A 56,634-nucleotide genomic window follows, 5' to 3' on the forward strand; every position below is an offset into this window, starting at 1 on the left:
GCCCCAGGATCTGAGCACCCACCAGAATCGCTGGGGCTGCTTCGCAGCCCTTTCGCGACACGAGGCCGCTCCTACACAATCAAAAGCGACTTGCCCGAAACCATAGAATCTCCCACAGAGACCGCGCACAGCCGCAAAATTGAGGCCTTGCCCGGTTCCTGCAGGAGCTGGCGACAGCCTGCGATGAGGCCCGCAAAGGGTTGTACAAAACTATGTAATCGCCTCCTGGGCCAGGCTTGCCCAGTTCGTGACTAGCGGTGGCCTCACTGCACCACTAAGCGTTTGGCAGCCCTGCCGCCCACCACGAACCACAGCGGCCACAGCGCCAGCGCACCCGCCACACCGGCGCCTACGGCAAAGTGCAACAAGCTGGCGCCAGCCCCGAGCATTGCCAGCACTACCCCGCCCAGCCCCAGCAGGGCGATGGTGATCATGCCAAGCATTGCCGACACCAACCCCTTGCTCTGCTCGCTGGCGAACAGCGTCATGCGGTACAACACCGCGTTAGCCACCCCAAGGCCCATGGCATACAGCGACATGCCGGCCACCACGCTGGTCACCGTCGGCCAGCACCAGGTAGCCAACACCAACAGCCCCAACCCGGCCAAGTAGGGCCACAAAGCGCCCCGTACAAGTGCGGGCAGCGGATAACGGTCGGCAATCCGGTTGATGATCAGGTTGCCCATGATCAGCCCGGCAAATACCGGCAACTGCCACAGGGCATATTCCATCGTGCTCAAGCCCTCGTCATGGATCAGCAACACCGGCGACAGGCCAATCCAGCCAATCAGCGGCAGCCCCACCAGGCCCAGCGCCGCACTGCCGGCCACAAAGCGCCGGTTGGCCAGTAACTGGCCGTAGCCGGCCAACAACGGCAGCAAGTGGATCGGGGTGAACGCCAGGCGCGTGCCGTCGCGGCGCTCCACACCCAAGGTTTCGGGCATCAAGCGGTACAGCAGCCCCCAGCACACCACCGCGCCCACCGCGAAGGCGACGAACAGCCAGCGCCAGTCGAGCCATTGCAGCATCAAGGTGCCCACCAGCGGGCCGAGCAGCGGCGACAGCAGCGCGATATTGGCCAACAGCGCCATCATGCGCACCGCATCGGCCTCGGTATACGCCTCGTTGAGCGCCGGGTAGCTGACGGTCACCACAAAGCCAAGGCCGATGCCCTGTACCAGGCGCAGCAGGTTGAACAGCCCGATGTCATGCACCCAGAAGGTCGCCAGGCATGCCACACCGAACACCACACAGCCGGTCAGCAGCAGCGGGCGTCGGCCATAGCGGTCGGCCAGCGGCCCGATCAGCCACTGCAGCACCACCCCGCCCAGCAAGTACAGGTTCAAGGCATGGGGGATGAATTCAGGGCTGGCATTGAGGTCGCCGACCACCACCGGCATCGCCGGCATGACCGCATCGCTGGCAAGGTAGGTGAGCAGCTCGAACAGGGCCAGGGTCAGGCCGAACAACAAGGCGCGCAGCGGCGTTATGTACAGAAGTGGTTTCATGGTGGCATCGGGTACAGGCAGATGGGCTGGCAGGCTATATGCCAGAAATGGCAGCGTTTTGCTGTGAGCAAATGTAAGCGCCTAAAAACAGCGCGGGGCAAGCCCGCCCCTACGATGTGTAAGGAACGGGGTTGCCCCGCGTTCAGTGCTGCGGCGAGTTACGGCGTAGCCGTCTCCTGCACCACGCGGATCACACGCTGCGGAAACGGTATATCGATGCCCTCGGCCTTGAGCCGGTCGCGGGCATGCTCGTTGAGCATGAAGATCACGTCCCAGTAGTCGCTGGTTTTCGTCCACAGGCGCAGCGACACGGTGATCGAGCTGTCGCCCAAGGTGGCTACAACGGCCTGCGGGGCTGGGTCTGCCAGTACCCGCGGGTCCTGCGCCAGCTCCAGCAGCACGTTACGCGCTTTCTGCAGGTCAGCCTCGTAGTCCACGCCCACATCGAACACCACCTTGCGCGTTGGCTGGCGATTGGTGTTGGTGATGATGCCGTTGGACAGGCTGCCGTTAGGCATGATCACTGTCTTGTTATCGCCAGTACGCAACACGGTATGGAAGATCTGGATGCTGTCCACGGTGCCACTGACCCCTTGGGCTTCGATCCAGTCACCAATGCGGAACGGGCGGAACATCAGGATCAGCACCCCACCGGCAAAGTTGGCAAGGCTGCCCTGCAAGGCCAGGCCAATGGCCAGGCCGGCGGCACCGATGGCCGCGACGAACGAGGTGGTCTCGACGCCAATCATCGACGCCACGCTGACGAACAGCAGGATCTTCAGGATGATGTTGGCCAGCGTACTGATGAAACCTTGCAGCGCCAGGTCGGCGTTGCGCAGCCCGACCAGCTTGCCAAGGCGCGCACTGAGCTTGTTGATCACCCACCAGCCGATGGCCAGGGTCAGCAGTGCCAGCAGCACCCGGCTGCCGTACTCCATGATCATCGGAATCCAGGCTTGCGACTGGCGTACCAGCTGGTCAACCTCTGCGTTCAAATCCATAGTCATCTCCAGATGCCGGGCGGCCTGCAACCCAGCGGCCCCGAACCCTGATGGACCGCACTGCGCCCCATGGGTTCAAGGCCGCAGGCAGGTCAGTCGCGGAAGTTGTTGAACTGCAGCGGCATGTCGAATTCCTTGGCGCGCAGGGCGGCAATGGCTTCTTGCAGGTCGTCACGCTTCTTGCCGGTGACGCGCACTTGCTCACCCTGGATGGAGGCCTGGACCTTGAGCTTGGCATCCTTGATGTGGGCGACGATCTTCTTCGCCAGCTCCTTGTCGATGCCTTCGCGGAACTTGGCCTCTTGCTTCATTTCTTTGCCCGAGGCGTAGGGGTCCTTGGTTTCCAGGCACTTGACGTCGATCTTGCGCTTGACCAGCGCACCGCGCAGGATCTCGATCATGGATTCGAGCTGGAACTCGGCCTCGGCGGTCAGCAGGATGGTCTGCTCTTTGTCCTTGAAATCGAAGGTGCCCTTGCCCTTGAGGTCATAACGGCGGTCGAGCTCTTTGACGGCGTTGTCTACCGCGTTCTGCACTTCGTGCTTGTCCAGTTCCGATACCACGTCGAACGAAGGCATGGGTTTCTCCATAAAATAATGCGCGCTCTGCTTGAAGATGGAGCGCGTCAGCGTTGAAGGTTAAAATGCGCGCACATTATAACGGGTTGCGAAACGCAGATGAGCAGCACCTGGCATATTCTCGGCGCCGGTAGCCTGGGCAGCCTTTGGGCCTGCCGCCTGGCCCGCGCGGGCAAGGCGGTCCGCCTGATCCTGCGTGACGAACAGCGTCTGGCCGACTATCAGGCCACCGGCACCCTGACCCTGGTCGAGGGCGAACAGCGCAGCCACTACGCAATCCCGGCCGAAACCGCCAGCGGCGCCGGCCCCATTCATCGCCTGCTGGTGGCCTGCAAGGCCTACGACGCAGCCCCAGCGGTGGCGCGCCTGGCCCCAAGGCTGAGCGCCGGCGCCGAGCTGGTGCTGCTGCAAAACGGCCTGGGCAGCCAGGATGAAGTCGCGGAACAGGCGCCCCATGCGCGCTGCATCTTCGCCTCCAGCACCGAAGGCGCGTTCCGCGAGAGCGACTGGCAGGTGCGCTTTGCCGGCCAAGGTTTCAATTGGCTGGGAGACCCGGCCAACCCGGCACCGCCGCCCTGGTTCGACGACCTGCAAGAGGCCGGCATCCCCGCCGAGTGGCGCCTGGATATCCTCTCAAGGCTGTGGCGCAAGCTTGCCCTGAACTGCGCGATCAACCCGCTGACGGTGCTGCACGACTGCCAGAACGGCGGGCTGCTCGGCCATCTGCCCGAAGTGGATGCGTTGTGCGCCGAGCTAGCGGTGCTGCTGCAGCGCTGCGGCCAGCCGGGTGCTGCCGAAAACCTGCAAGAAGATGTCCAACGGGTGATCCTTGCCACCGCCGCCAACTATTCTTCGATGTATCAGGATGTGCGCCAAGGCCGGCGCACTGAAATCCACTACCTGCTCGGCCACGCCCTGCGCACAGCCGCCCGCCACGGCCTGGTACTGCCGCAACTGGAACACCTGCACCAGCGCCTGGTCGATAACCTGACCGCCCGTGGCCTGCCAGGCACCTGAGGCCCCCATTCAACCGATACGGAAGCTGCCCAGCCCATGACCCTGCGCCAACGCCTGGAAAACCTCCCGGTCGGGCAAAAACTGCTGGCCGCCCTGCTGGTGCTGCTGGTGACCATTTTGCTGGTGGCCAACCTTGCGTTCATCAGCGCAGCCTACTGGATCACCCAGGAGAGCATGGCGCCGCAGGCCTTGCAGACCATCGGCAAGCTGGTGTCCAACCCGCAACTGTCAGCCCGCGCAGGTGAGTCGCCAGCGTCGGCCAATGCCCTGCTGGAGGAGCTCGACAGTTATTCGCCGCTACGCGCAGCGGCCATCTACGGCGGTGACGGGCGCATGCTGGCGCAACTGCAGCACGGGGAGCGGCTAACCCTGCCGGCGCGTTTTCGCAACATTGATAAATGGCGGCTCACCGAGTTCCGCAGCACCCAGGTGATTCGCCTGCCCCGGGCCGGCGCCCCGCCCGCGCACCTGCTACTGGTAGCCAGCAGTGAGCTGCCGATGGCGTTTTACACCGGCACCCTGACCGCAAGCCTGGCAATCCTGGTGTTCAGCGTGGTGTTGTGGACGCTCATCGCACGGCAGATCAAACGCCTCATCACCCTGCCGATCAACCGCCTCGAAGAGCTCACCCGCCAGGTCACCCGCGAAGAGAGCTACGCGCTACGTGCCATGCCCGGCAACGATGACGAGCTGGGCAGCCTGGCCGAGGCGTTCAACACCATGCTCTCGCGCATCGAGGCCCGCGAGCAACAGCTCAAGCGCACCCGCGACGAGTTCCAGAGCGCCTACGATCAAGCCCAGGGCCTGGCCGAGGAAACCCGGCATACCAACCGCAAGCTGGAGCTGGAAGTCCAGGTGCGCAGCAAGATCGAAAAAAAGCTCACCGGCTTTCAGAACTACCTCAACAGCATCATCGACTCGATGCCCTCGGCGCTGATTGCCCTCGACGAGCAACTGTATGTCACCCAGTGGAACCAGGAAGCCACGGCGCTTTCCGGCACGCCCCTGGACGAGGCGTTGAACCAGCCGATCTTCCTCGCCTTCGAGCCACTCAAGCCATTTTTGCCGCAGCTCAAGGAGAGCGTCGAGAAACACCGGGTGGCCAAGATCGAGCGGGTGACCTGGCCCAGCGGCGACGAGCTGCGCCATTACGCCCTGACCTTCTACCCCCTGACCGGCGGCGGCGGGCGTGGTGTGGTTATCCGCATCGACGACATCACCCAACGCCTGTCACTGGAAGAAATGATGGTGCAGTCGGAAAAGATGCTCTCGGTGGGTGGCCTTGCGGCCGGCATGGCCCATGAGATCAACAACCCGTTGGGGGCGATCCTGCACAACGTGCAAAACATCCGCAGGCGCCTGTCACCGGAGCTTGCGCGCAATCAGGAGCAGGCCGACGAGCTGGGCATCGACCTGCAAAGCGTCAACCAGTACCTGACTAGCCGCGAAGTGCCGCAACTGCTCGATGGTATTCAGCAGGCCGGGGCGCGGGCGGCAAAAATCGTTACCCACATGCTCAGTTTCAGCCGGCGCAGTAACCGCCAACTGGCGCCCTGCGACCTGCCGGCGCTGATCGACCAGGCCGTGGACATTGCCGGCAACGACTTCGACCTGACCATCGGTTTCGACTTCAAAGGCCAGGCCATCGTGCGCCAGTTCGACCCGCAACTGGGGCCCGTCCCGTGCACCGCCAACGAGCTGGAACAGGTGCTGCTGAACCTGCTGAAAAACGCAGCCCAGGCCATCCACCAACGCCCGCAGCCGTGCGAGCCAGGGCGCATCACCTTGCGCACGCGGCTGAACCCGCCATGGGCGCAAATCCAGGTCGAGGACAACGGCGTGGGCATGCCGGAGGCGGTGCGCAAACGCACCTTCGAGCCATTCTTTACTACCAAGGAAATCGGCCAGGGCACAGGCCTTGGGCTGTCGGTTTCGTATTTCATCATCACCAACAACCACAAAGGGCAGATGGAGGTGCATTCCACCCCCGGCCAGGGCACCTGTTTCACCCTGCGCCTGCCCTTGAGCCCGGCAACGCCGGCCAGTACGGAGACATGACATGGGCAACCGCCTGAGCAAGATCTACACCCGCACCGGTGACCGTGGCGAAACCGGCCTTGGCGATGGCCGCCGGGTGCCCAAGGACCACCCGCGCATCGAGGCAATTGGCGAGGTGGACACGCTCAACAGCCAGCTCGGCGTGCTGCTGGCGGGCCTTGCCGAGGCTGGAATCACTGAAGTGAGTAACGTTTTGGCGCCGTGCCAGCACCGGCTGTTCGACCTGGGCGGGGAGCTGGCGATGCCCAGCTATCAGGCGCTGAATGCCCACGAGGTGGAGCGCCTGGAGCAGGTGATCGATACCTGGAATGAAGAGCTGGGGCCGCTGAAGAATTTCATTCTGCCCGGTGGTTCGGCGCTGGTTGCCCAGGCCCATGTGTGCCGCAGTGTGGCACGGGCAGCGGAGCGCCGCTGCCAGCAGCTCAATGCGCTGGAGCCACTGGCAGGGGTCGGGCTCGCCTACATCAACCGCTTGTCCGACCTGCTGTTTGTGGCCGCACGCATCATCGGCCGCCGCCAAGGTGTGGCTGAAATACTATGGCAGGCGGCGCCAAAGCCCGAAGCCTGAAACTCAGGCCTCGGGCCAGAACGCACGAATACCCGCCACACCCTGGGCGCCAACCGCCCAGGCCTGCTCGCGCTCAGCCGGCCCGACCCCACCTAGCAGGTAAACCGGGCGGCTGAAGCCACTGACCAGGCGCTGCGCCTCATCCCAGCCCAGCGGCGCGGCGTCGGGGTGAGTCTGGGTCGCCTGCACCGGCGACAGCGTGACGAAATCGACCCCCATCTGCTCGGCCAGGACCAGCTCTTCGGCGTTATGGCAGGATGCGGCCAGCCAGCGTTCCTGCGGGAATGGCCGGCCTTTGGCTGCGTACTTGCGCAACTGGGCTGCCGTGAGGTGCCAGCCTGCTGCCGGGAAATCGCCCAACCACTCCAGCGGGCCTTTGAGCATCAATTGCGCCTTGCCTGCGCACAGGCCGACCGCATCCACCGCCACATCGCGGTACTTGGGGTCGTACATGTCCGGGGCGCGCAGTTGCACCAGCTTGATGCCGTTGGCCACCGCCTTCTGGATGCCCTTGAGCATCTGCGGCACTTCGAGGCCATCCGGGGTAATCAGGTACTGGTCCGGCAAGCGCGCGGCGGCAACGATCGGCTTGTTGGCCTCAGGAAATTCGTACTGGCCCAGCTCACGCGGCGCCACCCAGGCCAACGGCTGGCCCTCGACGCCGCGGGGCTCGCCGCTGAAGGCCGAGACCTCGCGCACGTCCAGCAACACTTGCTTGTCGGGATAGTCATGGCTGACCTTGATCAACGGCCGCGAATAGCTGACTTCGATACCCAGTTCTTCGCGCAGCTCACGGGCCAGGGCCGCCTCAGGGCTCTCGCCCTGCTCGACCTTGCCGCCGGGAAACTCCCACAGCCCGCCCTGATGCTGGGTATCGGCGCGACGGGCAATGAGGATGCGCCCATCGGTGCCACGGATGACTGCTGCTACCACATGAATCCGTTTCACCCTTTACACTCCAAAAAAGCCCAGCCGCGGGCCTTGCGGGCCTGCGGCTGGTAGATGGTTTCGATACAGGCCCACGCACGGGCCGCAAGATCAGGTCCGGTATTCGGCGTTGATCTTCACGTACTCGTGGGACAGGTCGGTGGTCCAGATGGTTTCGCTGCACTGGCCACGGCCAAGCTCGATCCGAATGGTGATTTCTTCCTGGGCCATGACCGCGGAGCCTTGCTCTTCGGTGTAGCTCGGGCTGCGGCCGCCTTTGCTGGCGATGCAGACATCACCCAAGAACACGTCGATCAGGCTGACATCCAGTTGCGGCACACCGGCGCGGCCAACGGCTGCGAGGATACGGCCCCAGTTGGGGTCGGAGGCGAACAGTGCGGTCTTGATCAGCGGCGAGTGGGCCACGGCGTAGCCGACGTCCAGGCATTCCTGGTGGTTGCCACCACCGTTGACCTGCACGGTGACGAACTTGGTAGCACCTTCGCCGTCACGGACGATGGCCTGGGCCACGTCCATGCACACTTCAAACACTGCTTTTTTCAGCGCATCGAACAGCTCGCCGCGCGCTTCGGTCACTTCAGGCACATCGGCCTTGCCGGTGGCGATCAGCATGCAGCAGTCGTTGGTCGAGGTGTCGCCATCGATGGTGATGCGGTTGAACGACTTGTTGGCGCCGTCGAGCATCAGGTCCTTGAGCACTGCCGGGGCAACCTTGGCGTCGGTTGCGATGTAGCCGAGCATGGTGGCCATGTTCGGGCGGATCATGCCCGCGCCTTTGCTGATACCGGTGACGGTGATGGTCTTGCCATCGAACTGGAACTGACGGCTGGCGCCCTTGGGCAGCGTGTCAGTGGTCATGATGCCGGTGGCGGCTTCTGCCCAGTGGTTCTCGGACAGGTTGTCCAGAGCGGCCTGCAGCGCGCCTTCGATTTTTTCGACCGGCAGCGGCTCACCGATTACCCCGGTGGAGAACGGCAATACCGATTCGGCAGGCACATCGGCAAGCTCGGCGAGCTTGGCGCAGGTGCGCTCGGCGGCGGCCAGGCCCGGAGCGCCGGTCCCGGCATTGGCGTTGCCGGTGTTGGTCAGCAGGTAGCGCACGGTGCCCTGAACACGCTGCTTGCTGAGGATCACCGGGGCGGCGCAGAAGGCGTTGAGGGTGAACACACCTGCCACGCTTGAGCCTTCGGCGCAGCGCATGACAACCACGTCCTTGCGCCCAGGGCGCTTGATGCCGGCCGAGGCGATGCCGAGTTCAAAGCCGGGAACCGGGTGCAGAGTGGGCAGGGGACCAAGACCAACAGCCATGTAAGCGCTCCTAGAGAATATGGGATTGGGGGGCGCTGTGCGCCCCTTTCGCGGCACAAGGCCGCTCCTACAGGTGTGTTGCAATGCCCTGTAGGAGCGGCCTTGTGCCGCGAAGGGGCCGCGATTCGGCCCCGGGATGTTTCAAACCGGGTTCAGATCACTCGATCTGCCCGTGGCAGTGCTTGAACTTCTTGCCCGAACCACACCAGCACGGCTCGTTACGGCCCAGTTTCAGGTCGTTGCGTACCGGTGCTGCGGCGACGGCGACTTCGGCGCCCTCTTCGGCCAGCGCGTCGGTTTCAAGGCCTGGCGCCGGAGCGTGCTCGAACTGCATGCGGCTGGCCAGTTCTTCGGCGTCGCGGCGCAGACGGGCTTCTTCCTCGGCCGGGTCTTCGCGGCGTACCTGAACGTGCGACAGCACGCGGATGGTGTCGCGCTTGATCGACTCGAGCAGTTCCTGGAACAGGGTGAACGACTCGCGCTTGTACTCCTGCTTCGGGTTCTTCTGGGCGTAGCCGCGCAGGTGGATACCGTGGCGCAGGTGGTCCATGGTCGACAGGTGGTCTTTCCACAGGTCATCGACCACACGCAGCAGGATCTGCTTCTCGAAGGTACGCAGGGCGTCGATGCCGGCCTGGTCTTCCTTCTCGGTGTAAGCGGTGGTGATTTCGTTCAGCAGGCGCTCGCGCAGGGTCTCTTCGTAGAGGTGATCGTCCTCGTCGAGCCACTGCTGGATCGGCAGCTTCATGGCGAAGTCGCTGGCCAGCGAAGCCTCGAGGCCGGCCACGTCCCACTGCTCAGGCAGCGACTGCGGCGGGATGTGCTGGCTGATGGTGGCGTCGAGCACTTCCTTGCGGAACTCGGCGATGGTGTCGCCAATGTTCTCGGCCGCCAGCAGGCTGTTGCGCATGTGGTAGATGACTTTGCGCTGTTCGTTGGCCACGTCATCGTATTCGAGCAGCTGCTTGCGAATGTCGAAGTTGCGGCCTTCGACCTTGCGCTGGGCTTTTTCGATGGCATTGGTGACCATGCGGTGTTCGATGGCTTCACCGGACTGCATGCCCAGGGCCTTCATGAAGTTCTTCACCCGGTCAGAGGCAAAGATACGCATCAGGCTGTCTTCGAGCGACAGGTAGAAGCGGCTGGAGCCGGCATCGCCCTGACGGCCGGCACGGCCACGCAGCTGGTTGTCGATACGGCGCGATTCGTGGCGCTCGGAGGCGATCACATGCAGGCCACCGGCCTCCAGCACTTGCTGGTGACGTTTTTGCCAGTCGGCCTTGATCTGGGCGATCTGCTCAGGGGTCGGGTTGTCCAGGGCGGCGACTTCGGCCTCCCAGTTACCACCCAGCAGAATGTCGGTACCACGGCCTGCCATGTTGGTGGCGATGGTCAGCGCACCTGGCGCACCGGCCTGGGCGATGATCTCGGCTTCTTTTTCGTGGTACTTGGCGTTCAGGACCTTGTGCTCGATGCCTTCCTTCTTGAGCAAGTTGGACATGTGCTCGGAGGTTTCGATGGTCGCAGTACCGACCAGTACCGGGCGGCCCTGGGTCATGCTCTCTTTGATGTCGGCGATGATCGCGGCGTACTTCTCATCGGCGGTGAGGTACACCAGGTCGTTGAAGTCCTTGCGCGCCAACGGCTTGTTAGGCGGGATGACCATCACGTTGAGCGAGTAGATCTGGGCGAATTCGAACGCTTCGGTGTCGGCGGTACCGGTCATGCCGGACAGCTTGTTGTACAGACGGAAGTAGTTCTGGAAGGTGGTCGACGCCAGGGTCTGGCTTTCGGCCTGGATGTTCAGGTTTTCTTTCGCCTCGATGGCCTGGTGCAGGCCTTCGGACAGACGACGGCCCGGCATGGTACGGCCGGTGTGCTCGTCGATCAGCAGGATCTGGCCGTCCTGGACGATGTACTCGACATTGCGATGGAACAGCTTGTGCGCGCGCAGGCCGGCGTAGACGTGGGTCAGCAGGCCCAGGTTGTGCGCCGAATACAGGCTTTCGCCCTCGGCCAGCAGGCCGGCCTGGGTGAGCATGTCTTCGATGAACTGGTGACCGGCTTCGTTGAGTTCGACCTGGCGGCTCTTCTCATCGATGGTGTAGTGGCCTTCCTGGGTAACCTGGCCTTCGACCTCTTCGATGTGCTGAGTCAGGCGCGGGATCAGGCGGTTGATCTCGATGTACAGCTTGGAGCTGTCTTCGGCCTGGCCGGAGATGATCAGCGGGGTACGCGCTTCGTCGATGAGGATGGAGTCCACTTCGTCGATCACGGCGAAGTTCAGCTCGCGCTGGAACTTCTCTTCCTGGCTGAACGCCATGTTGTCGCGCAGGTAGTCGAAACCGAATTCGTTGTTGGTGCCGTAGGTGATGTCGGCAGCGTAGGCAGCGCGTTTTTCTTCAGGCGGCTGGAAGGCCGAGACGATACCCAGGTTCAGACCGAGGAATTCGTACAGCGGGCGCATCCAGTTGGCGTCGCGGCGGGCCAGGTAGTCGTTGACCGTGACCACGTGCACACCTTTGCCGGACAGCGCGTTCAGGTACACAGCCAGGGTACCGACCAAGGTCTTGCCTTCACCGGTACGCATTTCTGCGATCATGCCTTCGTGCAGGGTCATGCCGCCGATCAACTGGACGTCGAAGTGGCGCATGCCCATGACACGCTTGCCGGCCTCACGGGCCACGGCGAAGGCTTCAGGCAGCAGCTGGTCGAGGGTTTCGCCTTTGGCCAGGCGCTCTTTGAACTCTGCGGTCTTGCCCCGCAGCTGCTCGTCCGAGAGGGCCACCATCTTCTCTTCGAAGGCATTGACGGCGCTGACCGTCTTGAGCATGCGTTTGATTTCACGCTCGTTCTTGCTTCCAAAAAGTTTTTTTAACAAAGGCGCAAACATATCGGCAGGATCTTCCACACGTAGGGATGGAGGGCGGCCCCATGAGTCGCCCGTGCAGCCCAGAGGCCGCATGCGAACGAGCATTCTACCCGGAAACGATGGTGAGGAAAGTGGTGGATTTCCACGATACTGGCACAGCGTATTTATGGGGCCTGACTAAGATAGGGGCTTTTCCCCCAAGTTCAAGGTATGTGCACATGAAACGTTGCAGCCGTGACTTGCATCAGTGCCGCCGGGCTGCCCTGGCGGTGAGGCCTGATATACACGGCAGCCCATCTGTTAGACTGCCGATCTTGTAACCAGCTGCGACCCCCATGGCCTACAAACCTCCCTCCGCCAGCCCTCCTGCCGCCCTGCTGCGCAAAGCGCGGCCGCTGCGCCTGATGCTCAACCAGGCTGAACGCCTGGAGCACTTGCAGCGCCTGCTGGAGAGCCAGCTGCAACCGGCTGCCCGCGAGCACTGCCATGTGGCCTCGTGGAAAGAAGGCACTCTGCTGCTGGTGGTGACCGACGGCCACTGGGCCACCCGGCTGCGCTACCAGCAGAAGCGCCTGCAGCGCCAGCTACTTGAGATGGACGCCTTCGCCAACCTCACGCGCATTCTGTTCAAGGTGCAGCCGCCGCTGGTGCCCGCCAAACGCGAAGGGCATGGGCCTGCGCTTTCGGAGCGTGCAGCGCAGGAGATTCGCGGCTCAGCGGAGGGGATCAGTGACCCGAAGCTGCGTGCGGCGCTTGAAAGGCTGGCAGCTCATGCCAACCTCAAGCCTGGGTCAACAGGCTGAAGCGTCATCCTCGCCTACCTGATAGTTTTGCCAGTTTTACCTCCCACTCCAAAATGCTCGAATGGGCTCGTCCCCCCCTTACGGAGCGAGTTTCATGACCCAATATTGCGATTACACCTCATTCGAGTCTTCTACTGACCCATGGAATGACTGGGTCAAAGGCGCCAATGGCCAAGCACTCGCCCTGGGCGAGGAGAATGGAAACTATTATGCGTTCTTCCGCCCTATGGGTAACCTACAAGGAAAGATCCTGGAAAAAAAGCTCACCCAATTAGTTGCCAACGAGAAATACCGCGTATCCATCAGAGTCAGGCGCGTCAATGATCAAGCCAAATACCCGTCAATAACCTGGCGTATGGATGAAATCCCTTTGGGGAGCGCGACCCCCTTGTACGACCGCGAATGGCACGTGATCAGGACGGACTTCGTAGCGAAAGACGGCCCACAAATGCTGGCCTTAATTGGTAGTGACAGCGTGGGTAGTGGCGAAGGCGCCGACTTTTGGTTCGATGACATCCGTATCTACCCCGCCAACATGCATGAAGACTTCGAAGACAGCCTCGGCGGCATCGTCAAACCCGGCGAGACGCTCGATCAAGGTGCACTGATCATATCGCTGCCCCCCACCTCAACCAACGACGTGGGCATTCAAACACACACACTTTCGGTTGACGGAAAACTCGAAGGTCAGGGCCTGGCCTTGAACCGCAACGTTGCGGCCAACCTGCCCGAGCAGGAAGTTACGATTCAACTCAAAGGGGAGTACTCCAATGTGGAGTTCAGCTGGACATGGATTAGCCAACGAGGCGAGGTGAGGTTCTACGGCCCCGGCCAAAAGCTCCTCGGCCAATCCGAGGTACTGCCCATCAACGGCGCGCATCAAAATGTGTCGTTCAAAGCCGAACAGGGCGATTACGTCACTGAAATGGTGATCACCGCCCGTGACTTCAGCTACCTGGACTTTTTCCGTTTCAGCTGAAGCGCGCACATAAAAAAAGGCCACCCGAAGGTGGCCTTGATCAACTAGAGAGTGTTCGAACTTACACAGCCGCAACAGGGCGCATGTAGGAGATCGGTGCCGTACTGGCATCTTCGAATGTGACCACTTCCCAGGCGTCGGTTTCTGCGATCAGCTTGCGCAGCAGCTGGTTGTTGAGCGAGTGGCCGGACTTGTAGCCCTTGAACTCGCCAATCAGGCTGTTGCCCAGCAGATAAAGATCGCCGATGGCGTCGAGAATCTTGTGCTTGACGAATTCGTCATCGGAACGAAGGCCGTCTTCGTTGAGCACACCGGTTTCGTCGACGACGATGGCGTTTTCAACACTGCCGCCCAGCGCAAGGTTGTGCTTGCGCAGGTACTCGATGTCACGCATGAAACCGAAGGTGCGGGCGCGGCTGACTTCCTTCACGAACGAGGTGCTGGAGAAGTCTACGACTGCACTTTGGGTCTGGCCCTTGAGGACCGGGTGATCGAAGTCGATCTCGAAGCTCACCTTGAACCCTTCGAAAGGCAGGAAAGTGGCGCGCTTGTCGCCCTCCTCCACTGTTACTTCACGCAGGATACGGATGAACTTCTTGGCAGCGTCCTGTTCTTCCAGGCCTGCCGATTGGATCAGGAATACAAAGGGACCGGCGCTGCCATCCATGATCGGCACTTCCGAGGCGGAGAGCTCGACGTAGGCGTTATCGATGCCCAGGCCCGCCATGGCGGAAAGCAGGTGCTCGACCGTATCAACCTTGACGTCACCGTTGACCAACGTGGTGGACATGGTGGTCTCGCCAACATTGGCCGCGCGCGCCGGAATTTCGACCACAGGGTCGAGGTCGGCGCGACGGAAGACGATGCCGGTGTCCACAGGCGCAGGCTTGAGGGTCAGGTAGACCTTCTCCCCAGAGTGCAGACCGACACCTGTGGCACGGATGGTATTCTTCAGGGTGCGTTGTTTAATCATGGCATTGGCCGCTTCAGCGCAAATTGCGAACAGGTATCAACAAAGGCTGGGGATAATAACAGACCCGACCTTTGCTGAATACCAATCACCCCTATACCCCTGATAAATTCCATTAATCGGCCTGACGACGCAGGAATGCCGGGATATCCAGGTAGTCCAGGTCATCCTGAGGGTTCAGCTTGGCCGCTGCGGCAGCACCGGCGTGGGCCTGGTTGCGCATTACAGTCGGGCGCTCGAGGTCACGGTAGTTGACTGCTGGCTGCTCCTGGCGAGCCGGGGCCGGGTTAGAGGCCTCGTACGCCTGCTGAGCGGTCTGCAGGGTGTTGTCGACGATCTTGACCGGCTTCTCGATGCGCGCACCCAGGCCCGTGGCCACAACGGTAACGTGCAGCTCGTCGCGCATGTCGGGGTCGATCACGGTGCCGACCTTGACCATCGCGTGGTCGGAGGCGAAGGCTTCGATGATGCTACCCACATCGGAGTACTCACCCAGCGACAGGTCCGGACCTGCGGTGATGTTCACCAGGATACCGCGGGCGCCCTGGAGGTTGACGTCTTCGAGCAGCGGGTTGCGGATTGCCGCTTCGGTGGCTTCGCGAGCGCGGTTCGGGCCGCTGGCGCAACCAGTACCCATCATCGCCATGCCCATTTCGCTCATCACGGTGCGCACGTCGGCAAAGTCGACGTTGATCATGCCTGGGCGCTTGATGATGTCGGAGATACCGCGCACGGCACCGGCCAGCACGTCGTCAGCCTTGGCGAAGGCGGACAGCAGGCTTGCATCCTTGCCCAGGATGGTCAGCAGCTTCTCGTTGGGGATGGTGATCAGCGAGTCGACGCTGTCCGCCAGCATACGGATGCCTTCATCGGCGATCTGCATGCGCTTGCGGCCTTCGAACGGGAATGGACGGGTCACCACCGCAACGGTGAGGATGCCCATTTCCTTGGCCACTTCGGCGATGATCGGCGCAGCACCGGTACCGGTACCGCCACCCATGCCGGTGGTGATGAAGACCATGTTGGTGCCTTGCAGCACTTCAGCGATGCGCTCACGGTCTTCCAGCGCGGCCTGACGACCGACTTCCGGATTCGCGCCTGCACCCAGGCCTTTGGTCACGCCGGTACCCAGCTGCAGAATGGTGCGAGCACCAATATTCTTCAGCGCCTGGGCATCGGTGTTGGCGCAGATGAACTCGACGCCTTCAATGTTGCTTTTGACCATGTGGTTAACGGCGTTGCCGCCACCACCGCCGACGCCGATCACCTTGATGACCGGGCTTTGCGGGACGTTGTCTACGAGCTCGAACATTTTCCCTCTCCTTACAGTTCTCTAGTTGTCGCGCCTACCACTACTGCTTTGAAACTTAGAAGTTGCCCTGAACCCAACGCTTGAGACGCTCAAGCACCGGGGCCTTCGGTTCATCGCCATAGCTGTTGCTGCTGCTGTTGCCGGTCAGGGGCAGGTCTTCGGACTGCTTGTGCAGACCGTAGGTGAGCAAGCCCACGCCGGTGGAATAGATCGGGTTGCGCACCACGTCGCTCAGCCCCCGAACGCTGTGCGGTACGCCCAGGCGTACCGGCATGTGGAAGATTTCTTCGGCAAGCTCGACGGCGCCTTCCATCTTGGCGGTGCCGCCCGTCAGGACGATGCCGGCCGGGACCAGGTCTTCGTAGCCACTGCGACGCAGTTCGGCCTGAATCAGCGTGAACAGCTCGTCGTAACGCGGCTCTACCACTTCGGCCAGGGCCTGGCGGGACAGCTCGCGCGGTGGGCGGTCACCCACGCTTGGCACTTTGATGGTTTCACCGGCGCCGGCCAGTTTGGCCAGGGCGCAGGCGTAGCGAATCTTGATTTCCTCGGCGTACTGCGTGGGTGTGCGCAGGGCCATGGCGATGTCGTTGGTGACCTGGTCGCCGGCAATCGGGATGACCGCGGTGTGGCGGATGGCGCCTTCGGTGAAGATGGCGATATCGGTGGTGCCACCACCGATGTCGACAATGCACACGCCCAGTTCTTTCTCGTCATCGGTCAATACCGAATAGGCCGAAGCCAGTTGCTCGAGAATGATGTCGTCGATTTCGAGGCCGCAGCGGCGCACGCATTTTTCGATGTTCTGCGCCGCATTGACCGCGCAGGTGACCACGTGCACCTTGGCCTCAAGGCGCACGCCCGACATGCCCAGTGGCTCACGCACGCCTTCCTGGTTGTCGATCACGTAGTCCTGCGGCAGGGTGTGCAGCACCCGCTGGTCAGCCGGGATGGCCACGGCCTGGGCGGCGTCAAGTACGCGCTCAAGGTCGGCCATGCTCACTTCACGGTCGCGGATGGCGACGATGCCGTGGGAGTTGAGGCTGCGGATGTGGTTGCCGGCCACGCCGACGAACGCCGAGTGGATGCGGCAGCCGGCCATCAGTTGGGCCTCTTCCACGGCGCGCTGGATCGACTGCACGGTGGACTCGATATTCACCACCACGCCCTTTTTCAGACCGCGCGATGGGTGGGTACCGATACCGACGATCTCCAGGGTGCCGTCTTCGCCGACTTCGCCGACCAGTGCCACCACCTTGGAGGTGCCAATGTCGAGCCCGACGATCATTTTGCCGCTATGCGCGTTTGCCATGGTCCTGCCTCTCTCTAATTCTTCGCAACGGCGGGTTGGGCCGTCGTCGGTGCAATCGGTTCCCGCCACCCAACGGCCAGGCCATTGGAATAACGCAGATCGATGCGGGCGATATTGGTGATCTGGTCTTTAAGCGTCTTGTCGTAAATGGCAATGAAACGGCGCATCTTCTCCACCAGATGGTCGCGCCCCAGCAACAGCTCGATGCCCGGCCCGGCGCTGCCTGCGCCAGTGGTCAGGAACCAGCTGCCCCGCTCGCGCAGCTCAAGGCGCGCGATGGAAAAGCCCATGGGGCGCAGCATCTGGCTCAATACCTGATACTGCTGCATGACTTGCTGTTGCGCCCGCTGCGGCCCGAACAGCTGCGGCAGGTGCTCGTAGTTGGCCAGCTCACGTGGGGTGAAGGCCTGGCCCTGGTTGTTGAGCAAGGCTTCATCGCCCCAGCGCGCCACCGGCAACTGTTCTTCAAGGCGCACCACCACCTCGTCCGGCCACACCCGGCGTACTTCGGCGTGGGCGATCCAGGGCATCTGCTCAAGCTCCACACGCATGGCCGTCAGGTCCACGGTGAAGAAGCTCGCCGCCACGTAAGGGGCAATCCGCTGCTGCACCGCCTGCTGGCTGATGTAGCTGAGGTCGCCCTGCACGGCGATCTTGGTGATCGGGCGGTCGGCGTACGGCATCAGGCGCACAGCCCCTTCATAAGCGCCAAAGCCTGCCGCCACCAGCAGCACCGGCCACAGCAGGCGCTTGAGGCCACCCAGGCCAGGCCTTGGCAGGCGCGCCGATACCGGCTCATCGGCCGCCAGTCGGCTGGCACCACGCGGCACCGGCTTGCTACGGCCGGGTACGGGTTGCTGCTGACGTATCATCGCGCCTTGCATGGCTGGTTAACCTCGCGTCGCAACGCTGTCGGCCAGGATCGCCAGCACCAACTGCTGGAAGTCCAGGCCGGCCGCGCGGGCCGCCATCGGTACCAGGCTATGGTCAGTCATGCCTGGTGCGGTGTTGACTTCGAGCAGCCAGAACCGGCCCTGCTCGTCCTGCATCACGTCCAGCCGGCCCCAGCCTTCGATGCCAACGGCATCACAGGCTCGCGCGGTCAGGTCGATCAGTTCTTGTTCCTTGGCACTGTCCAGCCCACACGGGATGCGGTACTGGGTGTCATTGGCGATGTACTTGGCGTCGTAGTCGTAGAACGAATGCGGGGTGCCCAGCGCGATTGGCGGCAGTACCTGGCCGCGCAACACGGCAATGGTGAACTCCGGGCCGTGAATCCATTGCTCGACCAGCACTTGCGAATCGTAATTGGCGGCGTCTTTCCAGGCGGCGATCAGCTCTTGCTCGCTGTTCACCTTGGCCATGCCGATGCTTGAACCTTCATGGGCGGGTTTGACGATCAACGGGAAGCCCAGTTCCATGCTGGCCTGAACACAATCGTGCTCGCTGGCCAATACCGCGTGACGCGGGGTCGGAATACCCAGGCTCTGCCACACCTGCTTGGTGCGCAGCTTGTCCATGGCCAGGGCCGAGGCAAGGATGCCGCTGCCGGTATAGGGAATGCCAAGGCACTCCAGCAGGCCCTGCATGCTGCCGTCTTCGCCGCCGCGACCATGCAGAATGATGAACGCGCGGTCGATTTTCTCGCGTTGCAGGCGCTCGAGCAGGTCGTCGCCGACATCGATGGCAACCACGTCGACACCGGCGCTGGTCAGCGCCTCGATCACTGCAGCACCCGATTTCAGCGACACCTCACGCTCGGCGCTCTTGCCGCCGTACAGCACGCCGACGCGGCCAAAGGCCTTGACGTCGAGGACGGAGTGAAGTTGGTCGTAGGCCTGGGTCACAGCGGCTTCTCCTGCTTGGCGCCTGCAAACAGCGGGCTTTTCATCAGTTGCGGGGCAAGGCCGCCCACGTCACCGGCGCCCTGGCAAAGCAGGATGTCGCCGGCACGCAGCAGCGGTTGCACCAACGGCGCAAGTTCGGCGCCGCGTTCGATGTAGATCGGGTCGAGCTTGCCGCGCTGGCGGATGCTGTGGCACAGCTGACGGCTGTCGGCGCCCGGGATCGGCTCTTCGCCGGCCGGGTAGACCTCCATCAGCAGCAGCACGTTGGCATCGCCGAGCACCTGCACGAAATCGTCGTACAGGTCGCGGGTGCGGCTGTAGCGGTGCGGTTGGTAGACGATCACCAGGCGCCGGCTCGGCCAGCCGCCACGCACGGCCTTGATCACTGCAGCGACTTCCGTCGGGTGGTGGCCGTAGTCGTCCACCAGCATCACGCTGCCGCCTTCGACAGGCAGCTCGCCGTACACCTGGAAACGTCGACCCACACCCTGGAAGCCCGACAGGCCCTGCACGATCGCTTCGTCGCTGATGCCTTCGTCGGTGGCGATGGCGATGGTCGCCAGCGCATTGAGCACGTTGTGGTTGCCAGGCATGTTCACCGACACCTCAAGCGGCTCGCAGTCGCGGCGCAGTACCGTGAAGTAGGTCTGCATGCCCTGCTGGCGCACGTTGATGGCGCGAATGTCGGCCTCTTCGCTAAAGCCATAGGTGACCGTCGGACGCTTGACCTGCGGCAGGATCTCGCGCACCACCGGGTCGTCCAGGCACATGACCGCCAGGCCATAGAACGGCAGGTTGTGCAGAAACTCGACGAAGGTTTTCTTCAGCTTGTTGAAGTCGCCTTCGTAGGTTGCCATGTGGTCGGCGTCGATGTTGGTAACCACGGCGACCATCGGCTGCAGGTGCAGGAAGCTGGCGTCGCTTTCATCGGCTTCGGCGATCAGGTAGCGGCTGGTGCCCAGCTGGGCATTGGTGCCCGCAGCGGTCAGGCGGCCACCGATGACGAAGGTCGGGTCCAGGCCACCTGCGGCAAACACCGAGGCCAGCAGGCTGGTGGTGGTGGTCTTGCCGTGGGTACCGGCAACCGCCACACCATGGCGATAGCGCATCAGTTCGGCGAGCATCTCGGCACGCGGCACCACTGGGATGCGGCGTTCAAGCGCAGTGGCGACTTCCGGGTTGGCCGGGTTGATCGCGCTCGACACCACCAGCACATCGGCGCTGGCCGCGTTCTCGGCGCGGTGGCCGACGAAGATTTCGGCGCCAAACGACTCCAGGCGCTCGGTAACCGGCGAGGCCTTGAGGTCGGAACCTGACACTTCATAGCCCAGGTTCAGCAGCACTTCGGCGATACCGCACATGCCCACGCCGCCGATACCGACGAAGTGGATGCGGCGGATACGGCCCATCTTGGGTTGCGGCATGGCTTTCTGGCTCTCAACCATGGGCCACCTCCAGGCAGATATCGACCACGGTGCTGGTTGCAGCAGGTTTGGCCAGGCGGCGGGCAGTGCCAGCCATGGCGTTGAGTTTCTCGGGTTGCATCAGCACCTCGTTCAGGCGTTCAGCGAGTTGCGCTGCGCCAGTTGTCGCTTGTGGCATCAGGAAGGCAGCGCCCTCGTGAGCCAGGTATTGGGCGTTGTGGGTCTGGTGGTCGTCGATGGCGTGGGGCAACGGCACCAGCATCGACGGCAAGCCAGCGGCGGCCAGTTCACTGACAGTCAGCGCACCGGCGCGGCAGACCACCAGGTCTGCCCAGCCATAGGCGTGCGCCATGTCCTTGATGAACGGCTCGACCTGCGCCTCGACACCGGCTTGCTGATAACGCTCGGCGGTAGCCGGTGCGTGATGCTTGCCAGCCTGGTGAAACACCTCGGGGCGCAGCGCTGCCGGCACTTCAGACAGGGCCTTAGGCAACAATTTGTTCAATGGTTCCGCGCCCAGGCTGCCACCCATCACCAGCAGGCGTGCACGGCGCTCGGCCAGCGGCGCGCGCTGGGCGTCCATGAACAGCTCCGGGCGGACCGGGTTGCCGGTGGTGCGCAGTTTTTCGCTGGCGGCAAACGTGGCCGGGAAGGCTTCACATACCCGGGCAGCGAACGGCAGCAGCAGGCGGTTGGTGGTGCCGGCGCGGGCGTTCTGCTCGTGGATCACCAACGGCACGCCGCACAGCCGCGCAGCCAGGCCGCCGGGGCCGGTGACGTAGCCACCAAAGCCGACCACACAGACCGGCTTGAGCTCGCGCACGATACGCCGGGCTTGCAGCACGGCCTTGACCAGCGTGAACGGCGCCTTGAGCAGCGAGAGCTTGCCCTTGCCGCGCAGGCCGGTGACCTGGATCAGGTGCAGCGCCAGCCCCGCCTGGGGCACCAGTTCGTTTTCGATGCCGCGTGGGGTGCCAAGCCAGTGCACGGTGTAGCCGCGCGCCTGGAACTCACGGGCGCAGGCCAGGGCCGGGAACACGTGGCCACCGGTACCGCCCGCCATGATCAGTACGTTCTTGCCATCAGCGGCCATGATTGGTCTCCTCGGCAAAATCGCTCTCCTTGAATTCGTGTTCTTCGCTGCCAAGGTGCGTGCGGCTTTCCCACTCGATACGCAGCAACAACCCCACGCAGGCGCAGCAAATGACCAGCGAACTGCCCCCGTAGCTGAGGAACGGCAGGGTCAGACCCTTGGTTGGCAGCAGGCCAACGTTCACCCCTATGTTGATCAGGAACTGGCCGATCCACAGGAACGCCAGGCCAAAGGCCATGTAGGCGGCAAAGAACTGCTTGGCTTTCTCGGCCCACAAGCCGATGTACAGCGCACGAATGGTGACGAACACGAACAGGCCGATGGTGAGCAGCGAGCCGACCACCCCGAGCTCTTCGGCCAGCACCGAGAACACAAAGTCGGTGTGTGCCTCGGGCAGGTAGAACTGTTTCTGCACGCTGTTGCCAAGGCCCACGCCCAGCCACTCGCCGCGACCGAAGGCAATCAGCGCCTGGGTCAACTGGTAGCCCGAGCCAAACTGATCCGACCAGGGGTCGGTGAAGGTGATCAGACGCGCCATCCGGTAAGGCTGTGCCTGTACCAGCACCACCACCGAGACCACCGCCAGCACCACCATCAGCGAGAAGCGGAACAACCCGACGCCCCCCAGGAACAGCATGGCAGCCGCCGCCCCCATCATGACCACGGTGGCGCCGAAGTCAGGCTCCATCAGCAGCAGGCCAGCCATCGGCAACAGCACGATGAACGGCTTGAAGAAGCCCATCCAGCTCTCGCGCACCTCGGTCTGACGGCGCACCAGGTAGCCGGCCAGATAGATCACCACGAACACCTTGGCGATTTCCGAAGGCTGCACGTTGAAGAAGCTAAAGCCGATCCAGCGCATCGAACCGTTCACTTCGCGGCCGATGCCGGGGATCAACACCATCACCAGCAGGCCGAAAGCGCCGATCAGCATCAGGTAGCCCATACGCTGCCAGGTGGCGATCGGCACGAACATGGTCATTACCCCGGCGCCAAGGCCGAGCACCACGTACACCAGGTGGCGGAACATGTGATACAGCGGGTTGCCGGACTGCACCGCAGCCACTTCCGAGGACGCCGAGGTGATCATCACCAGGCCCAGGCCGAGCAGCGCCAGGCAACCGGCCAGCAGCGGGAAGTCGAGGTCTACACCACGGCCGCTGATCAGCGGCGACGGGTAAGGCTTGAAGATGCCGAAAATCATGCCAGCCCCTCCGCAGCCTGGGCGAACAGGCGCCCGCGTTCTTCGAAGTTCTTGAACATGTCGAGGCTGGCGCAGGCCGGCGACAGCAACACGGCATCGCCCGGCTGGGCCAGCTCTGCGCAGCGCTGCACGGCCTCGGCCAGGGTCTGTACGCGTACCAGAGGCACGGCGCCATCGAGGGTTTCGGCCAGACGTTCGGCATCGCGCCCCAACAGCACCACAGCACGGCAGTGCTTACGCACAGGCTCACGCAGGGCAGCGAAGTCGGCACCTTTGCCATCACCACCGGCGATCAGCACCAACTGACCCGGGATATCAGCGCCCAGGCCTTCGATGGCAGCCAGGGCCGCACCCACGTTGGTGGCTTTGGAATCGTCATACCAGCCCGCGCCGTTATGCTCGCGAACCCACTGGCAACGGTGGGCCAGGCCCTTGAACTCGCGCAGGGCTTCAAGCATGGGCTCGAAAGCAAGGCCGGCAGCATGGCCCAGCGCTAGCGCCGCCAGGGCATTGCTCTGGTTGTGGGCGCCACGAATTTTCAGCTCACGCACCGGCATCAGCGCCTGGAATTCAAAGGCCAGGTATTTCTCCCCGTCGACTTCACGCAGGCCGAAGGCCTTGAAGTCAGGGGCGTTGAGGCCAAAGGTGAAGCACGGAATGCCTTCGACCGGCAGCGGCCGGCTCAGGGCGTCCTGGCGATTGACCACCACCTGCCGGGCACCCCGGAAAATCCGGTGCTTGGCCAGGTGATAAGCCGGCAGACCGCTGTAGCGGTCCATGTGGTCTTCGCTGATATTCAGTACGGTGGCCACTTCGGCGTTGAGCTGGTCGGTGGTTTCGAGCTGGAAGCTGGAAAGCTCGAGCACATACAGTTCGACGCTGTCATCGAGCAGGTCCAGCGCCGGCGTGCCGATATTGCCGCCCACGGCCACGCGCTTGCCGGCCTTGGCCGCCATGTCGCCGACCAGGGTGGTGACGGTGCTCTTGGCATTGGAGCCGCTGATGGCAACGATGGGCGCCTTGGCGTAACGGGCAAACAGGTCGATATCGCCGGACAGCTTGACGCCGCGCGCGGCAGCCTGCTGCAGAGCCGGGGTGGCCACCGCCAGGCCCGGGCTCACATACAGCTCATTGGCGCGGCAGAGGAATTCGACGTCCAGCTCACCACAGCGCACTTCCACCTGCGGGTAATCACGGCGCAGGGTATCCAGTTCCGGCGGCTGCTCGCGGGTGTCGGCGACGGCAAAGGCAATGCCCCGGCTCGCCAGGAAGCGAACCAGGGACATGCCGCTCTTGCCGAGGCCGACAACGATGCGGAATTGGTCGGAAGCGATCAGTGACACGCTCGTCTACCTCAGTTTCAGGGTGGCAAGGCCGATCAGCACCAAAATCACGGTGATGATCCAGAAGCGGACGATCACACGTGGCTCAGGCCAGCCCTTGAGTTCGAAATGGTGGTGAATCGGTGCCATGCGGAAAACCCGCTTGCCGGTGAGCTTGAACGAAGCCACCTGGATGACCACCGACAGGGTTTCCATCACGAACACCCCGCCCATGATGAACAGCACGATTTCCTGGCGCACGATGACCGCGATGGTGCCGAGCGCAGCGCCCAGCGCCAGGGCACCGACGTCGCCCATGAACACTTGCGCGGGGTAGGTGTTGAACCAGAGGAAGCCAAGCCCGGCGCCAATCAGTGCGCCGCAGAACACGATCAGCTCGCCCGAGCCCGGCACGTACGGGATCAGCAGGTATTCGGCGAACTTCACGTTACCCGACAGGTAGCAGAAGATGCCCAGCGCGCCGCCGACCATCACCGTTGGCATGATCGCCAGGCCGTCGAGGCCGTCGGTCAGGTTGACCGCGTTGCTGGAGCCGACGATGACGAAGTAGGTCAGCACCACGAAGCCTGCACCCAACGGGATGGTCAGGTCTTTGAGCATCGGCACGATCAGCGTGGTTTCGACGCTGGTCGGGGCGGTCTTGTAGAGGAAGATCGCCGCCCCCAGGCCAAACACCGACTGCCAGAAATACTTCCAGCGGCTCGGCAGGCCACGGGAGTTCTTCTCGATGACCTTGCGGTAGTCGTCTACCCAGCCGATGGCGCCGAACAGCAGGGTGACGATCAGGACCGTCCACACATAGCGGTTGGACAGGTCGGCCCACAGCAGGGTGCTGATGGCGATGGCCGAAAGAATCAGTGCGCCGCCCATGGTCGGGGTGCCCGACTTGGACAGGTGCGATTGCGGGCCGTCGTTACGCACGGCCTGACCGATCTGGCGGATCTGCAGGGTACGGATCATCCAGGGGCCAAGCCACAGCGACAGCGAGAGTGCGGTAAGCACCCCCAGGATGCCGCGCAGCGACAGGTACTGGAAGACCGCAAAGCCCTTGTGGAACTGTTGCAGATACTCAGCCAACAGCAGCAGCATTAATGTTTCTCCCCGCTGGAACCGCACAAAGCCGCCACGACGTTTTCCATCGCAGCGCTGCGCGAACCCTTGATCAAGATAGTGGTATCGCTGGCAGTTTCGGCGCAAACAGCGTCGATCAGCTCAGCCTGAGTAGTGAAGTGGCGGCCATTGGCTCCGAATGCGCTCACCGCGTGGGCCATGTTGGTACCCACTGCGTACAGCACATCGACCTTGCCACGGGCGTAATCGCCAACCTGGCGATGGCCTTCCTCGGCCCATTGCCCCAGCTCGCCGATGTCCCCGAGCACCAGAACGGTGCGCCCGGAAAAGCCGGCGAGTATATCAATAGCCGCGCACATGGACGTGGGATTTGCGTTGTAGCTGTCATCGATCACCCGCACACCGCTCGGGGCGATCTGTGCCACCGTACGGCCCTTGACCGGCTGCACCGCGCCCAGCCCTGCCGCGATACCAGCCAGGCTCAGACCAACGGCATGGGCAGCGGCAGCGGCGGCCAACGCATTGCTGACGTTATGGGTGCCGAGCAGGTTCAACTGCACCGGCACACTGCCACTTGGGCTGTGCAGGGTAAACGACGGGCAACCACGGGCGTCACGGCCAATGTCGGTGGCGTGGAAGTCGGCCTGCGGGTTGTCCAGCGCAAAGCTGACAATGCGGTGGCTGCCCGCACGCGTGCGCCAGACCTCGAAGGCCTTGTCGGCCAGGTTCAAGATGGCCGTGCCGCCCTCGCCCAGGCCTTCAAGGATTTCACCCTTGGCCTCGACGATTTTTTCCGGGCCGCCGAACTCGCCAACATGGGCGGTACCGGCGTTGTTGATGATCACTACCTGCGGCAGGGTGAGGCCGACGGTGTAGCGAATCTCGCCAATGCGCGAGGCACCCAGTTCGATCACGGCAGCGCTGTGCTCGGGAGCGATTTCGAGCAGCGTCAGCGGTGCGCCCAAGTCGTTGTTGAGGTTGCCACGGGTGGCATGTACCGGGCCACGGGTGCGCAGGATGCAGGCGAGCATCTCCTTGACCGTGGTCTTGCCGCTGGAGCCGGTGATGGCGACCACTGGCTTGTCGAAGCCTGCGCGGTTGAGTGCACCGAGTTGCCCCAGGGCGATACGGCAGTCAGCAACCAGCAACTGCGGCAAGTCGACGCCTTCGACTTCGCGCTCGACCAACGCTGCAACAGCGCCCTTGGCCTGCACATCAGCCAGGTAGTCATGGCCATCGAAACGCGGGCCAGCCAGGGCAACGAACAGCTGCCCGGCGGCCACGCTGCGGCTGTCGATACTGACGCCGGTAAAGCGCGCATCGCGGCCTACCAGGCGGGCACCCAGTGCTGTGGTCAGCTCGCTGAGCGTCAGGGGCTTAAGCATGGGGTGCGCTCCAGGCAGCAAGGGCTTTTTCGGCCTCGACCAGATCGGAGAAGTCATGGCGCTGGCCATTGATCTCCTGGTAATCCTCATGCCCTTTGCCAGCCAGGACGATCACATCGTCGGCACTGGCGCTGGCAATCAGTTGCGCGATGGCATCGCCACGGCCGGCAACGAAGGCAACCGCAGCAGGCTGGCGCAAGCCTGGGCGGATATCGTCGAAAATGCGCTGCGGGTCTTCGCTACGCGGGTTGTCATCGGTGACCATTACGCGATCAGCAAGGCGCTCGGCCACTTCGGCCATCAAGGGACGCTTGCCGCTGTCGCGGTCGCCACCACAGCCGAACAGGCACAGTAACTTGCCGTGGGCGTGCGGGCGCAGGGCTTCGAGCACCTTTTCCAGTGCGTCGGGGGTGTGGGCGTAATCGACCACCACCAACGGCTTGTCGCCACCGCCCAGGCGCTGCATACGGCCAACCGGGCCCTGCAGCTGCGGGGTGACTTTGAGAATTTCGTCCAGCGAATAGTCCAGCGCCATCAGGGTGGCGACGGCGGCCAGCATATTGCTCAGGTTGAAGCGGCCGAGCAGCTGGCTGCGCAGGGCACGCTCGCCTTGCGCGGTCACCAGGGTGGCGCACACGCCATCGTCGCTGAACTGCGCCTCACGGCAGAACAACGACGCGTCCGGGTTCTCCAGGCTGTAGCTGAGCAGGCGCGTCTCGATATGGTCGCCAATCGGGCGATGAGCAAAAGCGCTGGCCAGGCGGCGACCGAACGCGTCATCCAGGTTGACCACCTGGCACTTCAGGCTCGGCCAGGCGAACAGGCGGGCCTTGGCGGCCTCATAGGCCTCCATGCTGCCGTGGTAATCGAGGTGATCGCGCGACAGGTTGGTCATCACCGCGATGTCGAATTCCAGCGCAGCCACACGGCCCTGTTCCAGCGCGTGTGACGATACTTCCATGGCTACGGCCTTGGCGCCGGCCTTTTTCAGGTCGTTAAGCGTGGCCTGTACGGCAATCGGGTCAGGGGTGGTCAAGCGGCCACTTTGCAGTTCGCCATAAAAACCGGTGCCCAAGGTGCCGATCAAGCCGCAGCGCTGGCCGAGCACATCGAGCGCCTGGGCCACCAGCTGGGTGACGCTGGTCTTGCCGTTGGTGCCGGTTACGCCTACCAGGTTCAACTGCCGGCTGGGCTCGCCATAGAAGCGCCCGGCGATCTGCGACAGCTGGCCGATCAGGCCCTTGACCGGAATCAGTGGCACATCGGTGAGCGGCAGCACATGGGCGCCCTGCTCTTCATAGGCGACGGCAGCAGCACCACGGGACAGCGCGTCGGCAATATGCTCGCGGCCATCGACCTTGGCGCCGGGCACGGCCAGGAACAGGTCGCCCTGACGCACCTGGCGACTATCCAGCGTAAGTTCGCGGATCAGCGGGTCGCGGCTGGCATGGGCAAACAGCTTGCTCAGTGGCATCGTCATTATCCACGCCCTCCGTTGGCGGGTAGTGTGGTGGCTTGCTCGGTCGACGGCGGCGGCAGGTTGTCAGGCGGCACGTTCATCAGACGCAGGGTGCCCGACATGACCTTGCTGAACACCGGGGCCGAAACCAGGCCGCCGAAGTAGCCACCCTTGCCCGGCTCGTCGATGACCACGACGATGGCGTAGCGCGGGTCGCTCATCGGGCCGAAGCCTGCAAACAGCGAGCGGTAGGCGTTTTCGGTGTAACCCTTGGAACCGACGGTGGCTTTACGCGCGGTACCGGACTTACCGGCCACGTGATAGAACGGCACCTGCGCACGGAACACCCCGCGCGGCGCTTCGATCACCTGTTGCAGCATGCCCTGCACGGTCTCGGCGGTTTCCTTGGGGATGGCCTGGGTGGCTTCCGGCGCCTTGTCGACCTTGAGGATCGACAGCGGCACCATCTTGCCGTCGTTGGCCAGCGCGGCGTAGGCGTGTACCAGTTGCAAGGCGGTTACCGACACGCCATAGCCATACGAAAGTGTCGCGGTCTCGGCTTTGCGCCACTCGCGGTGGTTGGGCAGGTTGCCAACGCGCTCGCCCGGGAAGCCCAGGCCGGTGTATTGACCAAGGCCCACCTGAGCCATGACCCGGTAGATGGCCTCGCCGCCGATATCGAAGGCGATCTTGCTCATGCCGACGTTACTGGAGTTGATCAGGATGCCGGTCAGGTCGAGGATCGGGCCCTCGCTCTTGGACACGTCCTTGATGGTGTAGCGGCCGATCTGCAGGCTGCCCGGATACACCTCGACCTTGTCGGTCGGCTTCCAGCGGCCACTTTCAAGGGCGGCGCTCATGGAGATCGGCTTGACCGTCGAGCCTGGCTCGAACACGTCGATGATCGCCCGGTTGCGCATGGCCGCCGGGAACATGCTGCGGCGGTTGTTCGGGTTGTAGGTGGGCTGGTTGACCATGGCCAGCACTTCGCCGGTCTTGACGTCCATGATCACCAGGCTACCGGCCTTGGCGTCCTGCTCGGCAATGGCGTTGCGCAGCTCGCGGGTGGCCAGGTATTGCAGGCGCAGGTCTATCGACAACGCCAAGGTCTTTCCGGCCTTGGCGTTTTTGGTTACCTGGATGTCCTTGATCAGCCTGCCGCGCCGGTCCTTGATGACCTGCCGCTTGCCGGGCACACCGGCCAGCCACTCGTCGTAGGCCAGCTCAACCCCTTCGCGACCATGGTCGTCCAGGTCGGTAAAGCCGACCATATGGGCCGTGACATCGCCGGCGGGGTAGAAGCGGCGGAATTCTTCCAGGCCGTACACGCCAGGCACTTTCAAGTCGAGCACGTGCTGGCCCTGCTCAGGAGTCAGGCCACGAACCAGATAGATGAACTCTTTGCCAGCCTGCTGGGTAAGACGCTCGGTCAGTTGCTGGGCGTTTTGCCCCAACGCTGCGGCCAACTGCGGCCAGCGTTCCTTGGAGGCCTGCATTTCCTTGGGGTTGGCCCACAAGGTAGTCACCGGGGTACTGACCGCCAGCGGCTCGCCGTTACGGTCAGTGATCAGCCCGCGGTGCGCAGGAATCGGGATGTGGCGCAGGCTGCGGGCATCGCCTTGGCCTTTGAGGAAGTCGCGGTCGACCACCTGCAGGTCGATGATGCGCCAGCAGATGGCGCCGACCATGATTGCCAACAAGCCGACCACCACCCGGAAGCGCCAGGGGTAGAGTGCGCCTTCAAGCTTCATCATGGCGCCACCATCCGCACTTCGTCAGCGGCCGGTACGCGCATGCGCAGTTGCTCGGAGGCCAGGCTTTCGATGCGGCTGGAGGCGGTCCAGGTACTTTGCTCGAGAATCAGTCGGCCCCACTCGGCCTGGGCCTTGTCGCGCTCGTTGAGTTCGCCGTAAAGAGTGTTGAGCAGTTGGCGGTTCCAGTGGGCACTATAAGACACCGCAATGGCCGACCCGAGGACGCCAACGAACAGCAGAAGCATCAGGAAGCTTCCGCCTGGTAGAGGTTTGGCAAAAAGCCGGCTCACCGAAGCTTCTCCGCCACACGCATGACGGCGCTGCGCGCCCGCGGGTTGGCTTTAAGCTCGGCATCCGAGGCGAACTGCGCCTTGCCGATCAGTTTGATTTTTGGCTCGAACACCTTGTGCTGCACCGGCAGGTTGCGCGGCAGGTTGTCCGCCTCGCCCTTGACCAGCTTGCGCATGAACAGCTTGACGATGCGGTCTTCGAGCGAATGGAAGCTGATCACCGCCAGGCGACCGCCCACTTCGAGCGAATCCAGCGCAGCCTCAAGGCCGGCCTCAAGGTCGCCCAGCTCGTTGTTGACGTGAATACGCAGACCCTGGAACGCACGGGTAGCCGGGTTCTTGCCCTTTTCCCAGGCAGGGTTGGCAACCTTGAGCACTTCGGCAAGGTCGGCGGTGCGAGTGAACGGCTGCTTTTCGCGGCGCTCCACGACAGCGCGGGCCATGCGGCCAGAAAAGCGCTCTTCGCCGTATTGCTTGAACACACGGGCGATTTCTTCGGCCGGGGCGGTGGCGATGAACTCGGCAGCGCTGATGCCCTGGTCGGGGTTCATGCGCATGTCCAGCGGGCCGTCATTGAGGAAACTGAAGCCGCGCTCCGGGTCGTCCAGCTGCGGGGAGGACACACCCAGGTCGAGCAGCACGCCACTGACCTTGCCGTGCAGCCCCCGCTGGCGCACCTCGTCACCGAGCTCGGCAAAGCTGCGCTGCACAATGACAAAGCGGCCGTCTTCGGCCGCCAGCGCTTGCCCTGTGGCAATCGCCTGTGGGTCCTTGTCGAACCCAAGCAAGCGCCCTTGCGGCCCCAGCTTGCTGAGAATCAGCCGACTGTGGCCGCCCCGGCCGAAGGTGCCGTCCAGATAGCAACCGTCGGCGCGCAGGGCCAATGCCTCGACGGCTTCGTCGAGCAGGACGGTGATGTGGTTGAAGCCGCTATCTATGGTCACAGGATCAGGTCACGCAAATCGTCGGGCATGGCGCCCGGTTGTTGGATAGCTGCAAGATCAGCTGCCGAAACCGCGTTCCAGGCATCCTCATCCCACAACTGAAATTTGTTCAGTTGCCCCACCAGCATCGCCTTCTTGTCGAGCTTGGCGTACTCACGCAGGCGGGGCGGCACCAGGAAACGACCACTGCCGTCGAGCTCCAGGTCCACCGCGTTGCCAATCAGCAAACGCTGCAGGCGACGGTTTTCCTCACGCAACGACGGCAAGGCGCGCAACTTGGCTTCAATCTGTTCCCACTCGTCGAGCGGGTAGACACACAAGCAGGGATCGACAGCGTCAATGGTCACGATCAGCTGGCTGTTGCAACGCGAATCGAGCTCGTCACGATACCGGCTCGGCATGGCGAGACGGCCTTTTGCATCGAGGCTGACGGCGTTGGCTCCGCGAAACACGGCTGCGATTCCCCACAATATTAGCTTTTTTGTGCCAGAAAACCCACTTCATCCCACTTTCTGCCACTTGCGCACACTATAGGAATCCGCCCGGTACACCGTCAAGGTACGTTCATAAGGAAAACCCTTACAGGACGGCGATTTAGCGCAACAAAGGAAGGTGGAACAACTATCACAAAGGAAAAATGGCGGAAAAAACCAAGCGCACTCAGATGGATAGAGTGTGAAGTTAAAGTGATTTGTTAAGAGTAAGATTTTTTCGGTATTACGAGGGCCGTCTGCTGCCGATTCGAGCAGAGGAAAAAGAGGTGGAGAGTCGATCTGTAAGCCGGGTTTTGTCGAGGACAGTCATTCCTCTACGACGGCCATCACTGGACGCCTCTAGCAACCTACCCGGTTCCGACGCGGGCCACGCCTAATGGAACCCTATTTGGTCTTGCTCCGAGTGGGGTTTACCTAGCCACGAACTGTTGCCAGACGTGCGGTGCGCTCTTACCGCACCTTTTCACCCTTACCGGCACCGAAGTGCTTAGGCGGTTATTTTCTGTGGCACTTTCCGTAGGCTCGCGCCCCCCAGGCGTTACCTGGCACTCTGCCCTGCGGAGCCCGGACTTTCCTCCCCCATCTTTTGCGGAACAAAAGACGGCAGCGACTGTCCGATCGACTCTCCGCCGCCAAGGTTACCGACAGCCGCGCCGAAGAACAAGCGATGCGTCAAAAACCTCGCTCCCGCATTACTCGGGCTTCTGTTTATCCAAGGCCAGCTGGTACAGCAGGTTTTTGCGCACACCGGTAATCTCTGCCGCCAAGGCCGCAGCACGCTTGAGCGGCAACTCGGCCAACAGCAGGTCGAGCACGCGCTGCGCCTCGACACTGACCGCCTGCTCACCTTCTGGCGCCGTCCACCCTGCCACCAACACCACGCATTCGCCGCGCTGCTGATTGCTGTCGCCCTGCACGAACGCGCGCAGCTCGGCCAAAGGCAAACCTTTCAGGGTCTCGAAGGTTTTGGTGATTTCACGGGCCAGCAGCGCCGGGCGATCACCGCCAAACACCGCCTCCATGTCTTCAAGGCACTCAAGGATGCGATGCGGCGCTTCGTAGAAAATCAGCGTGCGCGGCTCCTCGCGTACTTGCGCAAGGCGCGCTTTGCGCCCGGCAGTCTTGGCGGGCAGGAAGCCTTCGAAAATGAACCGGTCCGACGGCAGCCCCGCCGCCGACAGCGCCGCGATAAGGGCGCAGGCACCAGGCACAGGCACCACCGGTACGCCCGCGGCGCGCGCCTGGCGAACCAGGTGATAGCCCGGATCGGAAATCAGTGGCGTACCGGCATCGGACACCAACGCCACATCATCCCCGGCCAGCAGGCGGGTAATGAAACGCCCGCCTTCGTCGCGCTCGTTGTGCTCATGGCAGGCCGCCAGCGGCGTATCGATACCGAAATGCTGCAGCAGGCGCACCGAGTGACGGGTGTCTTCGGCGGCGATCAGGCTGACATCGGCCAGCACCTTGAGCGCCCTGGCACTCATGTCGTCGAGGTTGCCGATGGGCGTGGCCACGACATACAACTTGCCCGTTTTCGAAACCCCTGCAACATCAGTCACTGCGCGCACCTGCATTCACGATCAAAGGCGGCCATTGTAGCCCGAGCGCCGGCAACAGGGCGCAAAGAAGTTCGCCGGCAGGCACGCCGTTGCCGCCTATAGTGAAGGTTCGTCGTCGGCAAGATCGCCTCGGGGCCGGCGCTTCGGTACAATCGCCGGCCAACTTGATCGAGTAACAGGACTTTTACATGATCGCTTGTCTGCGGCTGCTCTCAGCCCTCTGCCTCGCTGCCCTGCTGGCAGCCTGCGTCAGCTCGCCCTCATCCAGCCTGGGCGAGCTGCCACGCACCCCGGACGCCAGCATCGAGCAACTGCTCGACAAGGCAGCCTCCAGCAAGTCCGCCGAGGACGCAGCACTGCTGCGCCTGAGCGCCGCCGACCTGGCCTACAAGCAAAAGGACTTCCCGCGTTCGGCGCGCATCCTCGAGCAGGTCCCGCTGGACTCGCTCAAGCCGGGCCAACAGGTCTTTGCCAGCACCTTGGCAGCCGAGCTTGCCATGAGCCGCAACCAGCCCAAGGCTGCGCTGACCGCCCTCGCCCACCCAAGCCTGCAGCGCACTGGCGAACTGCCGGCCGAGCAGCAGGTGCGCACCTACAGCGTGCACGCCGCCGCCCTCGAAGCCGACGGTCAGGCCCTGGCCGCCGCCGAGCAACGGGTACTGCTCGCCCCACTGCTCAGCGGTGATGCCGCCAAGGCCAACAACGACGCCATCTGGGCACTGGTGGCCGCACTGCCGGCCGAGCAACTGCAGCAGCCTACCAGCAATGCCACCCTTGGCGGCTGGACCAGCCTGGCCTTCGCCGTGAAAAGCGCCGGCACCCTGGAACAGCAACAGGCCGCCATCGACACCTGGAGCAAGCAGAACGCCGGCCACCCAGCTGCCGCACAGCTGCCAAGCGCACTGGTGAAGCTCAAGGAGCTGGCCAGCCAGCCGCTGACCAAGATCGCCCTGCTGCTGCCTCAAGAAGGCCCGCTGGCCGGTGTTGCCCGCGCGCTGCGTGACGGTTTCATGGCCGCACACCTGCAGGCGCAGAAAGACGGCCAGAACCCTCCAGCCGTGCAGGTGTTCGACAGCTCCCGCATCAGCTCGCTCGACGACTTCTACCGCCAGGCCCAGGCCGCAGGCGTGCAGCTGGTTATCGGCCCGCTGGAAAAGCCACTGGTGAAAAAGCTCGCCGCCTACCCGCAACTGCCTATTACCACCCTGGCGCTGAACTACGCCGACGCCGGGCAAAAAGCGCCGCCGCAGCTGTTCCAGTTTGGCCTGGCTGCCGAAGATGAAGCCCGCGAAGTGGCTCGCCGCGCCCGCGCCGACGGCATGGTCCGCGCCGTGGCACTGGTGCCAAGCGGCGAATGGGGCGACCGTGTTCTGGCGGCCTTCCGCCAGGACTGGCAGGCCAATGGCGGCACCCTGCTCGCCGCCGAGCGCATTGCCCCGCCGGTCGGCCTTGCCCAGCAGATCGCCAACCTGTTCCAACTGCGCCAGAGCGAAGGCCGGGCCAAGAGCCTGCAAAGTGCAGTGGGTGGCAACGTCGCCGCACAGCCATCGCGCCGCCAGGACATCGACTTCATCTTCCTCGCCTCGACCCCACAGCAGGCCCAGCAGATCAAGCCGACCCTGAACTTCCAGTACGCAGGCGACGTACCGGTTTACGCCACCTCCAACCTGTATAGCGCCAGTGGTGACGTCAACCAGTACAACGACATGAACGGCATCCGCTTCTGCGAAACCCCGTGGCTGCTAGACAACAGCAACAGCCTGCGCAAGCAGGTGGTGCAGCAGTGGCCGCAGGCTGCCGGCAGCCTTGGTCGCCTGTACGCCATGGGCGTCGATGCCTACAGCCTGGCGCCACGCCTGGGCCAGCTCAAGGCCCTGCCAGACAACCGCGTCGAAGGCCTGTCGGGCAGCCTGACGGTCAACCCCAACCAGCGTATCGAGCGCCAACTGCCATGGGCCGAGTTCTCTGGCGGCCAGGTCAAGCGCCTGCCAGATACCCCGCGCTGATGCCACCCGCATCGCCCACCCAAGCGGGCAATGCAGCCGAAGGCCAAGCCTTGGAGTACCTCCAGGCGCAGGGTCTGCGGCTGCTGGCACGCAACTGGCGATGCAAGGGCGGCGAGCTTGATCTGGTCATGCTCGATGCCGATACAGTAGTATTCGCCGAGGTCCGCTACCGGCTACATGCGGCCTTCGGCGGCGCCCTCGGCAGTATCGATGGGCGCAAGCAGAAACGGCTGGCCCTGGCTGCGACTCTTTTTCTGCAACAGACGCCCGAATGGGCCGCCCACCCCTGCCGCTTCGACGTTGTCGCCCTGCAGGGCCAAGGGCACGCTGGGCAACCGCTTCTTTGGCTTAAAAACGCCTTCGAGTGCTGAACCCTCACCGAATTTTTTGCTCTATGTTTCGCGGGCTAGTCACTGTTGCGCGTAGCGCCAGCCACCGCCCCTCTTAAGGTCACACCAGATGGACATGCAATCCCGAATTCGCCGGCTGTTTCAGGCCAGCATCGACACCAAGCAACAGGCAATGGACATCCTGGCACCTCACATCGAGCAGGCCAGCCTGGTCATGGTCAACGCCCTGCTCAGCGACGGCAAGATGCTCGCCTGTGGCAACGGCGGCTCGGCGGGCGATGCCCAGCACTTTTCCTCGGAGCTGCTCAACCGCTTCGAGCGCGAACGCCCGAGCCTGCCGGCCATTGCCTTGACCACCGACAGCTCCACGATCACCTCGATCGCCAACGACTACAGCTACAACGAAGTTTTCTCCAAGCAGATCCGTGCACTGGGCCAGCCCGGCGACGTACTGCTGGCGATCTCCACCAGCGGCAATTCGGCCAACATCATTCAAGCGATCCAGGCCGCACATGACCGCGAAATGATTGTCGTAGCATTGACCGGGCGTGACGGTGGCGGCATGGCATCACTGCTGCTGCCAGAAGACGTCGAGATTCGCGTGCCATCCACGGTCACTGCACGCATCCAGGAAGTCCACCTGCTGGCGATCCACTGTCTGTGCGACCTGATCGACAGCCAACTGTTCGGGAGTGAAGAATGATCCCCAAGCGCCTCGGCCTGATAGCCGTCACTCTGTGCCTCAGCATCTCCGGCTGCAGTTCGGTATTGACCTCTGCCCGCGACTCCCCAATCGAGGATGACCGCGGCACGCGCACCATCGGCAGCAAGATCGACGACTCGCTGATCGAGACCAAGGCAGCGGTCAACATTTCCAAGGCCAACCCCGACCTGGACAAGGGCTCGCACATTGTCGTGAGCAGCTACAACGGCGTGGTACTGCTGGCCGGGCAAACCCCGCGCGCCGAGCTTAAATCGCTCGCCGAGCAGACCGCCAGCCAGGTGCAGCGGGTCAAGAAGGTGCACAACGAACTGCAGGTCATGCAGCCTTCGTCCATTCTGGCGCGCAACAACGACGCCTGGCTGACCACCAAGATCAAGACCCAGATGCTGGCCGACGCCAACGTCCCGGGTTCGCGGGTCAAGGTGATCACCGAGAACGGCATCGTCTACCTGCTGGGCCTGGTAACCCAACAAGAAGGCAACGCTGCCACCAGCGTGGTGCAGAGCGTCTCTGGCGTGCAGAAAATCGTTCGTCTGTTCGAGTACATCGACTGACTGACCAGCCAGCGCCAGATACAAAAAAGGCGATCCGCAGGGATCGCCTTTTTTATTACTTCACCACTTTCAGGCTTGGACGCCCACTTGGGCGCGGCGGCTGGCCGCCCTCCGGCGGGCCGTCGTCATCAGGCTCGATGCTGTCATCGAGCAGCTCTTCTTCAGACTCGAACCCGGGCTCCAGCTCAAAGACCATGCCCTGGCCATTTTCCCGGGCATAGACCCCAAGAATGGCCGCGGTAGGTACGAACAGCGTGTGCGAGACCCCACCAAAACGGCCATCGAAACTGACCGCATCGTTGTCCATGTGCAGGTTGCGCACGGCGCTGGGGGAAACGTTCAGAACGATTTGGCCATCACTGGCAAAACCGGCAGGCACGCGTACGTCAGGGTATTCAGCGTTGACCAGCATGTGCGGCGTGCAATCGTTGTCGACGATCCACTCGTACAGTGCTCGAACCAGATAAGGGCGACTGGACTTCATTAATAGATCCTCTTAAACCTTGCGCATTTCACGTTCAACAGCAGACAGGCTCGCCTGGAAGGGCTCGCGGGCGAACTGCCGCTCCATGTAATCCAGCAGCGGCTTGGCTTGCCGCGGCAATTCGATACCCATGACCGGCAAACGCCAGAGTATGGGCAGTAGACAGCAATCGACCAGGCTTTGCTCATCGCTCATGAAGCAGGACATTTCGGCAAATAGCGGCGCCACGCCGGTGAGGCTCTCGCGCAGCTCCTTGCGTGCCTTGGCCCGCGCAGCCTCAGGACTGCGCGTATCGAGCAGCGTATCGGCGAGCACACACCAGTCGCGCTGAATGCGGTGCATCAGCAGGCGGCTGTTACCGCGCCCAACCGGGTATACCGGCATCAGCGGCGGATGCGGGTAACGCTCATCGAGGTACTCCATGACCACACTCGACTCATACAACGCCAGGTCACGATCGACCAGCGTCGGCACGCTGCCGTAAGGGTTGACCTCTGCCAGCTTGGGCGGCACGCGACTGGCATCGACATCGATGATCTGCACCGCCACGCCCTTTTCGGCGAGCACCAGGCGCACCCGGTGGCAGTAATGATCAGCGGGGTCGGAATAGCAGGCTAACCTGTTGGTTACGCCCATGTAGCGCCTCCTCGTGCGGGATGCTTCAGAACTCTAAATGAAAACGCGCCCGGGGTGACCTGACAAAGTTGTCAGGCCACCGCGGGCGCGTTCAACTACCAGAAATTACTGCGTGATCAGTGCACGTCCTTCCAGTATTCGCGCTTGAGCAAGTAGGCGAACACGAAGAAGAAAGCCAGGTACAGCAACACGTAGGTACCGATGCGCTGGCTCTCCAGTTTGACCGGGTTGGCCGAATAGGCCAGGAAGGTCACCAGGTTCTTGACCTTCTCGTCGAACTGCTCGGTGGTCAGGGTACCGGATTTCTCCTCCACGGTCAGCTGGTCGCAGGCTTCATGGGTCAACGGGCTACCGGTCAGCGGGTCGTATTGCTTCTTGCCATCGGCCACGGTCTGTATCTGTTTGCAGCCAATCACCTGATTACCCTGCAGCCCCACCAGCACGTTAGGCATGCCCACGTTCGGGAACACCTTGTTGTTGACCCCGTACGGGCGCGACTTGTCTTCGTAGAAGCTGCGCAGGTAGCTGTACAGCCAGTCGTTGCCGCGCACACGGGCGACCAGGGTCAGGTCAGGCGGCGCCGCCCCGAACCAGGTCTTGGCGTCGTTGGGCTGCATGCCGATCTTCATGTGGTCGCCGATCTTGGCGCCGGTGAACACCAGGTTTTCCAGCATCACTTCGTGGGGGATACCCAGGTCATCGGCAACCCGCTCATAGCGCTGGAACTTGGCGCTATGGCAACCCATGCAATAGTTGGCGAAGGTCCGCGCACCATCTTGCAGGGCGGCTTTGTCAGTCAGGTCGACGTCGACCTTGTCCAGCTCCAGGCCATGCTCGGCAGCGAAGGAAAAGGCGGGCATCAATGCCAGCACACATACTGCAATCAACTTTTTCATCAGCCAGTCACCCTTTCCGGAACCGGTTTGGTCTTCTCAAGCCTTGTGTAGAACGGCATCAGCAGGAAGTAGGCGAAGTACAGCACCGTGCACACCTGCGACAGCAAGGTCCGCCCCGGGGTTGGCGCCAGTACGCCGAGCACACCGAGAATGACGAAGGACACGCAGAACACCAGCAGCCACACTTTGCTCAACCACCCCTTGTAGCGCATCGAGCGCACCGGGCTGCGGTCCAGCCAAGGCAGGACGAACAGCACGGCAATCGCAGCGCCCATGGCAATGACGCCGAACAGCTTGTCAGGCACCGCGCGCAAGATCGCGTAGAACGGGGTGAAGTACCACACCGGGGCAATATGCTCGGGCGTCTTGAAGGCGTTGGCCTGTTCGAAGTTCGGTTTTTCCAGGAAGTAACCGCCCATTTCCGGGAAGAAGAACACCACCGCACAGAACACGAAGAGGAACACCACCACACCGACGATATCTTTCACGGTGTAGTACGGGTGGAACGGAATGCCATCCAGCGGAATACCGTTTTCGTCCTTGTGCTTCTTGATGTCCACGCCGTCCGGGTTGTTCGAGCCGACTTCGTGCAGTGCCAGGATGTGCAGCACCACCAGGCCAAGAATCACGATGGGCAGTGCCACCACGTGCAAGGCAAAGAAGCGGTTCAGGGTAATCCCCGAAATCAGGTAGTCACCACGGATCCACTGGGTGAGGTCGTTGCCGATCACCGGGATGGCACCGAACAGCGAAATGATTACCTGAGCCCCCCAGTACGACATCTGGCCCCACGGCAGCAGGTAGCCCATGAAGGCTTCGGCCATCAGCGCCAGGTAGATCAGCATGCCGAACAGCCAGACCAGCTCGCGCGGCTTCTGGTACGAGCCGTACAGCAGGCCGCGGAACATGTGCAGGTACACCACGATGAAGAACGCCGAAGCGCCGGTGGAGTGCAGGTAGCGCAGGATCCAGCCGTATTCGACGTCGCGCATGATGTACTCGACCGAGGCAAACGCCTCTTCGGCCGAGGGGGTGAAACTCATGGTCAGCCACACACCGGTGACGATCTGGTTGACCAGCACCAGCAGCGCCAACGAGCCGAAGAAATACAGGAAGTTGAAGTTCTTGGGCGCGTAATACTTGCTCAGATGGTCTTCCCACATTTTTGTGGCGGGGAAGCGCGCATCGATCCATTCCATGAACTTGCTCATCATGCCTTCTCCTGGTCGACGCCAATGACGACGATTTCGTCGGACTCGTACGAGTGCGGTGGCACTGGCAGATTCAAGGGCGCTGGCTGGGACTTGTAGACGCGGCCGGCCAGGTCATAGTGCGAACCGTGGCAAGGGCAGAAGTAGCCACCCACCCACTTCGGCCCCAGGTCCACTGGCGCGACTTCAGGGCGGAAGGTCGGCGAGCAGCCCAGGTGGGTGCACAGGCCAACCAGAATGAGGATCTGCGGCTTGATCGAGCGCACCTCAGGGTCGACATAGGCAGGCTGCTCGGACGCCTTGGATTGCGGGTCGGAAAGATCTCCTTCGATCTTTTTCAGATTGGCGAGGATCTCATCCGTTCGCCGCACGATAAATACAGGTTGGCCGCGCCATTCGGCGACCATCTGCTGCCCTGGCTCGACCTTGGCGATATTGACCTTCACCGGTGCGCCGGCAGCTTTCGCCTTGGCACTGGGAAACCATGACCCCACGAACGGTACCGCTGCCCCCACTGCCCCCGCCGCCCCGACCACGGATGTCGCGGCTACGAGGAAGCGGCGCCGGCCTGCGTTGACGCCGTCATTGCTCATTCAGTCCTCTCCCATCAGCTTGCTTGGCCTGTTGAAACAGGCATCTACTTAGGTATATCGGTGGCACTAAAATTTGGTCGCAATGGTAAGGAACAAATCCACACAGTGACAAGGTGATTACCCCCCTGAAGGGCTACAACCTGCGCATTGCTTGATCTGCGTCTATGCGACACACGGCCACGGATTGCTGACAAGGTTAGTTCAAGACATAAAAAAAGCCCGGTTCCAAGGAACCGGGCTTTTTTCGGACTGCCGAAGCGAATTAACGCTTGGAGTACTGAGGACGCTTACGCGCTTTACGCAGACCCACTTTCTTACGCTCGACTTCACGAGCGTCGCGGGTTACGAAGCCAGCACGACGCAGAGCGCCACGCAGGGTTTCGTCGTATTCCATCAGAGCGCGGGTGATACCGTGACGGATCGCACCGGCTTGACCGCTGACACCACCACCAGCAACGGTGATGTAGATGTCGAACTTCTCGACGGTTTCGGTCAGTTCCAGCGGCTGGCGAACTACCATGCGCGCTGTTTCACGACCGAAGAACACGTCCAGAGAACGGTTGTTGATGGAGATGTTACCGGTGCCCGGACGCAGGAAGACGCGAGCGGTTGCGGTCTTGCGACGGCCAGTGCCGTAATTTTGAGTCGCCGACATAATGAACTATCCCGTTAGATCTTCAGTTCTTGAGGCTGCTGAGCAGTGTGTGGGTGAGCAGCACCCGCGTACACTTTCAGCTTGCGGTACATGTCGCGACCCAGCGGGTTCTTAGGCAGCATGCCCTTGACCGCGGTTTCGATGACACGCTCAGGGGCCTTGGCGATCAACTTCTCGAAGTTGATTTCCTTGATGCCGCCCGGGAAGCCGGAGTGGGAGTAGTACATCTTGTCGGTGGTCTTGGCGCCAGTTACACGGATTTGCTCGGCGTTGATGACGACGATGTAGTCGCCGGTGTCAACGTGAGGGGTGTATTCTGGTTTGTGTTTGCCACGCAGGCGGCTAGCGATTTCGGTAGCCAGACGACCCAGGGTCTGACCAGCGGCGTCGACTACGAACCACTCGCGCTTTACTGTTTCCGGTTTAGCAGTAAAAGTTTTCATTCTCTAAAGCCTCAGAGGCCGCCCAGCGAAAAATAGACGGCGAATCTTACTGGATAGTGCACAGCTTGCCAAGGGCAAGCGCGCAGCCGAACACAGACGCTTTTGGGGGCTCGGGTCGGGCACGCCAATGTTCGACAAAGGTTCTTCCGCCGTGATGGTGCATCACTTCCGCCACGCGAAGAGCTGGGCAATTATCCAGATTGCACAAGAAATATCAACCTGCTTTTATGGGCATCTTTGCCAAGGAGTGTGTTCCCGATGCAATACCGCAAGCTCGGCCGTACCGATCTATACGTAAGCGAACTATGCCTGGGGACCATGACCTGGGGCGAACAGAACACCCAGGCGCAGGCCTTCGAGCAGATTGCCCTGGCCAAGGCCCACGGCATCAATTTCATCGACACCGCCGAAATGTACCCGGTACCACCCCGCCCGGAAACCTATGCCGCCACCGAGCGCATCATCGGCAACTGGTTCCGCGAGCATGGGGATCGCGACCAGTGGGTCCTTGCCAGCAAGGTGGCGGGGCCTGGTAATGGCATCAGCCACATCCGTGATGGCCAGCTCAAGCACAACCGCCAGCACATCGTTGCGGCCCTGGACGAAAGCCTCAAGCGCCTGCAAACCGACCGTATCGACCTGTACCAGCTGCACTGGCCGGAGCGCAGCACCAACTTCTTCGGCAAACTTGGCTACCAGCACCTGCCCCATGACCTGTTCACGCCGCTTGAAGAAACCCTTGAGGTGCTCGACGAGCAGGTCCGCGCCGGCAAGATCCGCCATATCGGCCTGTCCAACGAAACCCCGTGGGGCACCATGAAGTTTTTGCAACTGGCCGAAAGCCGCGGCTGGCCACGGGCAGTGTCGATCCAGAACCCCTACAACCTGCTCAACCGCAGCTTTGAAGTGGGCCTGGCAGAGGTCGCCATTCGCGAACAATGCGGCCTGCTGGCGTATTCGCCGCTGGCGTTCGGCATGCTGTCTGGCAAGTACGAAAGTGGTGCACGCCCGGAAAACGCCCGGCTGACGCTCTTCAGCCGCTTTGCCCGCTACTCCAACCCGCAGACCGTGGCAGCGTGCAGCCGCTACGTGCAGCTCGCTCGGGAGCACGGGCTTGACCCCGCGCAAATGGCCCTGGCGTTCGTTACCCGCCAGCCCTTCGTAACCAGCAACATCATTGGCGCGACGTCACTTGAGCAGTTGCAGAGCAACATCGACAGCCAGGGCCTGAACCTGAGCGACGAGCTGCTGGCAGCCATCGAGGCGATTCACCAGGGGCAGCCGAACCCGGCGCCATGACTGCACTGCCCGCCCCCACAGGACAAACGCTAACTAACTGATTTGCATAGAAACGTGGGAGCGGGCTTGCTCGGAATGCCGAACCACCGCGATGGGCCGCAAAGCGGCCCTGTCAGCCCGTGCAGGCCAGCTTTTTCTCGCCACTTGCAGCTGGAAGCTTGCAGCTCACCGCAAAACATAAGACGATCCAGCCGGTGATTGACCACTCTACCCTATAAGAACAATGACAATGATGTTTAACCAACCCCCCGCGTCGCTGCGGCGCGTCTGCATCCTGGCCATTGATAACGTGTTCGCTTCGACACTGATGCAGGCCAAGGACTTCTTCCATCTGGCCAGCCTGCGCTACAGCAAACAGCTGGGCCTGGGCCTGCAACCGATGTTCGAAATCGCCTTGGTGAGCCCCGACGGCCTGCCTGTGGACAGTTTCAGCAATGTGCAGTTGCCGGTCGACAGCAGCCTGAACGACGCCGACGTGATCATCCTCCCGGCATTCTGGGATGACTTTGACGCCATGCTGCAACGCTACCCGCAGGTTCTCCCCTGGCTGCGCGAGCAACACGCCCGTGGCGCGGTATTGTGCGCCGAGGCAAGCGGTGTGTTCTGGCTGGCCGAATCGGGCCTGCTCGATGGCAAGGAGGCGACCACCTACTGGCGGTTCTTTGCAAATTTCGAGGAGCGCTTCCCCAAGGTGCGGCTGAACCAGGACAAGCACCTGACCGATGCCGACAACCTGTACTGCGCAGGTGGCACCACCTCGGCATGCGACTTGTACATCTACCTGATCGAGCGGTTCTGCGGCGCCAACGTGGCCCGCGCCGTGGCCCGCGACATCCTCTACGAAGTGCAACGCAACTACACCCCGGGGCGCATGGGCTTTGGCGGGCAAAAGCTGCACCAGGACCTGATCATCCTGCAGATCCAGCACTGGCTCGAAGAGCACTTTGCCGACAAGTTCCGTTTCGAGGATGTGGCGCGCAACCACGGCATGAGCATCCGCAACTTCATGCGCCGCTTCCAGACTGCCACTGGCGACAAGCCCCTGCACTACCTGCAACGCCTGCGCATAGAAACGGCCAAAGGGCTGCTGTCGAGCAGCCGCAAGAGCATCAAGACCATCAGTTACGAGGTGGGTTACGACGATGCCAGTTTCTTTGCCCGGCTGTTCCGCCAGCACACTGAACTATCGCCCAACCAGTACCGCCAGCAGTTCATGCAGGAGGCCTGAAAGCTGCCCTGACGGGCAGCTGCAAGCTAGGGTTTGTGCGCCCGCGAGAGGAACTCGTGGGACTGCATCTCGAGCAAACGGCTGAGCGTGCGCTGGAACTCGAAGCTCAGGCGACCACCGGTGTAGAGGTCCTTGAGCTCGACTTCGGCCGAGATGATCAACTTGACGTTACGGTCGTAGAACTCATCGACCATGTTGATGAACCGGCGAGCGATATCGTCGGTGGCAACACCCATCTGCTCGACATTGCTCAGCAACACTGCATGGAAAATCTTGCCCAGCTCGATGTAGTCGTTCTGGCTGCGCGGCCCGTCGCACAAGGCACGGAAGTCGAACCAGGCAACGTCGTCGCAGGTGCGCAGGGCCGTGATGGCACGGTTCTCGATCATCAGCACGTCGTTTTCGACGGCTTCGGTGCACTCCGGCGTCAGCGCCTTGAAGCTTGCACGCAGGCTTTCGTGGGCCGCGTCGTCGAGCGGGTAATGGTACAGCTCGGCTTGCTCCAGGTGGCGCAGGCGGTAATCCACACCACTGTCGACGTTCACCACGTCGGTGTACTGCTTGATCATGGCGATGGCCGGCAGGAAGCGCGCACGTTGCAGGCCGTCCTTGTACAGGCCGTCTGGCACGATGTTGGAGGTAGCCACCAGCGAGACGCCGTTCTTGAACAGCTCTTCCATCAAGGTGCCGAGGATCATGGCATCGGTGATGTCCGAAACGAAGAACTCGTCGAAGCAGATAACCCGCGCCTCGTCACTGAAACGCTTGGCGATCAGGGTCAGCGGGTTTTTCTCGCCCTTGAGGGTTTTCATTTCCTCGTGCACGCGCTTCATGAAGCGGTGGAAGTGCGTGCGCATTTTCTGCTTGAACGGCAGCGCTTCATAGAAGGTGTCGACCAGGTATGTCTTGCCTCGCCCTACCCCGCCCCAGAAATACAGGCCTTTGACCGGGGTCTGCTCCTTCTTGCCGAACAACTTGCCGAACATGCCCGGCTTGTTGTTCTGGGCCTGGACCAGGTCGTCGTACAGGCGCTGCAGGTGACGCACCGCAGTTTCCTGCGCCGCGTCATGGAAGAAGTCGGGACGTTTCAGATCTGCTTGATAGCGTTCTAAGGGAGTCATAATTCGTTAGCGAGGCAACAAAAAACGGGCCGTCACTGTAACGAGCGGCCCGCCTGATAGCAATGATACATGCGGCCAATGCGCGCAGGCTTTACATAGCGTTGGCGATTCCAGGGTTCTGCGCAAGCCTGTGCAGGCCTCATCGCAGGCTGTCGCCAGCTCCCACAGAGACCGCGCACAGTCGCGATATTGTGGCCTGCCGCAGACTCGTGTGGGAGCTGGCGACAGCCTGCGATGAGGCCAGCACAGGCTTGCACAGAGCTCAGGTTGCCATGCCCTGTGCGCACGATTGCTGCAGAGGCTATCAGTCCTGAGCCGGCTGCAGCGCGTCGCGCAGGCTTTGCACCGCCGCATCACGGGCTTGTGCATCGTCAAACTGCGGCCCCTCGGCAACCTGCTCGCCGCCCAGCCACAGGCTGAAGCCCAGGCCCTCGACGCGCACATCGGCCTCGCCACCCTGCTGCAGTTGCTTGCTGACAGCACCTGCGCTCTTGCCGTCGGCAAAACTGCGCGACAGCAGCAATTGCTCGCCATCAGCGGCCAGCAGGCGGAAGCGGAAGCTGCCGTCCTCATCACGGAAGCTGACAAAACGCGCGCTCTTGGCGGCCTTTTTCTTAACTTCAGTGCCCGCTTGCACACTGGCGCGGAACGAACGCAGGCCCACGGCCTCGCGCAGTTGCGCAAGGAACGGCGTCGCGCTTTTGCGCGCCTTGGCAGCGCCCGCCAGCAGGATGTCTTCGAGGTCGGAGGGGCGTGAAATCAGCTGGTGGTAGTGATCGCGTTTTTCGGCCAACTGGCCGTCGAGCAGCTGGAACAGGCGCTGCTTGGCCTCACCCCAACCCAGGCCCTGGAGCAACTGCTCACGGAACTCGGCGCATTGCTCAGGCGTCGAGAACGCCTGGAACAGGGTGAACAGGTGCGAGGCGTCCGGGTCTTTCGGCTCACCGGGGGCGCGGGAGTCGGTGACGATGCGCGAGATGGCGTCTTTCATGTCCTTGGCGCTGGTGAACAACGGGATGGTGTTGTCGTAGCTCTTGGACATCTTGCGCCCGTCCAGGCCCGGCAAGGTCGCCACGCTTTCCTCGATCACCGCCTCAGGCATGGCAAAGAACTCCTTGCCCTGGCCGAACAGGTGGTTGAAGCGCTGGCCGATGTCGCGGGCCATTTCGACGTGCTGGATCTGGTCACGCCCCACCGGCACCTTGTGCGCGTTGAACATGAGAATGTCGGCGGCCATCAGCACCGGGTAGCTGAACAGGCCCATGGTCACGCCGGCGTCCGGGTCTTCACCGGCTTCGACGTTTTTATCGACCGATGCCTTGTAGGCGTGGGCGCGGTTGAGCAGCCCTTTACCGGCAACGCAGGTCAGCAGCCAGGTCAGCTCGGGGATTTCCGGGATGTCGGACTGGCGATAGAAGGTGACCTTGGCCGGGTCCAGGCCGCCGGCCAGCCAGGTGGCGGCGATTTCCAGGCGCGAGCGCTGGATGCGCAGCGGGTCATCGCACTTGATCAGCGCGTGGTAGTCGGCCAGAAAGTAGAACGAATCGGCACCGGGCTGCTGGCTGGCGAGGATCGCCGGGCGGATGGCACCGGCGTAGTTGCCCAGGTGCGGGGTGCCGGTGGTGGTAATACCGGTGAGAATGCGCGTGGTCATGGGTGTTCGCTTATTCAGGCTTGGCTCAGTTCGAAAGGCGCGGCAGCAGCAGATCCTTCAGATCGGTCAGCTTGCCATGGAAGAAGTGTCCGCATTCTGCCACTTTCAGCAGCTCATGGGGGCGCGTCAGGGTGTCGGACCATTCGTAAACCAGCTGCGGATCGACCACCTCGTCGGTCTCCGGCTGCACCACGGTCAGCGCCACGCGCTCTGGCAGCGGGAACTGTTCGCTCAGGCGCATCACCGCCGGGGCGATCATGAACAGCTGCTGCAAGCTGACGCCGTCGGCCTCCAGGCGCCCGGCCAGGCTCGCGGCCACGAAACCGCCGAAGGAGAAGCCCATCAGAACCAGAGCTAGCGCCGGGTGCCTGGCTCGCAGCCATGCGGCGGCGGCCTCGGCGTCAGCCACTTCACCGGCGCCCATGTCATGGCTGCCGGCGCTCTGGCCGACGCCGCGATAGTTGAAACGCAGGGTCACGTAGCCGGCATCGCGGGCGGTGCGCTGCAGCGTCGAGACCACCTTGTTGAGCATGGTGCCGCCCTGGACCGGGTTGGGATGGCAGATCAGCACCGCGCCACGGGCATCGGCAACATCCAGGTACAAGGCTTCCAGCGGGCCGCTCGGGCCATCGATGAACAAGGGGGTTTCGCGGATAAGCAAGGCACTACTCCGTGACCTCGGGGAGGGTCGACTCGTCTAGCTGATGAATTCTGTTCTGATTTGCGATCGCTCGCGGTATACAGCGCAGGTTTGAGCCGTTAACGTAAAGCAAAGCCGTTTATAGAGGAAGGACTCGTGGAACACTCGCTCCTTGTTTGGTTGCTGCCGACCCTGGCCCTGGTTATTGGCGTGGTCGTCGGTTTCGCGCTGGCCCGCCTGCTGCCTAACGCTGCGCCCAGCAATACACAGCGCCAGCTGGATGATATCCAGCAGCGTTTCGATACTTACCAGAACGAGGTGGTCACCCACTTCAACAGCACCGCATCGCTGGTGCGCAAGCTGACGCAAAGCTACCAGGACGTGCAGGACCATCTAGCCGATGGTGCCAACCGTCTGGCCCTGGACGAGCTGACCCGCCAACGCCTGCTGGCCTCGCTGCACGCCGAAGCGGCCCATGGCCCGCGTGACCGCCTCACGCCGCCCAAAGACGCCGAAGTGCCGCGCGACTACGCCCCCAAGGCGCCGAACTCGCCAGGCATGCTCGATGAGAGCTATGGCTTGAAGCGCTGATTCGACCGCTACGACAAAGGCCGCGCATGCGGCCTTTTTTGTGCCTGCAGGCCAAGCGGATGGCGATGAAACAGGCATCCCGCAGGACGCTGGACGCACGCCTGTTCCGGCCTCATCGCAGGCTGTCGCCAGCTCCCACAGAGACCGCGCACAGTCGCAATATCGAGGCCTTGCCTTGAACCTGTGGGCGCTGGCGGCAGCCTGCGATGAGGCCGATACAGGCTTGCACCTCCCATAGGACCCTGCTTTTCTCCGCCTGCCAGGATTCGCTCAACAAGCCCGCAATGCCTGCTGCACGTCGCCCAGCAGATCCTCGATATCCTCAAGCCCCACCGACAGCCGCACCAGCCCCTCGGAAATCCCATGCTCGGCGCGCTCCTTCGGCGTGTAGCTGGAATGGGTCATGCTCGCCGGGTGCTGGGCCAGTGATTCGGCATCACCCAGGCTCACCGCCCGGGCAAACAGTTGCAGCGCGTTCATGAAGCGTCGCCCGGCCTCGATGCCGCCCTTGAGTTCGAAGGCGATCATGCCGCCCGGCAGGCGCATCTGGCGGCTGGCCAGTTCATGCTGGGGGAAACACGCAAGCCCTGGGTAACGGATCAGTTCAACCTGGGGCTGAGCAAGCAGAAATTCGGCTATTTGCTGGGCATTGGCGCAGTGCCGGTCCATGCGCAGGGCCAGTGTCTTGATGCCGCGCATCAACAGCGATGCATCGTGGGGCGAGAGCACCGCGCCGGTCATGTCCTTGAGCCCTTCCAGGCGAATCCGGTCGACCAGCGCCTTGCGCCCCACCACCAGCCCGGCAGTGATATCGCCGTGCCCGGAGAGGTACTTGGTGGCCGAATGCACCACCAGATCAGCCCCCAGCTCCAGCGGGCGTTGCAGGTAAGGGGTGCAGTAGGTGTTGTCGACCACCAGGGTAAGGTCATGGCCCCGTGCAGCCTCGGCCAGCGCAGCGATATCGACCAGTTGCATCGTCGGGTTGGCGGGTGTTTCGCAGTAGATCATCCGCGTTTTTGGGGTGATCGCAGCTTTCAGCGCCTGGAGATCATTGAGGTCGACATGGCGGATTTTCACTCCGAACTCACCGATACCGTGGTGCAGGTAGGCGAAGGTGCAGCCATACACCGTGCGGCCGACGATCAGCTCATCGCCTGGGCGCAGCAGCGTCCATAGGGTCGAGGTGATAGCCCCCATCCCTGACGCCAGGGCCAAGCCCGCTTCACCGCCCTCCAGCGAAGCCATCCGTTGTTCGAGCAGTGCCAGGGTCGGGTTGGAGATGCGGCTATAGAAATGCCCCGCTGCCTCCCCGGCAAAGCAGGCTGCGCCGTATTCCACATTGGGAAACGCATAAGTAGCCGTTTGATAGACCGGCGGCACCAGTGCACCGCCATGGCTGAGCGGGTCGTAGCCGTGATGAATGGCGCGGGTGGAGAAACCGGCGTGTCGTGAGTCGTCCATGGCAACAGCCTCTGGGGGTTTGTTATAAGCTTATGCCAGCAGAGACCCCGTATTTTTCCAAAGTTGCCCACAACATCACGGCACTTTGGCAACAAAACCAATAAAAACCCAACAGGGAGGGCATAACATGCCTTCAACACTCGACCGCACCGACCGCGCCCTGCTCGCTGCCCTGCAGAACAACGCCCGGCTGACCGTTTCGGAACTCGCCGACCAGGTCGCGCTGACCACCTCGCCGTGCTGGCGACGGGTCAAACTACTCGAAGACAACGGCTATATCACCGGTTACCAGGCCGTTCTTTCGCCCAAGGCGCTGGGGTTTGGCATCACCGCGTTTGTCAGCATCATGATGGAGTCGCATACCAAGGACATGGCGTTGGCCTTCGAACAACGCCTGATCGACATCCCGGAAATCGTTGCGTGCCACAACATTTCCGGGCGCTACGATTTTTTGCTGGAGATCCTCGCGAGCGACCTGGAGTCGTTTGGCGAATTCACCCGCGAGGTGCTACAGCGGCTGCCAGGCGTGAAGGAGATCTACTCGAGTTTTTCGTACAAGGCGGTGAAGGAGCGGAGGGTGATACCGGTGAGCGAAACACATATTTAGCCAATCACCAGCAACTACAGGACCGCTCCCACCCTCCAGAGGCCCAATGCCTGACATACCTCGCGGTGAGAAAGCAGCAACCTGCCGGTGTAGTCTCAATGAGCGACACAATGAAAATTTCCGACTTTACCGAGGCTGAATTTCTCGACTTCATTATTTCTATCACCGATCCGGCGCACGAGACCAGCGAACGTGAACTAGACGCTCGCATAGTGAAATTCAACGAGCTGTCAGAGCACCCTAGTGGATCAGATTTAATTTACTGGCCTGAAGCCGACGGATTAGATACACCTGATGAAATTTTGCGGCTTGTAAAAGAGTGGCGGGCCTCTAACGGTAAGCCGGGCTTCAAAACCGACTAATCCCGCAGGCATCGCCCCTTCAAAAAACGATGCCACCATAGGCTTTTATGCAAGCACCCAATAAAAAACCCGCCGAAGCGGGTTTTTCATGTCACCTGAAGCAACTGATCAGATCGCCCCACGCTGACGCAGCGCATCGAGCACCAGCTTGACGCCTTCATCGACGCTGAGCGCCTGGGTGTTGATCACCACATCCGCATCCAGCGGCACATCGTACGGGAAGCTTTCACCCGGGATGTTGTCGCCACCGGCAGCATACAGGCCCTGCGGGTCACGCTCACGGCACACCAACGGCGAAGCCTGAACGTAGACGGTTACCAGACGCTCCTTGCCCAGCAGCGCCTTGGCCTGTTCGCGGCCTTCGGCATCCGGGGCAACGAACGCGGCCAGGGTGAGCATGCCGGCTTCGTTGAACTGGCGCGCCACATGGGCGGCGCGGCGCCAGTTTTCGGTACGCCCGGCACGGTCCTGGGGCAGGCCCTTGTTCAGGTCGTGGCGCAGGTTCTGGCCATCGAGCACGTAGACCGCACGGCCCATGTCGAACAGCTTGCGTTCCACGGCATAGGCCAGGGTGCTCTTGCCAGCGCCGGACAGGCCGCTGAACAGCACGGTGGCCGGCTGCTGGCCGAAGCGCAGGGCGCGTTCTTCGGTGGAAACATGGGCCAGCTTGCCGTGTTGCCCGGTGCTGCCATGGGGCAATACCGGTGGCGCGATGATCATGCCGGCGCCGACGGTGCCGTTGGTCAAGCGATCGATGACGATGAACGCACCGGTGGTGCGGTTGCTGTCGTAGCCGTCCAGGGCAATGGCGCTGTCCAGCGCAACCTTGACCCGGCCGATTTCGTTCAGCTGCAGCGCGCTGGCCGCGCCCTGCTCAAGGGTGTTCACATCGACCTTGTGGGTGATGCTGGCAATCGAGCCCGGCACGTAGCTGGTGGCCCGCTTGATGTCGTATTTTTTGCCCGGCAGCATCGGTTCTTCGGCCATCCATACCAGCATGGCGTCGAATTGGTCGGTCACCTGCGGTACGTTGTCAGCGTGCACCAGCAAATCGCCACGGGAGATGTCGATCTCGTCTTCCATGGTCAGGGTCACGGCCTGGCCTGGGCCTGCGCTTTCCAGTTCACCTTCGTAGGTGACGATGGACTTGACCCGGCTGCTCTTGCCCGACGGCAGCACGACGATTTCATCGCCCTTGTGCACCACGCCACCGGCGATGGTGCCGGCGAAGCCACGGAAGTTCAGGTTCGGGCGGTTGACGTACTGCACCGGGAAGCGCAGGTCGGTCACGTTACGGTCGACGGCAACCTCGACGCTTTCGAGAATTTCCATCAGCACAGGGCCGGTGTACCACGGCGATTGCTCGCTGCGGTTGACCACGTTGTCGCCCTTGAGCGCCGACATGGGCACGAAGTGCAGGCTCGAAGGCTTGAGGTTGATGCTCTCGGCGAACTTCAGGTAATCGGCCTTGATCGACTCGAACAGCTGCTGGTCGAAGCCCTTGAGGTCCATCTTGTTGACCGCGACAACGATGTGCTTGATGCCCAGCAACGAGGCGATGTAGCTGTGCCGGCGGGTCTGGGTCTGCACGCCGTAGCGGGCATCGACGAGGATGATCGCCAGGTCGCAGGTGGACGCACCGGTGGCCATGTTGCGGGTGTACTGCTCGTGGCCCGGGGTGTCGGCGATGATGAACTTGCGCTTGGCGGTGGAGAAGTAGCGGTAGGCGACATCGATGGTGATGCCCTGCTCACGCTCGGCCTGCAGGCCATCGACCAGCAGCGCCAGGTCGACTTCTTCGCCAGTGGTGCCGGACTTTTTCGAGTCGCGGGTGATGGCCTCGAGGTGGTCCTCGTAGATCATCTTGGAATCATGCAGCAGGCGCCCGATCAGGGTGCTCTTGCCATCATCGACGTTGCCGCAGGTGAGGAAACGCAGCAGTTCTTTGCGCTCGTGCTGAGCGAGATAAGCGAGGATGTCTTCGCTGATCAAATCGGATTGGTGCGACATGGAGTAACCCTGAAGTTAGAAGTAGCCCTGACGTTTCTTGTCTTCCATGGAGCCTGCACCATCGTGGTCGATGACGCGGCCCTGACGCTCGGAAGTACGCGTCAGCAGCATTTCCTGAATGATGTCGGTCAGCGTTTCGGCCTCGGACTCGACAGCACCCGTCAACGGGTAGCAGCCCAGGGTACGGAAACGCACCTTCTTCTTGACGATTCGCGCTTTTTCTTCCTCGGAGAGGTGCTCCAGGATGCGATCGTCGTCGATCATGATCAGGGTGCCGTTCTTCTCGATGACTTCGCGCTCGGCGGCGAAGTACAGCGGCACGATCGGGATGCCTTCGAGGTAGATGTACTGCCAGATATCCAGTTCGGTCCAGTTCGACAGCGGGAAGACGCGGATCGACTCGCCCTTGTTGACCTTGCCGTTGTAGATGTTCCACAGCTCCGGGCGCTGGTTCTTCGGGTCCCAGCGGTGCTTGCTGTCGCGGAACGAGTACACGCGCTCTTTGGCACGGGACTTCTCTTCATCGCGGCGCGCACCACCGAAGGCGGCATCGAAACCATGCTTGTCCAGCGCCTGCTTGAGGCCCTGGGTCTTCATGATGTCGGTGTGCTTGGAGCTACCATGGGTGAACGGGTTGATGCCCTGCGCCACGCCCTCAGGGTTGACGTGGGTGATCAGCTCCAGGCCCATTTCCTCGACCATCTTGTCGCGGAAGCTGTACATCTCCTGGAATTTCCACTGGGTGTCGACGTGCATCACCGGGAACGGCAGCTTGCCCGGGAAGAAGGCCTTGCGCGCCAGGTGCAGCATGACCGCGGAATCCTTGCCGATCGAGTACAGCATCACCGGGTTGTCGAACTCGGCGGCCACCTCGCGGATGATGTGGATGCTTTCCGCCTCCAGCTGTTTCAAGTGCGTCAGATTGTCGACCATGGCTACTCACGAAAAACGATCTTATGGACGGCCTACGGGCCGTGTTCGAGCGAGCCACTTTATCACAGCGCCTGATTCTATTTAGGCGGCGGGCTAGATCGAAACAATCTAACCATATGACTGGGGGTTTGGGCCGGGCCAGGGCTTTCACGAGACCGCGCATAGCCCCGCTATGCAGGTCTCGCCCTGATTTCTGTGGGAGATCCCATGGTTTTGCACAAGCTTGTGCCGGCCTCATCGCAGGCTATCGCCAGCTCCCACAAAAACATTCTCGGCCCCAAAATCGAGGTCTGGACAAGCTACCTGTGGGAGCTGGCGATAGCCTGCGATGAGGCCGGCACAGGGTTGCTCGGACCGCACTGCGGCGGACTGTCAGATCGGGTTGGGGATGTCGATGAACAGATGCTCCAGCGCAAAACGCCGCGCCAGGTAGTCGCCCAGCGCCTGCACGCCATAGCGCTCGGTGGCGTGGTGGCCGGCAGCGATGAAGCTGATGCCGTTTTCGCGGGCGCTGTGGAAGGTCTGCTCGGACGCCTCGCCACTCAGGAACAGGTCGACACCTGCCGCAATGGCGGTATCGATGTAGCCCTGCCCGCCGCCTGTGCACCAGCCCACCCGGCGGATCATCTGCTCGCCTTCGATGACCAGCGGCTCACGGCCCATGGCCTCCTGCACGCGGCGCGCGAAATCACGCGCCGACAGTGGCTCGGCCAGCGAGCCGACCAGGCCTACAACTTTGGGGTTGGCCGGGTCCAGCGGGCCTTCGACGGTGATATCGAGTTGGCGCGCCAACTGCACGTTGTTGCCCACCTCAGGGTGGACATCCAGCGGCAAGTGGTAGGCCAGCAGGCTGATATCGTTTTTCAGCAAGGTCTTCAGCCGGCGCTGCTTCATGCCGGTGATGCACGGGTTTTCGCCCTTCCAGAAGTAACCATGATGCACCAGCACCAGGTCAGCCCCCGCTTCGACTGCTGCATCGAGCAGTGCCTGGCTTGCGGTGACGCCCGTCACGATGCGGCTGACCTGCGGCCGGCCTTCAACCTGCAAGCCATTGGGGCAGTAGTCCTGAATGCGGGAGCTGCCCAGGTAGCGCTCGGCTTCCTCGACCAGGGTATTGAGGGCAACGGCCATGAAATTCTCCTCGAAAACTGCCTTTTTGCAGGTTTTAACACCCGTATAATGCCCGCCATTATGGGCCGTCCCCGGTGCCGGCGAAACCTGCGGCAAACGCCGCAGTTTTCGCGCCGTAGCGCTCAAGGTATGATCCCGCGCGCTTGCATTCAGGCTGCACCGAAGCGGCCCCTGCCCTATTTTCAGGACTCGTTCATGTTCAAGGCTCTGCGTTTCTTCGGCTGGCCCCTGCTTACCGGCGTGCTGATCGCCGTTCTGATCATCCAGCGTTTCCCGCAGTGGGTCGGCCTGCCCAGCCAGGACGTCAACCTGCAACAGGCGCCGCAAACCACGCAGATCATGCAGGGCCCGGTGTCCTACGCCGACGCCGTGACCCTGGCCGCACCGGCCGTGGTCAACCTGTACACCACCAAGGTGATCAACAAGAGCGCCCACCCGCTGTTCGAAGACCCGCAGTTCCGCCGCTTCTTCGGCGACAACCTGCCCAAGCAGAAGCGCTGGGAATCGAGCCTGGGCTCGGCGGTGATCATGAGCCCCGAGGGCTACCTGCTGACCAACAACCACGTCACCAGCGGCGCCGACCAGATCGTCGTGGCGCTCAAGGATGGCCGCGAAACCCTCGCACGCGTGATCGGCAGCGACCCGGAAACCGACCTTGCTGTGCTCAAGATCGACCTGAAAAACCTGCCGGCGATCACCATCGGGCGCTCCGACAGCATTCACATCGGTGATGTCACCCTGGCCATCGGCAACCCGTTCGGCGTCGGCCAGACCGTGACCATGGGCATCATCAGCGCCACCGGCCGCAACCAACTGGGCCTGAACAACTACGAAGACTTCATCCAGACCGACGCTGCGATCAACCCCGGCAACTCGGGCGGTGCGCTGGTGGACGCCAACGGCAACCTGGTGGGCATCAATACGGCGATCTTCTCCAAGTCCGGCGGCTCGCAAGGCATCGGCTTTGCCATTCCGGTCAAGCTTGCGCTTGAGGTGATGAAGTCGATCATCGAGCACGGCCAGGTGATCCGTGGGTGGCTGGGCATCGAGGTGCAACCGCTGAGCGAAGAGCTGGCCGAGTCGTTCGGCATGGAGGGGCGCCCAGGCATCGTGGTAGCGGGGATCTTCCGCGAAGGGCCGGCGGCGAGGGCCGGGCTGCAACTGGGTGATGTGATCATGAGCATCAACGGCGAACCGGCAGGTGACGGGCGCAAGTCGATGAACCAGGTGGCGCGGATCAAGCCGACCGAAAAGATCAGCATCGAAGTGATGCGCAATGGCAAGCAGATCAAGCTGATTGCCGAAGTGGGCCTGCGCCCACCGCCGACACCTGTGGCGGCAAAAGAAGAGAAGTAATTGAGTGCACCGCGGTGGTTCGCAATGCCGAACCACCGCAATGCCTTCGGTCAGTGCAGAATCTGGCTGAGGAACAACCGGGTGCGGTCACTGCGTGGCCGGTCGAAGAAATCATCCGGTGCCGCCTGCTCGACGATCTCGCCCTTGTCCATGAAGATCACCCGGTTCGCCACGGTGCGGGCAAAGCCCATCTCGTGGGTTACGCAGAGCATGGTCATGCCGTCCTCGGCCAGGCTCACCATGGTGTCGAGCACTTCCTTGACCATTTCCGGGTCCAGCGCCGAGGTGGGCTCGTCGAACAGCATGATCTTAGGCTTCATGCACAACGCCCGGGCAATCGCCACGCGCTGCTGCTGACCGCCCGACAACTGCCCCGGAAACTTGTGCGCCTGCTCCGGAATACGCACGCGCTCCAGGAAGTGCATGGCGATTTCCTCGGCCTTGCGCCGCGGCATCTTGCGCACCCACATGGGCGCCAAGGTGCAGTTTTCGAGGATGGTCAGGTGCGGGAACAGGTTGAAGTGCTGGAACACCATGCCGACTTCGCGGCGGATGGCCTCGATCTGCTTGAGGTCGTTGGTCAGC

At 62.4% G+C, this 56,634-nt stretch carries 53 protein-coding genes and 1 other RNA gene (1 of these 54 only partly in view); 15 read left to right on the forward strand and 39 right to left on the reverse strand.

Going from position 1 to position 56,634, the window contains the following annotated elements; translation table 11 throughout:
* Window positions 1-263 precede the first annotated feature (263 nt).
* The 3 genes from HU720_RS07470 to HU720_RS07480 all read right to left on the reverse strand — a co-directional run bounded on the left by HU720_RS07470 (window position 264) and on the right by HU720_RS07480 (window position 3,087).
* Window positions 264-1,508 carry an MFS transporter gene (locus tag HU720_RS07470; RefSeq protein WP_186518695.1) on the reverse strand — a complete coding sequence of 415 codons (1,245 nt, stop codon included), beginning with the start codon at window positions 1,506-1,508 and terminating at the stop codon, window positions 264-266.
* A gap of 158 nt (window positions 1,509-1,666) precedes the next feature.
* Window positions 1,667-2,509 (reverse strand): mechanosensitive ion channel family protein, encoded by an 843-nt coding sequence (locus tag HU720_RS07475; protein ID WP_186518697.1) that lies wholly within the window; start codon window positions 2,507-2,509, stop codon window positions 1,667-1,669.
* 92 nt (window positions 2,510-2,601) lie between these two features.
* A complete protein-coding gene (locus tag HU720_RS07480; protein ID WP_186518699.1) occupies window positions 2,602-3,087 on the reverse strand; it encodes a YajQ family cyclic di-GMP-binding protein in 486 nt (161 codons plus the stop codon).
* A 99-nt stretch (window positions 3,088-3,186) separates the two neighbouring features.
* Between HU720_RS07480 and HU720_RS07485 the strand changes: the two genes are divergently transcribed.
* Genes HU720_RS07485 through HU720_RS07495 form a run of 3 tightly spaced genes read left to right on the forward strand, consistent with a single transcriptional unit; the run spans window position 3,187 to window position 6,730 of the window.
* On the forward strand, window positions 3,187-4,104 hold the full coding sequence (locus tag HU720_RS07485; RefSeq protein ID WP_186518701.1) for a putative 2-dehydropantoate 2-reductase: 918 nt from the start codon (window positions 3,187-3,189) through the stop codon (window positions 4,102-4,104).
* 36 nt (window positions 4,105-4,140) lie between these two features.
* Window positions 4,141-6,162 carry an ATP-binding protein gene (locus tag HU720_RS07490; RefSeq protein WP_186518703.1) on the forward strand — a complete coding sequence of 674 codons (2,022 nt, stop codon included), beginning with the start codon at window positions 4,141-4,143 and terminating at the stop codon, window positions 6,160-6,162.
* 1 nt (window position 6,163) lies between these two features.
* A complete protein-coding gene (locus HU720_RS07495; RefSeq protein ID WP_186518705.1) occupies window positions 6,164-6,730 on the forward strand; it encodes a cob(I)yrinic acid a,c-diamide adenosyltransferase in 567 nt (188 codons plus the stop codon).
* Between the two features lie 3 nt (window positions 6,731-6,733).
* Here HU720_RS07495 and HU720_RS07500 read toward each other — a convergent pair whose 3' ends face one another.
* The 3 genes from HU720_RS07500 to secA all read right to left on the reverse strand — a co-directional run bounded on the left by HU720_RS07500 (window position 6,734) and on the right by secA (window position 11,879).
* Window positions 6,734-7,678, reverse strand: coding sequence for a Nudix family hydrolase (locus tag HU720_RS07500; RefSeq protein WP_186518707.1), 945 nt, complete (start codon window positions 7,676-7,678; stop codon window positions 6,734-6,736).
* A 90-nt stretch (window positions 7,679-7,768) separates the two neighbouring features.
* Complete coding sequence (argJ, locus tag HU720_RS07505; protein ID WP_186518709.1) at window positions 7,769-8,986, reverse strand: bifunctional glutamate N-acetyltransferase/amino-acid acetyltransferase ArgJ; 1,218 nt, start codon at window positions 8,984-8,986, stop codon at window positions 7,769-7,771.
* A gap of 157 nt (window positions 8,987-9,143) precedes the next feature.
* Entirely contained in the window at window positions 9,144-11,879 is a 2,736-nt protein-coding gene (gene secA / locus HU720_RS07510; RefSeq protein ID WP_186518711.1) for a preprotein translocase subunit SecA, read from the reverse strand.
* Window positions 11,880-12,193: 314 nt separating this feature from the next.
* Here secA and HU720_RS07515 point away from each other — a divergent pair, with 314 nt between their 5' ends.
* The gene (locus HU720_RS07515; RefSeq protein ID WP_186518713.1) at window positions 12,194-12,661 is read left to right on the forward strand and encodes a DciA family protein; all 468 of its coding nucleotides are present in this window, start codon (window positions 12,194-12,196) and stop codon (window positions 12,659-12,661) included.
* Window positions 12,662-12,755: 94 nt separating this feature from the next.
* A complete protein-coding gene (locus HU720_RS07520) occupies window positions 12,756-13,640 on the forward strand; it encodes a hypothetical protein (protein ID WP_186518715.1) in 885 nt (294 codons plus the stop codon).
* Window positions 13,641-13,701: 61 nt separating this feature from the next.
* Here HU720_RS07520 and lpxC read toward each other — a convergent pair whose 3' ends face one another.
* The 18 genes from lpxC to rsmI form a co-directional block, all read right to left on the reverse strand.
* A complete protein-coding gene (gene lpxC / locus HU720_RS07525) occupies window positions 13,702-14,613 on the reverse strand; it encodes a UDP-3-O-acyl-N-acetylglucosamine deacetylase (protein WP_186518717.1) in 912 nt (303 codons plus the stop codon).
* A 112-nt stretch (window positions 14,614-14,725) separates the two neighbouring features.
* Window positions 14,726-15,922 (reverse strand): cell division protein FtsZ, encoded by a 1,197-nt coding sequence (gene ftsZ / locus HU720_RS07530; protein ID WP_186518720.1) that lies wholly within the window; start codon window positions 15,920-15,922, stop codon window positions 14,726-14,728.
* Window positions 15,923-15,977: 55 nt separating this feature from the next.
* Complete coding sequence (gene ftsA, locus HU720_RS07535; protein WP_186518722.1) at window positions 15,978-17,234, reverse strand: cell division protein FtsA; 1,257 nt, start codon at window positions 17,232-17,234, stop codon at window positions 15,978-15,980.
* A 14-nt stretch (window positions 17,235-17,248) separates the two neighbouring features.
* Window positions 17,249-18,118, reverse strand: coding sequence for a cell division protein FtsQ/DivIB (locus HU720_RS07540; RefSeq protein WP_186518723.1), 870 nt, complete (start codon window positions 18,116-18,118; stop codon window positions 17,249-17,251).
* A gap of 6 nt (window positions 18,119-18,124) precedes the next feature.
* Window positions 18,125-19,081: a D-alanine--D-alanine ligase gene (locus HU720_RS07545; RefSeq protein WP_186518725.1), complete on the reverse strand. Its 957-nt coding sequence runs from the start codon at window positions 19,079-19,081 to the stop codon at window positions 18,125-18,127.
* Window positions 19,078-20,526 carry a UDP-N-acetylmuramate--L-alanine ligase gene (gene murC, locus HU720_RS07550; protein ID WP_186518727.1) on the reverse strand — a complete coding sequence of 483 codons (1,449 nt, stop codon included), beginning with the start codon at window positions 20,524-20,526 and terminating at the stop codon, window positions 19,078-19,080. The genes HU720_RS07545 and murC overlap by 4 nt, the downstream gene beginning before the upstream one ends.
* Window positions 20,519-21,598 carry an undecaprenyldiphospho-muramoylpentapeptide beta-N-acetylglucosaminyltransferase gene (murG, locus tag HU720_RS07555; RefSeq protein WP_186518730.1) on the reverse strand — a complete coding sequence of 360 codons (1,080 nt, stop codon included), beginning with the start codon at window positions 21,596-21,598 and terminating at the stop codon, window positions 20,519-20,521. Before murG ends, murC begins: the two co-directional genes overlap by 8 nt.
* Window positions 21,588-22,799 carry a putative lipid II flippase FtsW gene (gene ftsW / locus HU720_RS07560; protein WP_186518815.1) on the reverse strand — a complete coding sequence of 404 codons (1,212 nt, stop codon included), beginning with the start codon at window positions 22,797-22,799 and terminating at the stop codon, window positions 21,588-21,590. The genes murG and ftsW overlap by 11 nt, the downstream gene beginning before the upstream one ends.
* Window positions 22,799-24,145: a UDP-N-acetylmuramoyl-L-alanine--D-glutamate ligase gene (gene murD / locus HU720_RS07565; protein WP_186518732.1), complete on the reverse strand. Its 1,347-nt coding sequence runs from the start codon at window positions 24,143-24,145 to the stop codon at window positions 22,799-22,801. Before murD ends, ftsW begins: the two co-directional genes overlap by 1 nt.
* Before the next feature lie 6 nt (window positions 24,146-24,151).
* Entirely contained in the window at window positions 24,152-25,234 is a 1,083-nt protein-coding gene (mraY, locus tag HU720_RS07570) for a phospho-N-acetylmuramoyl-pentapeptide-transferase (RefSeq protein WP_186518734.1), read from the reverse strand.
* Window positions 25,234-26,601, reverse strand: a complete 1,368-nt coding sequence (murF, locus tag HU720_RS07575) for a UDP-N-acetylmuramoyl-tripeptide--D-alanyl-D-alanine ligase (RefSeq protein ID WP_186518736.1) — start codon at window positions 26,599-26,601, stop codon at window positions 25,234-25,236. Before murF ends, mraY begins: the two co-directional genes overlap by 1 nt.
* A complete protein-coding gene (murE, locus tag HU720_RS07580; protein ID WP_186518738.1) occupies window positions 26,594-28,081 on the reverse strand; it encodes a UDP-N-acetylmuramoyl-L-alanyl-D-glutamate--2,6-diaminopimelate ligase in 1,488 nt (495 codons plus the stop codon). The genes murF and murE overlap by 8 nt, the downstream gene beginning before the upstream one ends.
* Window positions 28,081-29,811, reverse strand: a complete 1,731-nt coding sequence (locus HU720_RS07585; RefSeq protein WP_186518817.1) for a penicillin-binding protein 2 — start codon at window positions 29,809-29,811, stop codon at window positions 28,081-28,083. The genes murE and HU720_RS07585 overlap by 1 nt, the downstream gene beginning before the upstream one ends.
* Window positions 29,811-30,104, reverse strand: a complete 294-nt coding sequence (gene ftsL / locus HU720_RS07590; RefSeq protein WP_186518740.1) for a cell division protein FtsL — start codon at window positions 30,102-30,104, stop codon at window positions 29,811-29,813. The genes HU720_RS07585 and ftsL overlap by 1 nt, the downstream gene beginning before the upstream one ends.
* The gene (rsmH, locus tag HU720_RS07595) at window positions 30,101-31,042 is read right to left on the reverse strand and encodes a 16S rRNA (cytosine(1402)-N(4))-methyltransferase RsmH (RefSeq protein ID WP_186518819.1); all 942 of its coding nucleotides are present in this window, start codon (window positions 31,040-31,042) and stop codon (window positions 30,101-30,103) included. The genes ftsL and rsmH overlap by 4 nt, the downstream gene beginning before the upstream one ends.
* A gap of 2 nt (window positions 31,043-31,044) precedes the next feature.
* Window positions 31,045-31,500 carry a division/cell wall cluster transcriptional repressor MraZ gene (gene mraZ, locus HU720_RS07600; RefSeq protein ID WP_186518742.1) on the reverse strand — a complete coding sequence of 152 codons (456 nt, stop codon included), beginning with the start codon at window positions 31,498-31,500 and terminating at the stop codon, window positions 31,045-31,047.
* 308 nt (window positions 31,501-31,808) lie between these two features.
* Window positions 31,809-32,168, reverse strand: an RNA gene (gene rnpB, locus HU720_RS07605) — RNase P RNA component class A.
* A gap of 66 nt (window positions 32,169-32,234) precedes the next feature.
* Window positions 32,235-33,119: a 16S rRNA (cytidine(1402)-2'-O)-methyltransferase gene (gene rsmI / locus HU720_RS07610; protein ID WP_186518744.1), complete on the reverse strand. Its 885-nt coding sequence runs from the start codon at window positions 33,117-33,119 to the stop codon at window positions 32,235-32,237.
* A 173-nt stretch (window positions 33,120-33,292) separates the two neighbouring features.
* Between rsmI and HU720_RS07615 the strand changes: the two genes are divergently transcribed.
* The 4 genes from HU720_RS07615 (at window position 33,293) to HU720_RS07630 (ending at window position 36,738) form a co-directional block, all read left to right on the forward strand.
* Entirely contained in the window at window positions 33,293-35,110 is a 1,818-nt protein-coding gene (locus HU720_RS07615; RefSeq protein ID WP_186518746.1) for a penicillin-binding protein activator, read from the forward strand.
* Window positions 35,110-35,481: a YraN family protein gene (locus tag HU720_RS07620; RefSeq protein ID WP_186518748.1), complete on the forward strand. Its 372-nt coding sequence runs from the start codon at window positions 35,110-35,112 to the stop codon at window positions 35,479-35,481. Before HU720_RS07615 ends, HU720_RS07620 begins: the two co-directional genes overlap by 1 nt.
* A gap of 88 nt (window positions 35,482-35,569) precedes the next feature.
* Entirely contained in the window at window positions 35,570-36,163 is a 594-nt protein-coding gene (locus HU720_RS07625; protein WP_186518750.1) for a phosphoheptose isomerase, read from the forward strand.
* Complete coding sequence (locus tag HU720_RS07630) at window positions 36,160-36,738, forward strand: BON domain-containing protein (RefSeq protein WP_186518752.1); 579 nt, start codon at window positions 36,160-36,162, stop codon at window positions 36,736-36,738. The genes HU720_RS07625 and HU720_RS07630 overlap by 4 nt, the downstream gene beginning before the upstream one ends.
* Before the next feature lie 55 nt (window positions 36,739-36,793).
* Here the strand turns inward: HU720_RS07630 and HU720_RS07635 are convergent, their stop codons facing one another.
* From HU720_RS07635 to rplM, 7 genes are all read right to left on the reverse strand, one after another.
* Window positions 36,794-37,222, reverse strand: coding sequence for a ClpXP protease specificity-enhancing factor (locus tag HU720_RS07635; protein WP_186518754.1), 429 nt, complete (start codon window positions 37,220-37,222; stop codon window positions 36,794-36,796).
* A gap of 12 nt (window positions 37,223-37,234) precedes the next feature.
* A complete protein-coding gene (locus HU720_RS07640; protein WP_186518757.1) occupies window positions 37,235-37,858 on the reverse strand; it encodes a glutathione S-transferase N-terminal domain-containing protein in 624 nt (207 codons plus the stop codon).
* A 116-nt stretch (window positions 37,859-37,974) separates the two neighbouring features.
* Window positions 37,975-38,754 (reverse strand): cytochrome c1, encoded by a 780-nt coding sequence (locus tag HU720_RS07645; protein WP_186518759.1) that lies wholly within the window; start codon window positions 38,752-38,754, stop codon window positions 37,975-37,977.
* Window positions 38,754-39,965 (reverse strand): cytochrome bc complex cytochrome b subunit, encoded by a 1,212-nt coding sequence (locus tag HU720_RS07650; protein ID WP_186518821.1) that lies wholly within the window; start codon window positions 39,963-39,965, stop codon window positions 38,754-38,756. The genes HU720_RS07645 and HU720_RS07650 overlap by 1 nt, the downstream gene beginning before the upstream one ends.
* Window positions 39,965-40,558, reverse strand: a complete 594-nt coding sequence (petA, locus tag HU720_RS07655) for a ubiquinol-cytochrome c reductase iron-sulfur subunit (protein ID WP_186518761.1) — start codon at window positions 40,556-40,558, stop codon at window positions 39,965-39,967. The genes HU720_RS07650 and petA overlap by 1 nt, the downstream gene beginning before the upstream one ends.
* A gap of 262 nt (window positions 40,559-40,820) precedes the next feature.
* A complete protein-coding gene (gene rpsI / locus HU720_RS07660; protein WP_186518763.1) occupies window positions 40,821-41,213 on the reverse strand; it encodes a 30S ribosomal protein S9 in 393 nt (130 codons plus the stop codon).
* Between the two features lie 14 nt (window positions 41,214-41,227).
* Window positions 41,228-41,656 carry a 50S ribosomal protein L13 gene (gene rplM / locus HU720_RS07665; protein WP_186518765.1) on the reverse strand — a complete coding sequence of 143 codons (429 nt, stop codon included), beginning with the start codon at window positions 41,654-41,656 and terminating at the stop codon, window positions 41,228-41,230.
* 258 nt (window positions 41,657-41,914) lie between these two features.
* On the opposite strand from rplM, the gene HU720_RS07670 reads away from it, so the two are divergent.
* Entirely contained in the window at window positions 41,915-42,955 is a 1,041-nt protein-coding gene (locus HU720_RS07670; protein ID WP_186518767.1) for an NADP(H)-dependent aldo-keto reductase, read from the forward strand.
* A 331-nt stretch (window positions 42,956-43,286) separates the two neighbouring features.
* Entirely contained in the window at window positions 43,287-44,183 is an 897-nt protein-coding gene (locus HU720_RS07675) for a GlxA family transcriptional regulator (RefSeq protein ID WP_186518823.1), read from the forward strand.
* Between the two features lie 26 nt (window positions 44,184-44,209).
* Here HU720_RS07675 and zapE read toward each other — a convergent pair whose 3' ends face one another.
* The 3 genes from zapE to HU720_RS07690 form a co-directional block, all read right to left on the reverse strand.
* Window positions 44,210-45,304: a cell division protein ZapE gene (zapE, locus tag HU720_RS07680; RefSeq protein ID WP_186518769.1), complete on the reverse strand. Its 1,095-nt coding sequence runs from the start codon at window positions 45,302-45,304 to the stop codon at window positions 44,210-44,212.
* 304 nt (window positions 45,305-45,608) lie between these two features.
* Complete coding sequence (locus HU720_RS07685; protein ID WP_186518771.1) at window positions 45,609-46,958, reverse strand: tryptophan--tRNA ligase; 1,350 nt, start codon at window positions 46,956-46,958, stop codon at window positions 45,609-45,611.
* 25 nt (window positions 46,959-46,983) lie between these two features.
* A complete protein-coding gene (locus HU720_RS07690; RefSeq protein ID WP_186518773.1) occupies window positions 46,984-47,619 on the reverse strand; it encodes an alpha/beta fold hydrolase in 636 nt (211 codons plus the stop codon).
* 135 nt (window positions 47,620-47,754) lie between these two features.
* Between HU720_RS07690 and HU720_RS07695 the strand changes: the two genes are divergently transcribed.
* The gene (locus tag HU720_RS07695; RefSeq protein ID WP_186518775.1) at window positions 47,755-48,189 is read left to right on the forward strand and encodes a DUF1043 family protein; all 435 of its coding nucleotides are present in this window, start codon (window positions 47,755-47,757) and stop codon (window positions 48,187-48,189) included.
* Between the two features lie 270 nt (window positions 48,190-48,459).
* Here the strand turns inward: HU720_RS07695 and HU720_RS07700 are convergent, their stop codons facing one another.
* Complete coding sequence (locus tag HU720_RS07700; protein WP_186518777.1) at window positions 48,460-49,650, reverse strand: methionine gamma-lyase; 1,191 nt, start codon at window positions 49,648-49,650, stop codon at window positions 48,460-48,462.
* 127 nt (window positions 49,651-49,777) lie between these two features.
* Here HU720_RS07700 and HU720_RS07705 point away from each other — a divergent pair, with 127 nt between their 5' ends.
* Both HU720_RS07705 and HU720_RS07710 read left to right on the forward strand, forming a co-directional pair.
* Window positions 49,778-50,257, forward strand: a complete 480-nt coding sequence (locus HU720_RS07705) for an Lrp/AsnC family transcriptional regulator (RefSeq protein WP_186518779.1) — start codon at window positions 49,778-49,780, stop codon at window positions 50,255-50,257.
* A 110-nt stretch (window positions 50,258-50,367) separates the two neighbouring features.
* Entirely contained in the window at window positions 50,368-50,619 is a 252-nt protein-coding gene (locus HU720_RS07710) for a bacteriocin immunity protein (RefSeq protein ID WP_186518781.1), read from the forward strand.
* Window positions 50,620-50,727: 108 nt separating this feature from the next.
* Here the strand turns inward: HU720_RS07710 and cysN are convergent, their stop codons facing one another.
* The 3 genes from cysN to HU720_RS07725 all read right to left on the reverse strand — a co-directional run bounded on the left by cysN (window position 50,728) and on the right by HU720_RS07725 (window position 54,693).
* Window positions 50,728-52,629 carry a sulfate adenylyltransferase subunit CysN gene (gene cysN / locus HU720_RS07715; RefSeq protein WP_186518783.1) on the reverse strand — a complete coding sequence of 634 codons (1,902 nt, stop codon included), beginning with the start codon at window positions 52,627-52,629 and terminating at the stop codon, window positions 50,728-50,730.
* Between the two features lie 15 nt (window positions 52,630-52,644).
* Complete coding sequence (gene cysD, locus HU720_RS07720; protein WP_186518785.1) at window positions 52,645-53,562, reverse strand: sulfate adenylyltransferase subunit CysD; 918 nt, start codon at window positions 53,560-53,562, stop codon at window positions 52,645-52,647.
* A gap of 372 nt (window positions 53,563-53,934) precedes the next feature.
* The gene (locus HU720_RS07725) at window positions 53,935-54,693 is read right to left on the reverse strand and encodes a Nif3-like dinuclear metal center hexameric protein (RefSeq protein WP_186518787.1); all 759 of its coding nucleotides are present in this window, start codon (window positions 54,691-54,693) and stop codon (window positions 53,935-53,937) included.
* 195 nt (window positions 54,694-54,888) lie between these two features.
* Between HU720_RS07725 and algW the strand changes: the two genes are divergently transcribed.
* On the forward strand, window positions 54,889-56,049 hold the full coding sequence (algW, locus tag HU720_RS07730; RefSeq protein ID WP_186518789.1) for a Do family serine endopeptidase AlgW: 1,161 nt from the start codon (window positions 54,889-54,891) through the stop codon (window positions 56,047-56,049).
* A gap of 50 nt (window positions 56,050-56,099) precedes the next feature.
* Here the strand turns inward: algW and HU720_RS07735 are convergent, their stop codons facing one another.
* Window positions 56,100-56,634 carry the 3' portion of an amino acid ABC transporter ATP-binding protein gene (locus HU720_RS07735; protein WP_186518791.1) on the reverse strand. The gene runs 230 nt beyond the window's last position, so the window shows 535 of its 765 coding nt (coding positions 231-765); its start codon lies beyond the right edge, outside the window; its stop codon occupies window positions 56,100-56,102.

Source organism: Pseudomonas sp. SWRI51, from assembly GCF_014268825.1.
GTDB classification, from domain to species: domain Bacteria; phylum Pseudomonadota; class Gammaproteobacteria; order Pseudomonadales; family Pseudomonadaceae; genus Aquipseudomonas; species Aquipseudomonas farsensis.

What these genes read in the sequence shown, in the direction of transcription:
- HU720_RS07495 (WP_186518705.1), top strand. Translation starts at nt 6,164, where the DNA reads ATGGGCAACCGCCTGAGCAAGATCTACACCCGCACCGGTGACCGTGGC.
- HU720_RS07670 (WP_186518767.1), top strand. Translation starts at nt 41,915, where the DNA reads ATGCAATACCGCAAGCTCGGCCGTACCGATCTATACGTAAGCGAACTA.
- HU720_RS07650 (WP_186518821.1), bottom strand. Translation starts at nt 39,965, where the DNA reads ATGAGCAAGTTCATGGAATGGATCGATGCGCGCTTCCCCGCCACAAAA.
- HU720_RS07640 (WP_186518757.1), bottom strand. Translation starts at nt 37,858, where the DNA reads ATGGGCGTAACCAACAGGTTAGCCTGCTATTCCGACCCCGCTGATCAT.
- rsmI (WP_186518744.1), bottom strand. Translation starts at nt 33,119, where the DNA reads ATGCAGGTGCGCGCAGTGACTGATGTTGCAGGGGTTTCGAAAACGGGC.
- HU720_RS07630 (WP_186518752.1), top strand. Translation starts at nt 36,160, where the DNA reads ATGATCCCCAAGCGCCTCGGCCTGATAGCCGTCACTCTGTGCCTCAGC.
- HU720_RS07705 (WP_186518779.1), top strand. Translation starts at nt 49,778, where the DNA reads ATGCCTTCAACACTCGACCGCACCGACCGCGCCCTGCTCGCTGCCCTG.
- secA (WP_186518711.1), bottom strand. Translation starts at nt 11,879, where the DNA reads ATGTTTGCGCCTTTGTTAAAAAAACTTTTTGGAAGCAAGAACGAGCGT.
- rplM (WP_186518765.1), bottom strand. Translation starts at nt 41,656, where the DNA reads ATGAAAACTTTTACTGCTAAACCGGAAACAGTAAAGCGCGAGTGGTTC.
- HU720_RS07470 (WP_186518695.1), bottom strand. Translation starts at nt 1,508, where the DNA reads ATGAAACCACTTCTGTACATAACGCCGCTGCGCGCCTTGTTGTTCGGC.
- HU720_RS07685 (WP_186518771.1), bottom strand. Translation starts at nt 46,958, where the DNA reads ATGACCACGCGCATTCTCACCGGTATTACCACCACCGGCACCCCGCAC.
- HU720_RS07625 (WP_186518750.1), top strand. Translation starts at nt 35,570, where the DNA reads ATGGACATGCAATCCCGAATTCGCCGGCTGTTTCAGGCCAGCATCGAC.
- HU720_RS07520 (WP_186518715.1), top strand. Translation starts at nt 12,756, where the DNA reads ATGACCCAATATTGCGATTACACCTCATTCGAGTCTTCTACTGACCCA.
- HU720_RS07585 (WP_186518817.1), bottom strand. Translation starts at nt 29,811, where the DNA reads ATGAAGCTTGAAGGCGCACTCTACCCCTGGCGCTTCCGGGTGGTGGTC.
- cysD (WP_186518785.1), bottom strand. Translation starts at nt 53,562, where the DNA reads ATGGTCGACAATCTGACGCACTTGAAACAGCTGGAGGCGGAAAGCATC.
- algW (WP_186518789.1), top strand. Translation starts at nt 54,889, where the DNA reads ATGTTCAAGGCTCTGCGTTTCTTCGGCTGGCCCCTGCTTACCGGCGTG.
- HU720_RS07475 (WP_186518697.1), bottom strand. Translation starts at nt 2,509, where the DNA reads ATGGATTTGAACGCAGAGGTTGACCAGCTGGTACGCCAGTCGCAAGCC.
- HU720_RS07515 (WP_186518713.1), top strand. Translation starts at nt 12,194, where the DNA reads ATGGCCTACAAACCTCCCTCCGCCAGCCCTCCTGCCGCCCTGCTGCGC.
- rpsI (WP_186518763.1), bottom strand. Translation starts at nt 41,213, where the DNA reads ATGTCGGCGACTCAAAATTACGGCACTGGCCGTCGCAAGACCGCAACC.
- petA (WP_186518761.1), bottom strand. Translation starts at nt 40,558, where the DNA reads ATGAGCAATGACGGCGTCAACGCAGGCCGGCGCCGCTTCCTCGTAGCC.
- HU720_RS07725 (WP_186518787.1), bottom strand. Translation starts at nt 54,693, where the DNA reads ATGGCCGTTGCCCTCAATACCCTGGTCGAGGAAGCCGAGCGCTACCTG.
- HU720_RS07620 (WP_186518748.1), top strand. Translation starts at nt 35,110, where the DNA reads ATGCCACCCGCATCGCCCACCCAAGCGGGCAATGCAGCCGAAGGCCAA.
- cysN (WP_186518783.1), bottom strand. Translation starts at nt 52,629, where the DNA reads ATGTCGCACCAATCCGATTTGATCAGCGAAGACATCCTCGCTTATCTC.
- lpxC (WP_186518717.1), bottom strand. Translation starts at nt 14,613, where the DNA reads ATGATTAAACAACGCACCCTGAAGAATACCATCCGTGCCACAGGTGTC.
- zapE (WP_186518769.1), bottom strand. Translation starts at nt 45,304, where the DNA reads ATGACTCCCTTAGAACGCTATCAAGCAGATCTGAAACGTCCCGACTTC.
- ftsZ (WP_186518720.1), bottom strand. Translation starts at nt 15,922, where the DNA reads ATGTTCGAGCTCGTAGACAACGTCCCGCAAAGCCCGGTCATCAAGGTG.
- HU720_RS07490 (WP_186518703.1), top strand. Translation starts at nt 4,141, where the DNA reads ATGACCCTGCGCCAACGCCTGGAAAACCTCCCGGTCGGGCAAAAACTG.
- argJ (WP_186518709.1), bottom strand. Translation starts at nt 8,986, where the DNA reads ATGGCTGTTGGTCTTGGTCCCCTGCCCACTCTGCACCCGGTTCCCGGC.
- murF (WP_186518736.1), bottom strand. Translation starts at nt 26,601, where the DNA reads ATGCTTAAGCCCCTGACGCTCAGCGAGCTGACCACAGCACTGGGTGCC.
- HU720_RS07710 (WP_186518781.1), top strand. Translation starts at nt 50,368, where the DNA reads ATGAAAATTTCCGACTTTACCGAGGCTGAATTTCTCGACTTCATTATT.
- HU720_RS07645 (WP_186518759.1), bottom strand. Translation starts at nt 38,754, where the DNA reads ATGAAAAAGTTGATTGCAGTATGTGTGCTGGCATTGATGCCCGCCTTT.
- murC (WP_186518727.1), bottom strand. Translation starts at nt 20,526, where the DNA reads ATGGTTGAGAGCCAGAAAGCCATGCCGCAACCCAAGATGGGCCGTATC.
- HU720_RS07480 (WP_186518699.1), bottom strand. Translation starts at nt 3,087, where the DNA reads ATGCCTTCGTTCGACGTGGTATCGGAACTGGACAAGCACGAAGTGCAG.
- mraY (WP_186518734.1), bottom strand. Translation starts at nt 25,234, where the DNA reads ATGCTGCTGCTGTTGGCTGAGTATCTGCAACAGTTCCACAAGGGCTTT.
- HU720_RS07635 (WP_186518754.1), bottom strand. Translation starts at nt 37,222, where the DNA reads ATGAAGTCCAGTCGCCCTTATCTGGTTCGAGCACTGTACGAGTGGATC.
- HU720_RS07700 (WP_186518777.1), bottom strand. Translation starts at nt 49,650, where the DNA reads ATGGACGACTCACGACACGCCGGTTTCTCCACCCGCGCCATTCATCAC.
- HU720_RS07485 (WP_186518701.1), top strand. Translation starts at nt 3,187, where the DNA reads ATGAGCAGCACCTGGCATATTCTCGGCGCCGGTAGCCTGGGCAGCCTT.
- murG (WP_186518730.1), bottom strand. Translation starts at nt 21,598, where the DNA reads ATGGCCGCTGATGGCAAGAACGTACTGATCATGGCGGGCGGTACCGGT.
- ftsA (WP_186518722.1), bottom strand. Translation starts at nt 17,234, where the DNA reads ATGGCAAACGCGCATAGCGGCAAAATGATCGTCGGGCTCGACATTGGC.
- HU720_RS07540 (WP_186518723.1), bottom strand. Translation starts at nt 18,118, where the DNA reads ATGCAAGGCGCGATGATACGTCAGCAGCAACCCGTACCCGGCCGTAGC.
- HU720_RS07615 (WP_186518746.1), top strand. Translation starts at nt 33,293, where the DNA reads ATGATCGCTTGTCTGCGGCTGCTCTCAGCCCTCTGCCTCGCTGCCCTG.
- murE (WP_186518738.1), bottom strand. Translation starts at nt 28,081, where the DNA reads ATGACGATGCCACTGAGCAAGCTGTTTGCCCATGCCAGCCGCGACCCG.